This window comes from Polaromonas sp. P3_B4 (genome assembly GCF_056402835.1).
The window spans coordinates 1921183-1977933 of the sequence record NZ_JBFUGQ010000001.1 but is presented as its reverse complement, the minus strand read 5'-3'; the positions used below and the strand labels follow the sequence as shown (position 1 = coordinate 1977933).

The 56751-nt window shown below is 61.2% G+C and carries 52 protein-coding genes and 1 tRNA gene (1 of these 53 only partly in view); 37 read left to right on the top strand and 16 right to left on the bottom strand.

What is annotated here, in order from left to right; translation table 11 throughout:
• Positions 1 to 351: 351 nt before the first annotated feature.
• From AC1DVV_RS09415 to AC1DVV_RS09405, 3 genes are all read left to right on the top strand, one after another.
• Positions 352 to 2274, top strand: a complete 1923-nt coding sequence (locus tag AC1DVV_RS09415; RefSeq protein WP_457280398.1) for a PrkA family serine protein kinase — start codon at positions 352 to 354, stop codon at positions 2272 to 2274.
• Positions 2275 to 2337: 63 nt separating this feature from the next.
• Positions 2338 to 3612: a YeaH/YhbH family protein gene (locus AC1DVV_RS09410; protein WP_457280971.1), complete on the top strand. Its 1275-nt coding sequence runs from the start codon at positions 2338 to 2340 to the stop codon at positions 3610 to 3612.
• Positions 3609 to 5168 carry a SpoVR family protein gene (locus AC1DVV_RS09405; protein WP_457280399.1) on the top strand — a complete coding sequence of 520 codons (1560 nt, stop codon included), beginning with the start codon at positions 3609 to 3611 and terminating at the stop codon, positions 5166 to 5168. Before AC1DVV_RS09410 ends, AC1DVV_RS09405 begins: the two co-directional genes overlap by 4 nt.
• Positions 5169 to 5205: 37 nt before the next feature.
• On the opposite strand, the gene AC1DVV_RS09400 is transcribed toward AC1DVV_RS09405, so the two are convergent.
• Complete coding sequence (locus tag AC1DVV_RS09400) at positions 5206 to 5841, bottom strand: GntR family transcriptional regulator (RefSeq protein ID WP_477702564.1); 636 nt, start codon at positions 5839 to 5841, stop codon at positions 5206 to 5208.
• Positions 5842 to 6061: 220 nt separating this feature from the next.
• Between AC1DVV_RS09400 and scpA the strand changes: the two genes are divergently transcribed.
• From scpA to AC1DVV_RS09355, 9 genes are all read left to right on the top strand, one after another.
• The gene (scpA, locus tag AC1DVV_RS09395) at positions 6062 to 8224 is read left to right on the top strand and encodes a methylmalonyl-CoA mutase (protein ID WP_477707185.1); all 2163 of its coding nucleotides are present in this window, start codon (positions 6062 to 6064) and stop codon (positions 8222 to 8224) included.
• 32 nt (positions 8225 to 8256) lie between these two features.
• Complete coding sequence (locus AC1DVV_RS09390; RefSeq protein ID WP_457280402.1) at positions 8257 to 8745, top strand: hypothetical protein; 489 nt, start codon at positions 8257 to 8259, stop codon at positions 8743 to 8745.
• 162 nt (positions 8746 to 8907) lie between these two features.
• Positions 8908 to 9375, top strand: coding sequence for a GNAT family N-acetyltransferase (locus tag AC1DVV_RS09385; protein ID WP_457280404.1), 468 nt, complete (start codon positions 8908 to 8910; stop codon positions 9373 to 9375).
• Positions 9375 to 10403, top strand: a complete 1029-nt coding sequence (gene meaB, locus AC1DVV_RS09380; protein WP_457280972.1) for a methylmalonyl Co-A mutase-associated GTPase MeaB — start codon at positions 9375 to 9377, stop codon at positions 10401 to 10403. Before AC1DVV_RS09385 ends, meaB begins: the two co-directional genes overlap by 1 nt.
• Complete coding sequence (locus AC1DVV_RS09375; RefSeq protein WP_457280405.1) at positions 10400 to 11272, top strand: alpha/beta hydrolase family protein; 873 nt, start codon at positions 10400 to 10402, stop codon at positions 11270 to 11272. Before meaB ends, AC1DVV_RS09375 begins: the two co-directional genes overlap by 4 nt.
• Positions 11273 to 11303: 31 nt before the next feature.
• Positions 11304 to 12836, top strand: coding sequence for an acyl-CoA carboxylase subunit beta (locus AC1DVV_RS09370; RefSeq protein ID WP_457280406.1), 1533 nt, complete (start codon positions 11304 to 11306; stop codon positions 12834 to 12836).
• Positions 12837 to 12966: 130 nt separating this feature from the next.
• The gene (locus AC1DVV_RS09365; RefSeq protein WP_457306605.1) at positions 12967 to 13530 is read left to right on the top strand and encodes a hypothetical protein; all 564 of its coding nucleotides are present in this window, start codon (positions 12967 to 12969) and stop codon (positions 13528 to 13530) included.
• A gap of 26 nt (positions 13531 to 13556) precedes the next feature.
• On the top strand, positions 13557 to 15608 hold the full coding sequence (locus AC1DVV_RS09360) for an acetyl-CoA carboxylase biotin carboxylase subunit (RefSeq protein ID WP_477702571.1): 2052 nt from the start codon (positions 13557 to 13559) through the stop codon (positions 15606 to 15608).
• Positions 15605 to 16081, top strand: coding sequence for a VOC family protein (locus AC1DVV_RS09355; protein ID WP_477707184.1), 477 nt, complete (start codon positions 15605 to 15607; stop codon positions 16079 to 16081). The genes AC1DVV_RS09360 and AC1DVV_RS09355 overlap by 4 nt, the downstream gene beginning before the upstream one ends.
• A gap of 8 nt (positions 16082 to 16089) precedes the next feature.
• Here AC1DVV_RS09355 and rsxB read toward each other — a convergent pair whose 3' ends face one another.
• A complete protein-coding gene (rsxB, locus tag AC1DVV_RS09350; RefSeq protein ID WP_477702566.1) occupies positions 16090 to 16779 on the bottom strand; it encodes an electron transport complex subunit RsxB in 690 nt (229 codons plus the stop codon).
• Between the two features lie 74 nt (positions 16780 to 16853).
• Entirely contained in the window at positions 16854 to 18266 is a 1413-nt protein-coding gene (locus tag AC1DVV_RS09345) for a polyhydroxyalkanoate depolymerase (protein WP_477702567.1), read from the bottom strand.
• Between the two features lie 268 nt (positions 18267 to 18534).
• On the opposite strand from AC1DVV_RS09345, the gene ygiD reads away from it, so the two are divergent.
• Positions 18535 to 19389: a 4,5-DOPA-extradiol-dioxygenase gene (gene ygiD / locus AC1DVV_RS09340; RefSeq protein ID WP_477702568.1), complete on the top strand. Its 855-nt coding sequence runs from the start codon at positions 18535 to 18537 to the stop codon at positions 19387 to 19389.
• A gap of 130 nt (positions 19390 to 19519) precedes the next feature.
• On the opposite strand, the gene AC1DVV_RS09335 is transcribed toward ygiD, so the two are convergent.
• Both AC1DVV_RS09335 and AC1DVV_RS09330 read right to left on the bottom strand, forming a co-directional pair.
• A complete protein-coding gene (locus tag AC1DVV_RS09335) occupies positions 19520 to 20122 on the bottom strand; it encodes a nucleotidyltransferase family protein (RefSeq protein WP_477665771.1) in 603 nt (200 codons plus the stop codon).
• Positions 20106 to 21302 (bottom strand): amino acid aminotransferase, encoded by a 1197-nt coding sequence (locus tag AC1DVV_RS09330; protein WP_477665772.1) that lies wholly within the window; start codon positions 21300 to 21302, stop codon positions 20106 to 20108. The genes AC1DVV_RS09335 and AC1DVV_RS09330 overlap by 17 nt, the downstream gene beginning before the upstream one ends.
• Before the next feature lie 219 nt (positions 21303 to 21521).
• Here AC1DVV_RS09330 and uvrB point away from each other — a divergent pair, with 219 nt between their 5' ends.
• The 10 genes from uvrB (at position 21522) to AC1DVV_RS09280 (ending at position 30618) form a co-directional block, all read left to right on the top strand.
• Complete coding sequence (gene uvrB, locus AC1DVV_RS09325) at positions 21522 to 23645, top strand: excinuclease ABC subunit UvrB (RefSeq protein ID WP_457280415.1); 2124 nt, start codon at positions 21522 to 21524, stop codon at positions 23643 to 23645.
• A 267-nt stretch (positions 23646 to 23912) separates the two neighbouring features.
• On the top strand, positions 23913 to 24449 hold the full coding sequence (gene iscR, locus AC1DVV_RS09320) for a Fe-S cluster assembly transcriptional regulator IscR (protein WP_457280416.1): 537 nt from the start codon (positions 23913 to 23915) through the stop codon (positions 24447 to 24449).
• Positions 24450 to 24555: 106 nt separating this feature from the next.
• The gene (locus AC1DVV_RS09315; protein WP_457280417.1) at positions 24556 to 25773 is read left to right on the top strand and encodes an IscS subfamily cysteine desulfurase; all 1218 of its coding nucleotides are present in this window, start codon (positions 24556 to 24558) and stop codon (positions 25771 to 25773) included.
• A 41-nt stretch (positions 25774 to 25814) separates the two neighbouring features.
• The gene (gene iscU, locus AC1DVV_RS09310; protein WP_092128183.1) at positions 25815 to 26201 is read left to right on the top strand and encodes a Fe-S cluster assembly scaffold IscU; all 387 of its coding nucleotides are present in this window, start codon (positions 25815 to 25817) and stop codon (positions 26199 to 26201) included.
• A 42-nt stretch (positions 26202 to 26243) separates the two neighbouring features.
• Positions 26244 to 26567 carry an iron-sulfur cluster assembly protein IscA gene (gene iscA / locus AC1DVV_RS09305; RefSeq protein ID WP_074575253.1) on the top strand — a complete coding sequence of 108 codons (324 nt, stop codon included), beginning with the start codon at positions 26244 to 26246 and terminating at the stop codon, positions 26565 to 26567.
• Positions 26568 to 26643: 76 nt separating this feature from the next.
• Positions 26644 to 27162, top strand: a complete 519-nt coding sequence (gene hscB, locus AC1DVV_RS09300; protein ID WP_477689383.1) for a Fe-S protein assembly co-chaperone HscB — start codon at positions 26644 to 26646, stop codon at positions 27160 to 27162.
• Positions 27163 to 27463: 301 nt separating this feature from the next.
• Positions 27464 to 29326 (top strand): Fe-S protein assembly chaperone HscA, encoded by a 1863-nt coding sequence (gene hscA, locus AC1DVV_RS09295; protein WP_457280419.1) that lies wholly within the window; start codon positions 27464 to 27466, stop codon positions 29324 to 29326.
• A 14-nt stretch (positions 29327 to 29340) separates the two neighbouring features.
• Positions 29341 to 29679 carry an ISC system 2Fe-2S type ferredoxin gene (gene fdx, locus AC1DVV_RS09290; protein WP_436154118.1) on the top strand — a complete coding sequence of 113 codons (339 nt, stop codon included), beginning with the start codon at positions 29341 to 29343 and terminating at the stop codon, positions 29677 to 29679.
• Between the two features lie 111 nt (positions 29680 to 29790).
• Complete coding sequence (gene dnaQ / locus AC1DVV_RS09285) at positions 29791 to 30498, top strand: DNA polymerase III subunit epsilon (protein WP_457280421.1); 708 nt, start codon at positions 29791 to 29793, stop codon at positions 30496 to 30498.
• A 45-nt stretch (positions 30499 to 30543) separates the two neighbouring features.
• A tRNA-Val gene (locus AC1DVV_RS09280) sits at positions 30544 to 30618 on the top strand.
• Between the two features lie 105 nt (positions 30619 to 30723).
• On the opposite strand, the gene AC1DVV_RS09275 is transcribed toward AC1DVV_RS09280, so the two are convergent.
• The 3 genes from AC1DVV_RS09275 to AC1DVV_RS09265 all read right to left on the bottom strand — a co-directional run bounded on the left by AC1DVV_RS09275 (position 30724) and on the right by AC1DVV_RS09265 (position 33583).
• Positions 30724 to 32406 (bottom strand): PhoH family protein, encoded by a 1683-nt coding sequence (locus tag AC1DVV_RS09275; protein WP_457280422.1) that lies wholly within the window; start codon positions 32404 to 32406, stop codon positions 30724 to 30726.
• A gap of 178 nt (positions 32407 to 32584) precedes the next feature.
• Positions 32585 to 33061 (bottom strand): peroxiredoxin, encoded by a 477-nt coding sequence (locus AC1DVV_RS09270; protein WP_457280423.1) that lies wholly within the window; start codon positions 33059 to 33061, stop codon positions 32585 to 32587.
• Between the two features lie 123 nt (positions 33062 to 33184).
• On the bottom strand, positions 33185 to 33583 hold the full coding sequence (locus tag AC1DVV_RS09265) for an Mth938-like domain-containing protein (protein WP_477665775.1): 399 nt from the start codon (positions 33581 to 33583) through the stop codon (positions 33185 to 33187).
• A 197-nt stretch (positions 33584 to 33780) separates the two neighbouring features.
• Here AC1DVV_RS09265 and AC1DVV_RS09260 point away from each other — a divergent pair, with 197 nt between their 5' ends.
• The 6 genes from AC1DVV_RS09260 (at position 33781) to moaD (ending at position 40100) form a co-directional block, all read left to right on the top strand.
• Positions 33781 to 35004: a pyridoxal phosphate-dependent aminotransferase gene (locus AC1DVV_RS09260; RefSeq protein WP_477665776.1), complete on the top strand. Its 1224-nt coding sequence runs from the start codon at positions 33781 to 33783 to the stop codon at positions 35002 to 35004.
• A gap of 96 nt (positions 35005 to 35100) precedes the next feature.
• Positions 35101 to 36423, top strand: a complete 1323-nt coding sequence (locus AC1DVV_RS09255; protein WP_457280973.1) for a homoserine dehydrogenase — start codon at positions 35101 to 35103, stop codon at positions 36421 to 36423.
• Positions 36423 to 37838, top strand: a complete 1416-nt coding sequence (gene thrC, locus AC1DVV_RS09250; protein ID WP_477665777.1) for a threonine synthase — start codon at positions 36423 to 36425, stop codon at positions 37836 to 37838. Before AC1DVV_RS09255 ends, thrC begins: the two co-directional genes overlap by 1 nt.
• A 95-nt stretch (positions 37839 to 37933) precedes the next feature.
• Positions 37934 to 38482, top strand: coding sequence for a molybdopterin-guanine dinucleotide biosynthesis protein B (mobB, locus tag AC1DVV_RS09245; RefSeq protein WP_457280427.1), 549 nt, complete (start codon positions 37934 to 37936; stop codon positions 38480 to 38482).
• 60 nt (positions 38483 to 38542) lie between these two features.
• Entirely contained in the window at positions 38543 to 39826 is a 1284-nt protein-coding gene (locus tag AC1DVV_RS09240) for a molybdopterin molybdotransferase MoeA (protein ID WP_477665778.1), read from the top strand.
• A 22-nt stretch (positions 39827 to 39848) separates the two neighbouring features.
• Positions 39849 to 40100, top strand: coding sequence for a molybdopterin converting factor subunit 1 (moaD, locus tag AC1DVV_RS09235; RefSeq protein WP_457280429.1), 252 nt, complete (start codon positions 39849 to 39851; stop codon positions 40098 to 40100).
• Between the two features lie 19 nt (positions 40101 to 40119).
• Here moaD and dapA read toward each other — a convergent pair whose 3' ends face one another.
• Positions 40120 to 41031, bottom strand: a complete 912-nt coding sequence (gene dapA / locus AC1DVV_RS09230) for a 4-hydroxy-tetrahydrodipicolinate synthase (RefSeq protein WP_477665779.1) — start codon at positions 41029 to 41031, stop codon at positions 40120 to 40122.
• A gap of 318 nt (positions 41032 to 41349) precedes the next feature.
• On the opposite strand from dapA, the gene AC1DVV_RS09225 reads away from it, so the two are divergent.
• From AC1DVV_RS09225 to AC1DVV_RS09210, 4 genes are all read left to right on the top strand, one after another.
• Positions 41350 to 41922, top strand: a complete 573-nt coding sequence (locus tag AC1DVV_RS09225; protein WP_477665780.1) for a molybdenum cofactor biosynthesis protein MoaE — start codon at positions 41350 to 41352, stop codon at positions 41920 to 41922.
• 184 nt (positions 41923 to 42106) lie between these two features.
• Entirely contained in the window at positions 42107 to 42508 is a 402-nt protein-coding gene (locus AC1DVV_RS09220; protein ID WP_457280432.1) for a hypothetical protein, read from the top strand.
• Positions 42509 to 42813: 305 nt separating this feature from the next.
• The gene (gene clpB / locus AC1DVV_RS09215; protein ID WP_477665781.1) at positions 42814 to 45414 is read left to right on the top strand and encodes an ATP-dependent chaperone ClpB; all 2601 of its coding nucleotides are present in this window, start codon (positions 42814 to 42816) and stop codon (positions 45412 to 45414) included.
• A 275-nt stretch (positions 45415 to 45689) separates the two neighbouring features.
• A complete protein-coding gene (locus AC1DVV_RS09210) occupies positions 45690 to 46622 on the top strand; it encodes a histone deacetylase family protein (RefSeq protein ID WP_457280434.1) in 933 nt (310 codons plus the stop codon).
• A gap of 36 nt (positions 46623 to 46658) precedes the next feature.
• On the opposite strand, the gene AC1DVV_RS09205 is transcribed toward AC1DVV_RS09210, so the two are convergent.
• From AC1DVV_RS09205 to AC1DVV_RS09175, 7 genes are all read right to left on the bottom strand, one after another.
• Entirely contained in the window at positions 46659 to 47372 is a 714-nt protein-coding gene (locus AC1DVV_RS09205; protein WP_457280435.1) for a YebC/PmpR family DNA-binding transcriptional regulator, read from the bottom strand.
• Between the two features lie 288 nt (positions 47373 to 47660).
• Positions 47661 to 49553, bottom strand: coding sequence for a PAS domain-containing hybrid sensor histidine kinase/response regulator (locus AC1DVV_RS09200; protein WP_477702106.1), 1893 nt, complete (start codon positions 49551 to 49553; stop codon positions 47661 to 47663).
• Between the two features lie 59 nt (positions 49554 to 49612).
• Complete coding sequence (locus AC1DVV_RS09195) at positions 49613 to 50332, bottom strand: glutathione S-transferase N-terminal domain-containing protein (protein WP_477702087.1); 720 nt, start codon at positions 50330 to 50332, stop codon at positions 49613 to 49615.
• A gap of 110 nt (positions 50333 to 50442) precedes the next feature.
• On the bottom strand, positions 50443 to 50949 hold the full coding sequence (locus tag AC1DVV_RS09190; RefSeq protein WP_457280437.1) for a CreA family protein: 507 nt from the start codon (positions 50947 to 50949) through the stop codon (positions 50443 to 50445).
• 178 nt (positions 50950 to 51127) lie between these two features.
• The gene (locus tag AC1DVV_RS09185; RefSeq protein WP_477702088.1) at positions 51128 to 52228 is read right to left on the bottom strand and encodes a DNA alkylation repair protein; all 1101 of its coding nucleotides are present in this window, start codon (positions 52226 to 52228) and stop codon (positions 51128 to 51130) included.
• Between the two features lie 77 nt (positions 52229 to 52305).
• Positions 52306 to 52620 carry a chaperone modulator CbpM gene (locus AC1DVV_RS09180; RefSeq protein ID WP_477702089.1) on the bottom strand — a complete coding sequence of 105 codons (315 nt, stop codon included), beginning with the start codon at positions 52618 to 52620 and terminating at the stop codon, positions 52306 to 52308.
• Positions 52617 to 53612: a DnaJ C-terminal domain-containing protein gene (locus AC1DVV_RS09175; protein WP_477702090.1), complete on the bottom strand. Its 996-nt coding sequence runs from the start codon at positions 53610 to 53612 to the stop codon at positions 52617 to 52619. Before AC1DVV_RS09175 ends, AC1DVV_RS09180 begins: the two co-directional genes overlap by 4 nt.
• Positions 53613 to 53823: 211 nt before the next feature.
• Here AC1DVV_RS09175 and AC1DVV_RS09170 point away from each other — a divergent pair, with 211 nt between their 5' ends.
• The 4 genes from AC1DVV_RS09170 to AC1DVV_RS09155 form a co-directional block, all read left to right on the top strand.
• The gene (locus AC1DVV_RS09170; RefSeq protein ID WP_477702091.1) at positions 53824 to 55248 is read left to right on the top strand and encodes a coniferyl aldehyde dehydrogenase; all 1425 of its coding nucleotides are present in this window, start codon (positions 53824 to 53826) and stop codon (positions 55246 to 55248) included.
• A 201-nt stretch (positions 55249 to 55449) separates the two neighbouring features.
• Complete coding sequence (locus AC1DVV_RS09165; protein ID WP_477702092.1) at positions 55450 to 55674, top strand: hypothetical protein; 225 nt, start codon at positions 55450 to 55452, stop codon at positions 55672 to 55674.
• Positions 55671 to 56033, top strand: coding sequence for a carboxymuconolactone decarboxylase family protein (locus tag AC1DVV_RS09160; RefSeq protein WP_457280443.1), 363 nt, complete (start codon positions 55671 to 55673; stop codon positions 56031 to 56033). The genes AC1DVV_RS09165 and AC1DVV_RS09160 overlap by 4 nt, the downstream gene beginning before the upstream one ends.
• Positions 56034 to 56095: 62 nt before the next feature.
• Positions 56096 to 56751, top strand: partial view of a hypothetical protein gene (locus AC1DVV_RS09155; protein ID WP_457280444.1) — the 5' portion only. The gene runs 91 nt beyond the window's last position; 656 of the gene's 747 nt are visible here — the first part of the coding sequence; the start codon lies at positions 56096 to 56098; its stop codon lies off the right edge, out of view.

Sequence of the window (56751 nt, the reverse complement as noted above, 5' to 3'; positions counted from 1 at the left end):
GAATCGCGGCCAGCGATTTTGCATTCTTCAACAAAACATTCAAAGCTGCCTGATTGCCTGCGCACTGAGCTATTAAAAAAATAGCAAACTCAACGACCATGAAGACAGACGTGCGATGGTGCCGACATAGTGCACACACGCATACATATCGTCCGCATTCGTTAAAAAATACGCTGTACCTATTCGCGCATTTGGAAAATAATGGAGACGATTGTTCCTTGGAACTTTCCGTTGACGCTGCGATCTATCAATCGCATGGTGTGAGATAACAGTCGATGCATTGCGCGGAATCTGAAGCAGATTTCCATCACGAGTCGGGGTGCTTCGGTTCCCGCGCGCAAAGGAGGCTTTATGGATGTCGTCCGTAATTTTCTGACGCGTTATGAACAGACGCGAGAAGAGGAGCTGTCCATTGAGGACTACCTCGACGCCTGCAAGCGCAGTCCTCTCGTCTACGCCACTGCGGCTGAGCGGATGCTCGCCGCCATTGGCGAGCCTGAACTGCTGGACACCCGGCATGACCAGCGCCTGTCGCGCCTGTTCGGCAACAAGGTCATCAAGATCTACCCGGCGTTCCGCGACTTCTACGGCCTGGAGGATCCCATCGAGCAGGTGGTCTCTTACTTCCGCCATGCCGCGCAGGGCCTGGAAGAGAAAAAGCAAATTCTGTACTTGCTCGGCCCGGTGGGCGGCGGCAAGTCGTCCATCGCCGAGCGGCTCAAACAGCTGATGGAGCAGGTACCTTTTTACGCCTTGAAGGGCTCGCCTGTTAATGAGTCTCCGCTGAGCCTGTTCAATAATGCAGAGGACCTTCCGCTGCTCGAATCCCAGTACGGCATTGCACCGCGTTACCTGCAGCGGGTCATGTCGCCGTGGGCGGTCAAGCGCCTCGAGGAGTACGGTGGCGACATTCGCCGGTTCCGCGTGGTCAAGCGCTTTCCTTCCATCCTGAAGCAGTGCGCCATTTCCAAAACAGAGCCCGGCGACGAGAACAACCAGGACATCTCTTCGCTGGTCGGCAAGATCGACATCCGCAAGCTGGAGACTTACGCCCAGGACGATCCCGACGCATACAGCTATTCCGGCGGCCTGTGCCTGTCCAACCAGGGCCTGCTTGAATTTGTCGAGATGTTCAAGGCGCCCATCAAGGTGCTGCATCCCTTGCTGACCGCCACCCAGGAGGGCAACTTCAAGGGCACGGAGGGCTTTGGCGCCATTCCCTTCGACGGCATTGTGATGGCGCACTCCAACGAAAGCGAGTGGAAGGCTTTCAAGAACAACAGGAACAACGAGGCTTTCCTGGACCGGATCTACATCGTCAAGATTCCGTATTGTCTGCGCGTGTCGGAGGAGGTGAAGATTTATGAAAAGCTGATTCACAACTCCTCGCTGCGCAACGCCATCTGCGCCCCCGGCACCTTGAAGATGATGGCGCAGTTTGCTGTGCTGACGCGCCTGAAGGAGCCCGAGAGCTCCAGCATTTTCAGCAAGCTGCAGGTGTATGACGGTGAAAACCTCAAGGACACCGATCCGAAAGCCAAGAGCTACCAGGAATACCGCGACTATGCGGGCGTCGATGAGGGAATGAATGGGATCTCGACGCGCTTTGCCTTCAAGATTTTGTCCAAGGTGTTCAACTTCGACTCCACCGAAATCGCGGCCAACCCGGTGCATTTGATGTATGTACTGGAGCAGCAGATCGAGCGCGAGCAGTTCCCGCCTGAGACCGAGCAGAAGTACCTGGCCTACATCAAGGAAATCCTGGCCATGCGTTATGCCGAGTTCATCGGCAAGGAAATCCAGACGGCCTACCTGGAGTCCTATTCGGAATATGGGCAGAACATTTTCGACCGTTATGTGACCTACGCCGATTTCTGGATCCAGGACCAGGAATACCGCGATACCGATACCGGTGAAATCTTCGACCGCTCGGCGCTCAATGCCGAGCTCGAGAAAATCGAGAAGCCCGCCGGCATCAGCAACCCGAAAGATTTCCGTAACGAGATTGTCAATTTCGTGTTGCGCGCACGCGCCAACAACGCGGGCAAGAACCCGGTCTGGACCAGCTACGAAAAACTCCGCACCGTGATCGAGAAAAAAATGTTCTCGAACACCGAAGACCTGTTGCCGGTGATTTCGTTCAACGCCAAGGCCAGCGCGGACGAGCAGCAAAAACACGAAGACTTCGTCAACCGCATGGTCGCCAAGGGGTATACCACGCGGCAGGTCCGGTTGCTGTGCGACTGGTACCTGCGGGTACGCAAGAGTTCCTGAGGCCCACGGCGCGCCGTGGCGGCGCGTCCTGTGTCAGGTGTAGTCATGTGTATGTGACCGGAGATCACTGTGCTCCAGCAAGTCATTGACAGGCGGTTGGCGGGAAAGAACAAGTCCATCGGCAACCGCGAGCGCTTCCTGCGCCGATTCCGCGGGCAGATACGTGACGCCGTGCGCCGTGCTGTCGCGGGCCGCAGCATCCATGACATCGAACAGGGCGAAGACGTCACATTGCCGCGGCGCGATGTTTACCAGCCGGTGTTTGGGCACACCGGCGGCACGCGCGAGACCGTGCACCCCGGCAACCGTGAATACGTGCGCGGCGATCACATCGCGCGGCCGCAGGGTGGCAGCGGCGGCGGGTCGGGCGGTGAGGCCAGTCCCGACGGCGCGGGGGAAGACGACTTTGTCTTTCGCATCACACGCGAAGAGTTCATGCAGTACTTCTTTGACGACCTTGCGCTGCCCGATCTCATACGTACCCAGCTTTTGCCCGATGCGCCGGAATGGAAATCCCGCCGTGCCGGCTTCATCTCGGATGGAACGCCAACCAACCTGCACGTGGTGCGTTCGCTGCGGGTCGCGCTCAGCCGGCGCATCGCCATAGGCGGGGAGACGCGGCGGCAGGTGCATGAACTGGAGGCGCAGCTGGCGCTGGCCCTGCGCGACGCGCCGGATTTGCCTGACGAGATTCTTTCCTTGAGGACACAAGTCGACGCGCTTCGCCGGCGCCTCAAGACCATCCCGTTTTTTGATCCCTTCGACCTGCGTTACCGCAACCGGGTCAGGGTGCCGCAGCCCAGTGCCAAGGCGGTCATGTTTTGCCTGATGGATGTATCGGGCTCCATGGACGAAACGCGCAAGGACATCGCCAAACGGTTTTTTATCCTGCTGTACCTGTTCCTCAGGAAGCATTACGAGAAAACCGACGTCATCTTCATTCGCCACCACACCCAGGCCGCCGAGGTGTCCGAAGAGGAGTTCTTCCAGTCCACCGAAACCGGCGGCACCGTGGTGTCCAGCGCACTGGCCTTGATGCACCAGATCATCCAGGAGCGCTACCCTCCCGGCGACTGGAACATCTACGGTGCCCAGGCTTCGGACGGCGATAACTGGCACCAGGACTCGGCCCGCTGCCGCGAGTTGCTGGTCGGCAAGCTGCTGCCGGTGTCGCGGTATTTCGCCTATGTCCAGGTCGGTGAAGAGGACCAGAACCTCTGGGAGGAGTACACCCAGGTGCAAGAGGACAACCGGAATTTCGCGATGCGCAAGGTCGCAGCCGCGGACGAAATTTTCCCGGTGTTCAGGGAGTTGTTCAAAAAAGGCGCCAAGCCATGACAAAGACCGCAAAAAAGCCTGCCGAAGTGGCGGCGCCTGGCTTGTCCGGCACCGGGCGCCGGCATGCCTGCCTGCCCAGCCCATCCGACTGGTCCTTCGAGTTGATCGAGCTCTACCACGGCGAGATTGCGCGAAAGGCAAAGTCCTTCGGCCTGGACACCTACCCGGTTCAACTCGAGGTCATCACGGCCGAGCAGATGATTGATGCCTATGCCTCGGTAGGCATGCCGGTGAACTATCGGCACTGGTCCTTCGGCAAAGAGTTCATCTCGACGGAAAAAAATTACCGACGCGGCCAGATGGGGCTGGCTTACGAAGTCGTGATCAATTCCAACCCCTGCATCGCCTACCTGATGGAAGAAAACACCATGCCCATGCAGGCGCTGGTGATGGCGCATGCCTGCTACGGCCACAACTCCTTCTTCAAGGGCAACTACCTGTTCCAGATGTGGACCGACGCCGGCGCCATCGTCGATTACCTGGTGTACGCACGGGCCTACATTGCCGAGTGCGAAGAGCGCCACGGCTGGGAGGCGGTCGAGCAACTGCTGGATTCCTGCCACGCCCTGATGAGCCACGGCGTGGACCGTTACCAGCGCTCGCAGAAGCTGTCGCTGGCGGAGGAAGAAGCCCGCCGCAAGGACCGCGAGGCTTATCTGCAGCAGCAGCTCAATGACCTGTGGCGCACAGTCCCCAGGTCTGCCGACAAGCCGGCCGAAAAAACCCATCGCCGTTTTCCGCCGGAGCCGCAGGAAAACATCCTGTATTTCATCGAGAAGAACGCGCCCCTGCTGGAGCCATGGCAGCGCGAGGTGATCCGCATCGTGCGCAAGATCGGCCAGTATTTTTACCCACAGCGCCAGACGCAGATCATGAATGAAGGCTGGGCCACCTTCTGGCATTACACGCTGCTCAATTCCCTGTACGACGAGGGCTTGCTGACCGACGGCTTCATGATCGAATGCCTGCGGTCCCACACCAATGTCATTTACCAGCCGCCGGTGACACATCCGGGCTACAACGGCGTCAACCCCTACGCGCTGGGGTTTGCCATGTTCAGCGACCTCAAACGCATTTGCGAGTCTCCCACGGAAGAAGACCGGCAGTGGTTGCCGGACGTTGCCGGCTCCAACTGGCTGGAGACGCTGGACTACGCGATGCGGCATTTCCGCGACGAGAGTTTCATCGGGCAATACCTTTCGCCGCGTCTGATACGCGAATTCCGCCTCTTCTCAGTGGTGGATGACGCGAGCAGGTCCGAGCTTGAAGTGGCGGCCATTCATGACGACGCGGGTTATCGGCATGTACGCGAGGCGCTGTCGCGCCAGCATGACCTGAATTACCGCGAGCCCAACATACAGGTCTGGGACGTTGACGTACGCGGGACCCGCTCCCTGACCTTGCGCCACAGCCGCCACAACGACCGAACGCTCACCGACGATGTCCAGGAGGTGATCAAGCATGTTGCGCGCCTTTGGGGTTTTCCCGTCCTGCTTGAAAGTGTGGACAAACATGGCAAGGTGGTGCAGCACTGGGAGGCGGTGCCGCAGGCCTGATTCCATTCCATTCAGGGGTCGGCCGAAGGCCAGGTTGTCAGGCCGCCGCTTCCAGTCCGTTCCTGAAGTGCTCCCGCATGCGCTGCGCGGTGGCATTCGCGTCGCCTGACGACAGCGCCTGCATGATGGCGCGATGCTCGGCAAGCGACTCTTCAATGCGGCCACTTTTGAGCAGCGAGTTGTGCCGGTTCAGCTTCATCACCTTGCGCAAATCGGCCACCATCTGGTCGCGCCAGCGGTTGTTGGCGATTTCCAGCAGGCGCATGTGAAAGGCTTCGTTGATCTCGAAGAACCGTTCGCGATTGGCAACGGCTTTTTCCAGTTCGTTGTGCAGGCCTTGCAGTTCTTTTAACTGGGCAGGCGTGGCCTGGGTTGCCACAACGCTGGCCGCATCGCTTTCCAGCAGCGCGAGCAAGTGGTACACGTCGGCCAGGTCGCGTTCAGATACTTCGGTCACATAGGCGCCGCGGCGCACTTTCATCGTGACCAGGCCTTCGGTGGCCAGCACTTTCAGGGCTTCGCGCAGCGGCGTTCGGCTGATGCCGTATTCCTCGGCCAGCTTGAGCTCGTCAATCCAGCTGCCCGGCGTCAGCTCGCGGTTGAAGATGCGCTGGCGCAAAAGCTCCGCCACTTCTTCGTAAAGCGCTCGAGGGGTCAGGGACACTGCGGCCATGGGCATAAAGGTGTGTTTTGAATGTGCGAAAGCTTCGAGTGGGCGTTGCTTTCGATCAGCGCTGCACGCGAGTTAGTGGGAATTTTACTTCAAACTGAATTTTGCATCAATAATTATAAATGATGTAAACTTGACCGGATTCATGACTTCCTCTCATGCTGAGCCTATGCTGTTCCCATCGCGACGCCCGGCGTGAAGACCCGTTACGGTAACCCATCCCATGTCCAAGCCCAGCAAAGAACCTGAATTTCCCGCAGCCAGCCTCGAGGTGTGGGCCAGAGCCGCTGCCAAATCAGCGCCCGGCGGCGATGTGGGCGGGTTGAACTGGCAGACGCCTGACGGCATCAGCGTCAAGCCGCTCTACACCGCTGAGGACACCAAAGACCTTCCCCATACCAATACGTTGCCGGGTTTTGAGCCTTTCATTCGGGGGCCGCAGGCCACCATGTATGCGGTGCGTCCCTGGACGATTCGCCAGTACGCCGGCTTTTCCACGGCTGAGGAGTCGAATGCTTTCTATCGCAAGGCGTTGGCCGCGGGAGGGCAGGGCGTGTCGGTGGCGTTCGACCTGGCCACGCACCGCGGTTACGACAGCGACCATCCGCGTGTGACCGGCGACGTGGGCAAGGCCGGTGTGGCGATTGATTCGGTCGAGGACATGAAAATCCTGTTCGACCAGATCCCGCTGGACAAGGTCAGCGTCTCCATGACCATGAACGGTGCGGTGCTGCCGGTTTTAGCCGGCTATGTGGTCGCGGCCGAAGAGCAGGGCGTGAGCCAGGACAAATTGAGCGGAACCATCCAGAACGACATCCTCAAGGAGTTCATGGTCCGCAACACCTACATCTTTCCGCCGCAGCCCAGCATCCGCATCATTGGCGACATCATTGAATACACGGCGCAGAACATGCCGAAGTTCAATTCGATCTCGATCTCGGGTTACCACATGCAGGAAGCCGGTGCCAACCAGGCGCTAGAGCTGGCCTTCACCTTGGCCGATGGAAAAGAGTATGTAAAAACCGCGCTGGGCAAGGGCCTGGACGTGGATGAATTCGCCGGGCGCCTGAGTTTCTTCTGGGCCATCGGCATGAACTTCTACCTTGAAGTCGCCAAGATGCGCGCCGCGCGCCTGCTGTGGTGCCGCATCATGAAAGGCTTCAACGCCAAGAGCCCCAAGAGCCTGATGCTGCGCACGCACTGCCAGACCTCCGGCTGGAGCCTGACCGAGCAGGACCCCTACAACAACGTGGTGCGCACCACCATCGAAGCCATGGCGGCCGTGTTTGGCGGAACGCAAAGCCTGCACACCAATTCGTTTGACGAGGCGATTGCACTGCCCACCGAGTTCAGCGCCCGCATCGCCCGCAACACCCAACTCATCATCCAGGAAGAAACCCATATCCCCCACGTGATCGACCCCTGGGCCGGCAGCTACATGATGGAAAAGCTCACGCAGGACATGGCTGACGCTGCCTGGGCCATCATTGAAGAAGTCGAGGCCATGGGCGGCATGACCAAGGCCGTCGACAGCGGTTGGGCCAAGCTCAAGATCGAAGCGGCTGCCGCTGAAAAGCAGGCGCGCATCGACAGCGGCAAGGACGTCATCGTCGGCGTCAACAAATACAAGCTCAAAACCGAAGACGCCATCGAGTCGCGCGACATCGACAACGTGGCGGTGCGCGACGGGCAGATCACAAGGCTCAAGGCCATCAAGGCCAAGCGGGACAACGCCGCAGTACAGGTTGCGCTGGACGCGCTGACGGCCGCCGCCGAAAATAGCAACGGCAATTTGCTGGACCTCAGCATCAAGGCCGTGCGCCTGCGTGCCACGGTGGGTGAGGTCAGCGATGCCCTCGAGAAAGTCTACGGGCGCCACCGCGCCGATACACAAAAGGTGACCGGTGTGTACGCTGCTGCTTATGACTCCGCCGAAGGCTGGGAAACGCTCAAGACCGAAATCAACGCCTTCGCTGAAGAGCAGGGCCGCCGCCCACGCGTGATGATTTCCAAACTCGGCCAGGACGGCCATGACCGCGGCGCCAAGGTGGTGGCCACGGCGTTTGCCGACCTGGGCTTTGACGTCGATATGGGCCCGCTGTTCCAGACGCCCGAAGAGTGCGCGCGCCAGGCGATTGAGAACGACGTGCATGCGGTGGGCGTCTCCACGCTGGCGGCCGGCCACAAGACACTGGTGCCGGCCATCATCGCCGAGCTCAAGAAGCAGGGCGCCGATGACATCATCGTGTTTGTCGGCGGCGTGATTCCGCGACAGGATTACGAGATGCTGTACGAGGCCGGCGTGAAAGGCATCTACGGCCCGGGTACGCCGATTCCGGCGAGTGCCAAGGACGTGCTGGAACAGATTCGGGCTGCGTTGAAGTGATTTTCAGGGTGTTTTTGAGGCTCAGTCCCATCATGCTGCTTGCCGGTGCGCTCAATGCGTATGCAAACCCGCCGCAAGAGTGGATCAGGACAAGCAAAGCCGATCCAGCGTTGATTTGTAGCGAATTGCAGTCCTCATTCCCTAAAAAGCTAAGCGAGGCTGTGGCTTTGGGTAAGGTGAAAAGCCAGACGGTCGAGTCTGCTGGGGAGTATTGCGAGCCAGAAAATTCCTGCGAGATAAGGACGCTCGATTTTGTGGGCTTGAACGCCAGGTTGCTGGTAACGAAGAAGTCGCAGGACATCAGCGTTTTGACCTTCAAGGTCAATGAACCCCATTGGCATTTTCTCAGGCAAGTTCAAATTGGCGAGACGCTTTCATCTGTGAGCCAGAAATTCGGGGTGCCGATCAGCGCCACGATGCCCTCCCCGATAAAGCTACTGGGGGAATGTGCCGGTCTGCTGCTGGAGCACAGGAGTGGACGGGTCATGAGTATTGATGTTGACTGCCAAGCCTGCTGGTAAAGCAATGAATACCCTGACCGCCCTGCTAGACGGCGATGCGATGGCCCAGCGCCGCGCCATCGCCAAAGTCGTCATGCTGATGGAGTCCATCCGCGTTGATCCTGGCCGGCACCGCGGATGTGCGGGACCAGATTCAAGCCGTTGTTGCGAAAGGAGTGTGCGGTGACAGACATCAGTTCCCGCTTGTCCTTGCAGCCGGTGCTTGCCGGCGACTTCGAGGACATGCTGGCCTTGCGCGTCGACGCCATGCGCCCCAGCCTGGAGCGTGTCGGGCGCTTTGACCTTGCGCGCTCGCGCGAGCGCCTGTTAGCGGGATTCATTCCGCAGCACATGCAACACATCCTGCTCGATGGCGAGCGTGTGGGTTTTTTCACGCTCAAGCCTGAAGGCGAAGCGGCCCTGCGGCTTGATCACCTGTATTTGCGCAGCAGTGCCAGCGGCCAGGGCATAGGCGCATGGGTACTGCGGCTGGTGCTGGCCCAGGCGCGCGAGGGCGGTCTGGTTGTCAGGCTCACCGCGCTGAAAGAAAGTGATGCCAACCGTTTCTATCTGCGCCACGGTTTTGTGCTGCAAGGCGAAGAGGGCGTGGATCTGCACTATGTATGGTCAGTGACGGAGTTGGCGACGTGATGGCCGCGCCCGATTTCCTCCAGGCCATCATGGGCCCGGACCCAATGGTGCAGCGCCGCGCCATCGCCAAGGCCATCACGCTGCTGGAGTCCACCCGCGCCGACCACCGGGCACAAGGCGACGAGTTGCTGACTGCTTTGCTGCCCAATACCGGCAAAGCCATGCGCCTGGGCATCAGCGGCGTGCCCGGCGTGGGCAAGTCCACCTTCATCGAAGTGCTGGGCCTCTACCTGATCGCGCAGGGCCACCGTGTCGCTGTGCTTACCGTCGATCCTTCCTCTTCAGTCTCGGGTGGCTCCATCCTGGGTGACAAGACCCGCATGGAAAAGCTCTCGGTGCATGAGCGTGCCTACATCCGTCCCAGCCCTTCCGGCGGCAACCTGGGCGGTGTGGCCGAGAAGACGCGAGAGGCCATGTTGGTGTGCGAGGCCGCCGGGTACGACGTGGTGATCGTAGAAACTGTCGGTGTGGGGCAGAGCGAAACCGCCGTCGCCAGTATGACCGACATGTTTGTGCTGATGCAACTACCCAATGCCGGCGACGACCTGCAAGCCATCAAAAAAGGCGTGATGGAGCTGGCCGACCTGGTCATCATCAACAAGGCCGACATCGATGCCGACGCGGCGATGCGGGCCGAGGCGCAGATTACTTCCGCCATGCGCCTGTTCGGCCTGGTCAATAACGCGATGAATAGCACGCAGGCCGCCAGCTTCGACAAGAACTGGCACCCGCAAGTCATCCAGCTCAGCGCCCTTCACAACAAGGGCGTGGACGTGTTCTGGAAAGCCGTGACGCAGTTCAAGGCCCTACAGACCGCCAACGGCCAGCTGGCAGCACGCCGCAAGCAGCAGTCGCTGGCCTGGATGTGGGAACGCATAGACGCCGGCCTCAAGCAGGCTTTCCGCCAGGATCCGCAAGTGCGCGAGCGCCTGCCCGGCCTGCTCGCTGAGGTGGCGCGTGGCGAAGTGGCGGCATCGACAGCTGCGAGGAGCTTGTTGGCCCTGGCATCCAAAGAGGGGAACTCATGAAGAAAATCGCCATTCTTTGCGTACTGCTTCTGCAGGCCTGCCTCGCCTGGGCCGGCGGCATGGTCGCCGGCGAGCCGCAGAGTTTTGTCTTCACCGACAAAGGCTATTTCGCGGACAAGCCCGTCACGGTGCATTACTACAAGGCGCACAGCGCTGGTCCGGATGCGCGGGTGATGATGGTGATCCACGGCGCGGAGCGGCAGGGCTCGCGCATGCGCGACAACTGGATGCCCTTTGCGGAGAAAAATAAACTCATCGTGCTGGCCCCGGAGTTTGACGAGGCGCGGTTTTCTTCCAGGTTGTTCAACATGGGCGGCATTGAAAGCCGTGATCGTGCCCAGTGGTCTTTCCAGATCGTCGAGCATCTTTTTGATTTTGTCCGTGCTGGTGAGGGCCTCGCGGCGAGCGACTACCTGCTGTTCGGCCACTCGGCAGGTGGGCAGTTTGTGCACCGCTTCATGCTGCTGACCGAGGCACCCCGCGTTTCAGTCGCCGTGGCGGCCAATGCCGGCAGTTACACCATGCCCCGCTATCCAGGTCTGATGGAAGACAAATTCCCTTACGCGCTTAACGAAAGCATTGTCAGCCCCGACAAACTCAGGCAGGTTTTTGCCCGCAAGCTGATCGTGCTGCTCGGTGAAACTGACATAAAAACCGATGAGGCCAACCTTCCCAAGGCCAGGCAAGCCACCGCCCAGGGCGTGAACCGCTTTGAGCGCGGCACCCACTTCTTCGAGCAGGCCCAGACGCAGGCGCAGAAGCTGGGCACCCCCCTGGCCTGGGAGCGTGTCACCGTGCCGGGCGTGGGGCATGACTCACGCCGTATGAGCCAGGCCGCCGCGCGCCTTTTGTTTGAACCCGTTAAATAAATTTCACCGTCCCACCATTGCGGAATACACCATGCAAGAAATCCTTGAACAACTCGAAAAGAAACGCGCTGCGGCGCGCCTGGGCGGCGGGCAAAAGCGCATCGATGCGCAACACGGCAAAGGCAAGCTGACGGCGCGCGAGCGGCTGGAACTGCTGCTCGACGAAGGCACGTTTGAAGAATGGGACATGTTTGTCGAGCACCGCTGCATCGACTTCGGCATGGAAAACAACAAGGTTCCCGGCGACGGTGTGGTCACTGGCTACGGCATGATCAACGGCCGTTTGGTGTTTGTCTTCAGCCAGGATTTCACCGTGTTCGGCGGTGCCCTGAGCGAAGCCCATGCCGAGAAAATCTGCAAGGTGATGGACCAGGCCATGAAGGTGGGCGCACCTGTTATTGGCCTCAACGACTCGGGCGGCGCCCGCATCCAGGAGGGCGTGGCTTCGCTGGGCGGTTATGCCGATGTGTTTCAGCGCAACGTGATGGCCAGCGGCGTGATTCCGCAGATCAGCATGATCATGGGGCCGAGCGCCGGCGGCGCCGTGTATTCCCCCGCCATGACCGACTTCATCTTCATGGTCAAGGACAGCTCCTACATGTTTGTCACGGGTCCTGAGGTCGTCAAGACCGTGACCCACGAGGAAGTCACGGCCGAGGAGCTGGGCGGCGCCACCACCCACACCACGCGCAGCGGCGTGGCCGACCTGGCATTCGAGAACGACGTCGAGGCGCTTCTGATGCTGCGTCGCCTGTACAACTACCTGCCGCTGAACAACCGCGAAAAGGCTCCGGTGCGCCCCAGCGCCGACCCGGCTGGCCGCATGGACCTCAGCCTGGACACGCTGGTGCCTGAGAACCCGAACAAGCCGTACGACATGAAGGAACTCATCGTCAAGACGGTGGACGACGGCGATTTCTTCGAGATTCAGCCCGAGTACGCGAAGAACATCATCATTGGTTTTGCTCGCATGGAGGGGCAGACGGTGGGCATCGTCGCCAACCAGCCTTTGGTGCTCGCTGGTTGTCTGGACATCAAGAGCTCCATCAAGGCAGCGCGCTTTGTACGCTTTTGCGATGCCTTCAACATCCCGGTCATTACTTTTGTCGACGTGCCCGGCTTCATGCCCGGCACGTCACAGGAATACGGCGGCATCATCAAGCACGGCGCCAAGCTGCTGTATGCCTATGCCGAATGCACGGTACCGAAGATCACTGTCATCACGCGCAAGGCCTATGGCGGCGCTTATGACGTGATGAGCTCCAAACATCTGCGCGGCGACGTCAACTTCGCCTGGCCTAACGCCGAGATTGCCGTGATGGGCGCCAAGGGCGCGGTGGAAATCATCTTTCGTGAAGACAAGGGCGACCCGGCCAAGCTGGCTGCCAAAGAGGCCGAATACAAGGCTCGCTTTGCCAACCCATTCGTCGCGGGCGCGCGTGGGTTTATCGACGACGTGATCTTGCCGCATGAGACGCGCAAGCGCATCTGCCGTTCGTTGGTGATGTTGCGGGACAAGAAGATTGAGAACCCGTGGCGCAAGCACGGCAACATCCCGCTGTGAACGTAGCATGATCAGCCACTATCCCCGATTCCGCGAAGGCGCGGCACCCGGCCTTGTGCCCAAGCTGGGCGGCTTGCCCTGGGGGCTGCCCGCGCATCTTTGGCCCGTTTGCAAGGAGTGCGGGCGGGCCATGAGCCATCTTGCGCAACTGCCGGCCGCTGTTCCTGAACTTCCGCTCGCGGATGGCGAAGTGCTGTTCCTTTTCAAGTGCGAGTGGGACAGTATCTGCAGCTTCTGGGAGTCTGATGCCGGCGCAAACGCCGCCTTCACGGTGCCGCAAAGCCAACTGGGCACGCTTGCAACCGACCCGCCCGCCGCTGCCAGTGACGGGCTGCCGGCTGTGCTGTCCGAGTTGGGCGTCGTGAGCTGGCGCACTGACGACGATGGCGCGCCGCCCGAGCTCGAAGAGGCCTTTTACGATTACACACGCCACTTTGAGCTGCCGCCGGAGCTTGGACACCCCCACGACTGGGAGAGCCCCTGGTGCACCAAAAGTGGAGGCGTTCCCTATTGGACCGCCAACGGTGCGCAGCGGATGCCGCCCGGCCGGCTGTTTCTGCAGATTGACAACTGGGTAGAACTGGAGAGTGGCAGTGCGGCCGAGGTCGCCAACTTCTGCTCGGACGGCATCGCTTACGTGTTTGTCGATCGCTCACAAAATCCACCGATTTACACGATGTTTATCAACCGCTGAGGCGGTTAACGAAGACAGGCTCAATGATGTTTAAAAAAATACTGATCGCAAATCGAGGTGAGATCGCCTGCCGGGTCATCAAGACAGCCCGCAAGATGGGTATCCAGACCGTTGCCGTCTATTCTGACGCCGACAAGGACGCGCGCCATGTCGAACTGGCGGACGAAGCCGTCAACATCGGCCCCGCGCCCAGCCGTGACAGTTATCTGCAGGCCGACAAGATCATCGCGGCCTGTAAGCAGACCGGCGCGCAGGCGGTGCACCCCGGCTACGGCTTCCTGAGCGAGAACGCGGGCTTTGCCAAGCGGGTCGAGGAAGAGGGCATCATCTTTATCGGTCCCAAGCACTATTCGATTGCCGCCATGGGCGACAAGATCGAATCGAAAAAGCTGGCCGGTGCGGCGGGTGTGAATTGCATTCCCGGCGTGAACGATGCGATTGAAACGGCCGAGAAGGCGGTGGAGATTGCCAAGGGCATCGGTTACCCGGTGATGATCAAGGCCTCGGCCGGCGGCGGGGGCAAGGGCTTGCGGGTGGCCTTTAACGACAAGGAAGCATTCGAAGGTTTCACGAGCTGCCGCAATGAAGCGAGGAACAGCTTTGGCGACGACCGCGTCTTTATCGAGAAATTTGTCGAGGAACCTCGCCATATCGAGATTCAGCTGCTGGGTGACAGCCACGGCAATGTGATTTACCTGAACGAACGCGAGTGCTCCATCCAGCGGCGCCACCAAAAGGTGATTGAAGAGGCGCCGTCGCCTTTCATCAGCGACGCGACGCGCAAGGCCATGGGCGAACAGGCGGTGGCCTTGGCCAAGGCCGTGAAGTACCAGAGCGCTGGCACGGTGGAGTTTGTGGTCGGCAAGGACCAGAGCTTTTACTTCCTCGAAATGAACACCCGCCTGCAGGTGGAGCACCCGGTGACGGAATGCATCACGGGGCTGGACCTGGTGGAGCTGATGATTCGCGTGGCGGCTGGCGAGAAACTACCGATTGCGCAGAAGGATGTGCAGCGTAGCGGCTGGGCGATTGAGTGCCGTATCAACGCCGAAGACCCGTTCCGCAGCTTTTTGCCTTCCACCGGACGGCTGGTGCGCTTTCAGCCGCCCAAGGAGACCATGTTTGCGGCCGACATCTCGCAGCTGTACGGTGTGCGTGTTGACACCGGCGTGCAGGATGGCGGCGAGATCCCGATGTTTTATGACTCGATGATTGCCAAGCTCATCGTGCACGGCAAGGATCGCAAGGAGGCGATTGCCAAGATGCGTGAGGCGCTTAATGGTTTTGTGATCCGCGGCATCTCCAGCAACATTCCTTTCCAGGCGGCCTTGCTGGCGCATCCGAAATTTGTGGCGGGTGACTTCAACACGGGCTTTATTGCCGAGAACTACAGCAAAGGCTTTCATGCCGAAGACGTGCCGCATGACGATCCTTCGTTCCTGCTGGCGTTGGCTGCTTACGTCAATCGCCGCATGCTGGGCCGTGCCGCCGGCATCAGCGGACAGCTGCCGGGCCATGGCGTGACGGTGGGGGAAGAGTTCGTTGTGGTGAGCCTGGGCTCTGCGGGGCAGAACACGCAGCACCCTGTAACGGTGCGAAATTATCAAGCCCAATCGGGCTCCGGCACAGTAGATACGGGCGCTGGTAGCTATGAAATTTGTAGCAACTGGCATCTGGGCGGCGCGCGCATACGCGGCACGGTGAATGGGCAGCCTTTCGCCGCGCAGGTGGAGCGCGGTGTGGGCCGCAACCCGCTGGCCATCCGCATTGCGCACAACGGCACACGGCTGGATGCGCTGGTGCTGTCGCCGCGCGCGGCGCAACTGCATGCGCTCATGCCCTACAAGGCGCCGCCGGACATGAGCCGCTATGTGCTCTCGCCCATGCCGGGCTTGCTGGTGGATGTGGCCGTGCAGGTGGGTCAGAAAGTGCAGGCCGGTGAGCGCGTGGCCGTGATTGAGGCGATGAAGATGGAGAACGTGCTGTTTGCCGTAGCCGACGGCGTGGTCGGCAAGGTGCTGGCGGCCAAGGGCGAATCGCTCAGCGTGGACCAGCCGATTGTGGAGTTCCAGGCATGAGTGCCACTCGACCCTTCAAAGTGCTGGGCATCCAGCAGATCGCCATCGGTGCCAGCAGCAAAGACCGGCTGCGCACGCTGTGGGTCGACATGCTGGGCCTGGAAGTCACCGGCAACTTTGTCAGCGAACGTGAAAACGTCGATGAAGACATCTGCGCGATCGGCAGCGGCCCGTTCAAGGTCGAAGTTGACCTGATGCAGCCACTGGATGTGGACAAGAAACCCGCGGTGCACACCACGCCGCTCAACCACGTGGGCCTGTGGATAGACGACCTGCCCAAAGCCGTTGAGTGGCTGACGGCCAAGGGGGTGCGCTTTGCACCCGGCGGCATTCGCAAGGGCGCAGCGGGTTTTGACATCTGTTTCCTGCACCCCAAGGCTAACGATGAGTTTCCTGTTTCGGGTGAAGGTGTACTGATTGAATTGGTGCAGGCACCGCCCGAGGTGATCAAGGCTTTCTCTGCCCTGGGCTGAGGGGCTGCTCAGTCTTTTTTGCCGCGTTTTTCGCGCTGCACACGGGCCCGGGCCAGGGCGGCCTCAATCACCATGCGCTTGCGGTCCGCCACGGCGGGGTCGCCCTCGGGGCGTGCAGCTGAAGCTGGTAGCGGGGCCTGTGGCGGGTTTTTCGCTTTCCCTGCGCCTTTGTCCTCCGGGCTTGTGCTGTTCCTGTACCGGTTCTGATGGAATTCATAACGGGCTCTGGCGGTGTCAGCCTCTTGCGGAGACCATGCCGTCCAGCCCGTGCGCTCGCCGGTGACGTTTTCCAGGCTGATGCAGTCGACAGGGCAGACCGGTATGCACAGCTCACAGCCTGTGCACCAGGGCTCGATGACGGTGTGCATCATCTTGTTGCTGCCCATGATGGCGTCGGTCGGACAGGCCTTGATGCACAAGGTGCAGCCTATGCACCAGTCTTCATCGATGAAGGCGACAGCACGTGGGCCTTCGGTACCGTTGGCGGGATTGAGCGGCTGAACGGGCTGACCGGTGATGGCCGACAGCCGCTGCACGCCTTCGGCGCCGCCTGGCGGGCATTGGTTGATGGGGGCCTGACCTGTTGCAATGGCCGTGGCATACGCCGCGCAGTCAGGATAGCCGCAGCGGGTGCACTGGGTTTGGGGCAGTGCGGCGTTGATGCGCTCGAAAAGGCTGGAGTCGGGGGGGGAGGTCACCCGCCTATTGTCCTACCAGTCATGGCCCGCTCTGCCTGCGCTCTACCTTCGCGACCCCGGCCTTGCCGCCGCCCTCAAGCCTTCTTGCTGCGTGCTGCTTTTTTTGCCGCCGGCTTTGCTGCGGCCTTCGGGGCGGCTTTGGCGGCAGGCTTTGCTGCTGCGGTGCGCACCGGTTTTGCTATCGTTTTGGTAGCTGCTGGCGCACGCTTGGATTGGGTTGGAGCCCGATTGTTCTCAAGAATGAAGGCCTTGACCTGCGGGTAGACAATCTCGCGCCAGCGGCGGCCGCTGAAAATCCCGTAGTGGCCCGCGCCCTTGACTTCCAGGTGCTTTTGCAGTGCCTTGGGGATGTTGTGGCAAAGACCGTGTGCTGCCTCGGTCTGGCCGGAGCCCGAGATATCGTCCAGCTCGCCTTCGACCGTGAAGTGGGCTGTGGTCTTGATGTCTTCGGGCCGCACACGCTCAATTTGGCCATCCACGCCCTTGACGTCCCAGGTGCCGTTGACCAGCTTGAATTCCTGGAACACCGTCTTGATGGTGTCAAGGTAGTAGTCGGCGTCCATGTCGAGCACGGCGTTGTACTCGTCGTAGAACTTGCGGTGCGCCTCGGCACTGGCGTCATCACCTTTGAGCAGGTCCTTGAAGTAGTCGTAGTGGCTGCTGGCGTGGCGGTCGGGGTTCATCGCGACGAAGCCGGTGTGCTGCAAAAAGCCGGGGTAGACGCGGCGGCCTGCGCCCGGAAAGTTGCTCGGCACGCGGTAAATCACATTGTTTTCAAACCACTCGTAGCTCTTGTTCATGGCCAGGTTGTTCACGGCCGTAGGCGATTTTCGGGCATCGATCGGGCCGCCCATCATGGTCATGCTCAAGGGCGTCGCTTCGCCGCGTGAGGCCATCAGCGACACGGCAGCGAGCACCGGCACAGTGGGCTGGCAAACGCTGATGACGTGGCAATTGCCGTAAATACCCTGGAGGTGGCGAACGAACTCCTGGACGTAGTTGACGTAGTCGTCCAGGTTGAATGAACCTTCAGAAAGCGGCACGGTGCGCGCATTTTTCCAGTCGGTGATGTAGACCTTGTGGTCTTTGAGCATGGTCTTGACCGTGTCCCGGAGCAAGGTTGCATAGTGGCCCGACAGCGGCGCCACGATCAGCACGGCGGGCTCGCCCTTCAGGCCTGTCAGCGTGGCGGGATCGTCGGTGAAGCGCTTGAAGCGGCGCAGCTCGCAAAAGGGCTTGTCGATTTCCACGCGTTCGTGGATGCTGACCTCGGTGCCGTTGACATCCACCGTCCGGATGTCGAAAGCCGGTTTTTCGTAGTCTTTGCCCAATCGGTAAATCAGGCTGTAGCCGGCGGCTACGCGTTGTGCAAACGGGTTTTGGCCCATGGGCGACAGGGGATTGCCGTAGAGCTTTGCAGCGGCTTGCGCAAAGTCGACAAAGGGCTCCATCAAGGTGCGTTGGGCTTCATAGACTTGGTACAGCATCGGGGTCGACCTTGGGGTTAGGGTTACTTCGGTAAATCGTAATATGTTGCAGTGCAATATAACAGGGGGTTGCCGCACTGATTTGAGGATAACCACCAATACCGGGCGGTTTTCACACTGTTGACGCCAAAAGCACCACGATGGTGCCAGCCTGGCTTGCGAACCGAGAAACCGCCACCACCTGCGGGATTGAAAGAACACTTACCATTCTGCCTGCAGCCGGTGGTCTTTGCCCATCCTGAGCTGCAGCCCTGAACAGGAAAACGACATGCCTCCCCTGATTGACGCCTCCTCGCTGGATCAACTGGCTTCTTTGAAGAAATCAGACCGGATGCCGGTGCTTTTTGTGGGCCACGGCAGCCCGATGAATGCCATCGGCGACAACGAGTACCGGCGCAGCTGGCAGGCGCTGGGCGCCGAGTTTGGGTCGAAATTCCCCAGGCCGCAGCTGATTCTGTGCGTTTCCGCCCATTGGCTGACCGAAGGCTGGTGGCTGACGGCCATGGACAAGCCCAAAACCATCCACGACTTTGGCGGCTTTCCGCAGGAGCTCTTCGACCAGCAATACCCCGCGCCCGGCGACACCGCGGCGGCGCAGGTGATCAGCCAGTTGGTCAGGCAGCGCGCATCGGCGCCGCTCGGCCTCGACGAAGGCGAGTGGGGACTGGACCACGGTGCCTGGTCGGTGCTCAAGCCCATGTTTCCGGATGCGGACATCCCGGTCATCCAGCTCAGCATGGATTACAGCCGGGCTCCCGACGAGCACTATGCGCTGGCAAAGCAGCTGAAGGCGTTGCGGGACCGCGGCGTGCTGATCGTGGCCAGCGGCAATATCGTGCACAACCTGCGCCAGATGCAGCGCGGGGCCGCGGGTAACCAGGCCTACGACTGGGCGCTGGAGTTTGACCAGACTATCGGTGGTTATCTGCAGCAGGGCAATCTGGATGCGCTGCAGAATTTCCAGAAGCTGGGCCAGGTGGCGAAGATGGCGCACCCCACCCACGAGCACTACCTTCCGCTGCTGTATACGGCGGGCGCGGTTGACGCGAAGGAGCCAATACGGTTTTTCAACACCAGCTTCCAGGCTGGCTCCATTTCCATGCGGTCAGTAATTTGGGGATGAATCCGTTGGAGCGGAGTGTCAGATAGCTTTTTGTGCTATTAAATTGATAGCTGCTTGCGCTTGTCAGTCATGGTCTGCAGCCGTTTTTTTTGAAGAGCCTGGCTTTTGCCACTGCCGTGCTGGGGGCCGGTCAGGCCACTTGCGGATGGATAACCTGCAGCCAGCTCCAGCGATCCTGATAAGCCTTCGCCTTTTTCTCGAACAGCGGCAGGTGGTTGCACAGCAGGTTGGGGCTGAGCTTGCCCTGGTACAACTGCGCCAGGCCGTTGGGCGCATAAAGCTCTACATCCGTCCGCTCCGCAGTATTTGCCCTTAAGCCGACACACGTACAGCTCACCAGAAACCGGTCGATGCCATCGCGGGAGCTTTGCAGGGCGGGGTAGGGGAAGCCGAAATACTCCTGATACCAGGTATGGACCCTGGCCTGGTTTTTGGCTTCCACCACAATGCCCCGGCCCGCAAAGCAGGCGCTGACACGTTCATTGACGGCTGCTTCGCCTGCGCCTGAAAGGTCGGCAGGGTCAAAGTAAAACAGGTCGTAGTCTTTGATGTGGGCTTCGGGTGGCTGGCCCGCGTGCAGGTTCCAGATTGTCTGGAAGAGGCATCCCGCCACCAGCCATGCGTCGGGCAGTCCCAGCGCAGGCAGGTGTTCCAGAATGAACCGGTTGTGGCGGTTTTTCAGCGCGTCCCGGATGAATTCATCCGGGAGTACGGCCTCAGACGACCTTGGCAATCGACGCGCAGACGTAGTCGATGTTCTTGCTGTTCAGGGCGGCCACGCACATGCGGCCGGTGTCGGTGCCGTAAACGCCGAATTCATTGCGCAGGCGCACCATCTGGTCCTTGCTGAGGCCCGAGTAGCTGAACATGCCGATCTGGGCGGTGATGAAGCTCATGTCCTGCTTGACGCCGGCGGCCTTCAGGCCGTCCACGAGCTTTTGGCGCATGGCCTTGATGCGCACACGCATTTCGCTCAGCTCTTGCTCCCATTGGGTGCGCAGCGCGGGGGTATTGAGCACCGTGGCCACCACCATGCCGCCATGGATCTGCGGGTTGCTGTAGTTGGTGCGAATGACCAGCTTGAGCTGCGACAGCACGCGGTCGGCTTCGTCCTTGGATTCGCACAGCACCGACAGGGCACCCACGCGTTCGCCGTAGAGGCTGAAGCTCTTGGAAAAGGACGTCGACACGAAAAAGCTCAGGCCGGCAGCCACAAATTTACCGATGACGGCGCCGTCTTCCGCAATGCCGTGGCCAAAGCCCTGGTAGGCCATGTCGAGGAAAGGCGTGAGCTTTCGCGCCTTGACGGCGGCGATCACCTGGTCCCACTGGGCTGCGGTGATGTCGTAGCCGGTCGGGTTGTGGCAGCAGGCGTGCAGCACGACGATGGTGCCTTCGGCGGCTGCATTGAGGGCGGCGAGCATGCCGTCGAAGTTGACGCCGCGCTTGGCTGCATCGTAGTAAGGATAGCTTTCAACCACGAAACCGGCCTGGCTGAAAAGCGCGCGGTGGTTTTCCCAGCTCGGGTCCGAAATCAGGACTTTGGCATTGGGGCTGAGCTTTTTCAGGAAGTCGGCGCCGATCTTCAGGCCGCCTGTGCCGCCAATGCCCTGCGCGGTGGCCACGCGGCCGCTTTTGACAGGTTCGCTGTCGACGCCGAAAACCAGGCCCTTGACGGCCGCATCGTAGGCGGCGATACCGTCAATTGGCAGGTAGCCGCGCGCCTTGGGAGATTCCATCATGAGTTTTTCTGCCGCCTGTACGCATTGCAGCAGGGGGAGCTTGCCGTTGTCGTCGTAGTACACGCCCACGCCCAGGTTGACCTTTGCAGGATTGGTATCGGCATTGAACTGCTCGTTCAGGCCCAGGATGGGGTCACGCGGGGCCATTTCGACAGCGGTAAACAAAGACATGAAATATCCTCAGAGAAGTGAAAAGAAGGCGAAAGCGACGATAGGGGGTTCAGGTCACGGATTTAGGTCACAAGCTGACCGGAAAAAAGGCTACAAGAGGTGTCAAAAGCGATAGCGGGGGCAACTACAAGGCGAATGGGGATTGCAATTTCCATTTTCGGCCGAATGTCGTATTCTGTTTGGTTGCCCTGAATTTTAACGGGGCCTGATCGAGGTTTTATGCCAGAAGCTATGGAAGTCATAACTGATTCAGTCAACACCGACCCCGCTGTGGGCGAGTTCGTGCGTTTCCCGGATTCGCCGTTCGAGCTGTTCCAGCCCTATCCGCCTGCGGGCGACCAGCCCACCGCAATTGACCAGCTGGTCGAGGGCATCAACGACGGCGAGGTGTTCCAGACCCTGCTGGGCGTGACCGGCTCCGGCAAGACTTTTACCATGGCCAATGTGATTGCCCGCCTGGGCCGGCCGGCCATCGTGTTTGCGCCCAACAAGACGCTGGCCGCGCAGCTTTACAGTGAGTTCCGCGAGTTCTTCCCGAAAAACGCGGTCGAGTATTTCGTCAGTTACTACGACTACTACCAGCCTGAAGCCTATGTGCCGCAGCGCGATCTTTTCATCGAGAAAGACTCGGCCATCAACGAGCACATCGAGCAGATGCGCCTGTCGGCCACCAAGAGCGTGCTGGAGCGGCGCGACACCATCATCGTCGGTACGGTCAGCGCTATTTACGGCATAGGTGCGCCTGAGGATTACACACAGATGCGGTTCATTGCGCGCATCGGCGACAAGATGGGCCAGCGCGACGTGATCGCCAGGCTGATCCGCATGCAGTACACGCGCAACGAGCAGGACTTCGCGCGCGGCACGTTCCGGGTGCGCGGGGACGTGATCGACATTTTCCCGGCCGAGCATTCCGAGCTGGCCATACGCATCGAGCTGTTCGACGACGAGATCGAGTCGCTGCAGTTGTTTGACCCACTGACAGGCCGCATACGCCAGAAAATCCCGCGCTTTGTGGTCTACCCCAAGAGCCACTACGTCACGCCGCGCGACAAGGTCATGACGGCGGTGGAGACCATCAAGCTGGAGCTGTCCGAGCGGGTGGCCCAGTTCGTCGCCGACGGCAAACTGGTGGAAGCCCAGCGCATCGAGCAGCGCACCCGGTTCGACCTGGAGATGCTCAGTGAAATCGGCCACTGCAAGGGCATTGAGAACTACACCCGCCACCTGAGCGGTTCGCCGGCGGGATCGCCCCCTTCGACGCTGTGCGATTACCTGCCCAAGGATGCCGTGATGTTTCTCGACGAGAGCCACGTCATGATCGGTCAGCTCAACGCCATGTACAACGGCGACCGCGCACGCAAGACCACGCTGGTGGAATACGGTTTTCGCCTGCCGAGCGCGCTGGACAACCGGCCGCTCAAGTTCGAGGAGTTTGAAGCCAAGATGCGGCAGGCCGTTTTTGTCTCGGCCACGCCGGCGAATTATGAGAAAGAGCACGCAGGCAAGGTGGTGGAGCAGGTGGTCAGGCCCACCGGGCTGGTGGATCCGCAGGTGGAAGTGAGGCCGGCTACCCATCAGGTCGACGACGTGCTGCAGGAAATCCGCATCCGGGTCGAGAAGAATGAACGGGTGCTGATCACCACGCTGACCAAACGCATGGCCGAACAGCTGACGGATTATCTGAGCGACAACGGTGTGAAGGTGCGCTACCTGCACAGCGATGTGGACACGGTCGAGCGGGTAGAAATCCTGCGTGACCTGCGGCTGGGCGCGTTTGACGTGTTGGTGGGTATCAACCTGCTGCGTGAGGGGCTCGATATCCCGGAGGTGTCGCTGGTGGCCATTCTGGACGCCGACAAGGAAGGCTTTTTGCGCGCCGAGCGCAGCCTGATCCAGACGATTGGCCGCGCGGCCCGAAACCTGAACGGCCGTGCGATTTTGTATGCAGACCGCATCACCGACTCCATGAAAAAAGCCATGGATGAAACCGAACGCCGGCGTAACAAGCAGATTGCCTTCAACCTGGAGCACGGCATCACGCCGCGCAGCGTGGTCAAACGCATCAGGGACCTGATCGATGGTGTCTACAGCGAGAAATCCGGCAAGGAAGCCGAAAAGATCGAGATGCAGAAGGCATTGGTGGAAGACATGAGCGAGAAGGACATCGCCCGCGAGATCAAGCGGCTGGAAAAGCAGATGATCGAACACGCCAAGAATCTCGAGTTCGAAAAAGCCGCGCGGGTACGGGACCAGTTGCACATCCTCAAGGAGCAGGCTTTTGGCGCGCCTGGCACCGATAATGTCGTACCGCTAAGCGCCGCAGGCCAAACCCGCGCCTAGGCCGATCGACCCGACCACTCACTTTGTGCACGGATATGGTGCATAAAGTGAGTCGAGCTACGGGTTAGCCCTCATGTTTTGAGCACCCTCAGCGGGAAAAACCCTGCTCGTGTTATACTTGACGAAAACAGTCAAGAACAATATCAGAACAACAAAAAAGCCCCCGCGATACCGGTTGACTGACCTGGGCGGCTGGAGGAAGAGTTCCCTGTAAGTCACAAGCTTTCAGGGTGAAAACGACAGTCAAGCCATTTAAAGGAGCTTGTTATGCGCCTCACGACCAAAGGCCGCTTTGCGGTCACCGCGATGATTGATTTGGGATTGCGTCAGAACAACGGCCCGGTCACGTTGGCCGCCATCAGCCAGCGCCAGCAGATTTCCCTGTCCTACCTCGAACAGCTGTTCGGCAAACTGCGCCGTCACGAACTGGTGGAATCCACCCGTGGTCCCGGCGGCGGTTATACGCTGGGCCGCAAGGCTTCCGAGATCACCGTGGCTGACATCATCGTGTCGGTGGACGAGCCGATCGACGCCACCCAGTGTGGCGGTAAGGAAAACTGCCTGGGCGAAGGCGGCCGCTGCATGACGCACGAGCTGTGGGCTTCACTGAACAGCCGCATGGTGGAGTTCCTGGACTCCGTGACCCTGCAAAAACTGGTGGAAGACCAGCTCGCCAAGGGCGTGGTGATCGAGAATACCCCGCAGGTGAAAAAAGCCATTTTCACAGCGCCGGTTGTCAAGCCGATCCGCGTGAATGCACCGAACTCGGTCTTCGCACTGGGCAATGCATTTTCCAAATCCTGATGGAGCGATGCCGGGCGTCTGCCCGGCACCATCCTTTTGTGAACCGACTGCATTGACTTCATTGATCGCGCTGCCAGCCAGCCTGTGAATTTAAAGAGCTAGCCACATGGACACCCCACACTTTCCCATCTACATGGACTACAGTGCCACGAACCCCTGCGATCCGCGGGTGGTGGACGCCATGATTCCCTGGTTGCGCGAGCACTTCGGCAACCCCGCGTCCCGCAGCCACGCCTGGGGCTGGGAAGCGGAAGCCGCTGTCGAGAAGGCACGCGAACAAATTGCCGACCTGATTGGCGCCGATCCGCGCGAGATCGTCTGGACCAGCGGCGCGACCGAGTCCAACAATTTGGCCCTGAAGGGTGCGGCTCATTTCTACAAGACCAAGGGCAAGCACATCATCACGGTCAAGACCGAGCACAAGGCTGTGCTGGACACCTGCCGCGAACTGGAACGCCAGGGTTTTGAAGTGACCTACATGGACGTGCAAGCCGACGGCCTGCTCGACCTGGAGGCGCTCAAGGCCGCTATCCGCCCCGACACGATTCTGGTCAGCGTCATGTTCGTCAACAACGAAATCGGCGTGATCCAGGACATCCCGGCCATTGGCGCCCTGTGCCGTGAAAAAGGCATCATCTTCCACGTGGATGCCGCGCAGGCAACCGGCCGTGTTGACATCGATCTTGCCACCTTGCCGGTCGACCTGATGAGCCTGACCTCGCACAAGACCTATGGCCCCAAGGGCATTGGTGCCCTGTACGTGCGCCGCAAACCGCGTGTACGCCTGGAAGCGCAAATGCACGGCGGTGGCCATGAGCGCGGCATGCGTTCGGGTACTTTGCCCACGCACCAGTGCGTCGGCATGGGCGAGGCCTACCGCATTGCCAAGGCCGAGATGCACGAAGAGAACAAGCGCATCCTTGCCTTGCATGAGCGCATGCTCAACGGGCTCAAGGACGTGGAAGAAGTGTTCCTCAATGGCCACGCCGACAAGCGCGTGCCGCACAACCTGAACATGAGCTTCAACTTCGTCGAAGGCGAATCGCTGATCATGGGCATCAAGGGTCTGGCCGTGTCCAGCGGCTCGGCTTGCACATCGGCCAGCCTGGAGCCCAGCTATGTGCTGCGCGCCCTGGGCCGCAGCGACGAACTGGCGCACAGCAGCCTTCGCATGACGATTGGCCGCTGGAGCACCGAGGAAGAAATCGACTACGCGGTCGCCACCATCAAGGAAAACGTGGCCAAACTGCGCGAACTCTCCCCCCTGTGGGAGATGTTCAAGGATGGTGTTGATTTATCCACCATCCAGTGGGCCGCCCATTAAGGCGAGCCCGCAATTCAAGACAGCTTAAAGAGGTAAACAAAATGGCATACAGCGAAAAAGTGGTAGACCACTATGAAAACCCCCGCAACGTCGGCTCCTTTGAAAAGGGCGACGAAACGGTAGGCACCGGCATGGTCGGCGCGCCTGCTTGCGGCGACGTGATGAAGCTGCAGATCAAGGTCAACCCGGTGACGGGCGTGATTGAAGATGCACGTTTCAAGACCTACGGCTGCGGCTCCGCGATTGCGTCAAGCTCGCTGGTGACCGAGTGGGTCAAGGGCAAGACGCTGGACGAAGCGGCAAGCATCAAGAACAGCGCGATTGCTGAAGAGCTGGCCCTGCCGCCTGTGAAGATTCACTGCTCCATCCTGGCGGAAGACGCCATCAAGGCCGCCGTGAACGATTACAAGCAAAAGCACACGCACTGATCAATCGCATTGCCCGTCACCTGTTTCCTTCGAGTGATTTAAATGTCCGTTACCCTGACTGATGCCGCCGCCCGCCACGTGACCCGCTACATGACCAAACGCGGCAAGGGTGTGGGCGTTCGCCTTGGCGTGAAGACCACCGGCTGCTCCGGCCTGGCTTACAAGCTGGAGTACGCCGACGAGATCGCACCGGAAGATGTCGTGTTTGAAGACAACGGCGTCAAGGTGCTGGTCGACCCTAAAAGCATGGCTTACATCGATGGCACCAAGCTCGACTTTGTGCGCGAAGGCCTGAACGAAGGCTTCAAGTTCATCAACCCCAACGAACGTGACCGTTGCGGCTGTGGCGAAAGCTTCCGGGTTTGACGGGCGAGCGGTCGAACGCGTGCTGCACCCTTATCAAAGCCGCCTCCACTGATTGTGCTGGCGGCTTTTTCTCGGCATGAATCTCCAATCCAACGACTTCGAGCTTTTCGGTGTTCCCCAGCGCTTCGCGCAGGATCGCGCGGCGCTTGACGCGCGCTGGAAGGATTTGCAGCGCGAAGCGCATCCTGACAAATTCGCGGCTAAGGGTACGGCCGCCCAGCGTGTGGCCATGCAGTGGTCGGTGCGCATCAACGAGGCCTACCAGCGGCTGAAAGACCCGCTCAAGCGGGCGAGCTATTTGTGTGAGCTGAACGGTGCGCCCATTAACGCCGAAAACAATACCACGATGCCGCACGACTTCCTGATGCAGCAGATGCAGTGGCGCGAAGCGCTCGACGATGCCGAAACAACTGAAGATTTTGAAGAAATAGCCTCCCAAGCCACAGTTGACGCGCGCAAGCAGCTATCAAAGATAGAGCAACTGCTGGACGTGGACAAGGACTTTCCTGCCGCAGCCCAGCAGGTCAGAAGCCTTATGTTTATTGAGCGCTTTGCCAGTGAGGTTGATGCACGCATCGACCAGCTGGGACAATAGGAACCTGTTCAATGTCTTTTTGGAGTCGCACAAGTACCTTTTCGGGATGGGATGCAAGGCGCGGTGCACCGCCAATAGCTGGGCTATTGGCAAGCGCCGCAACGCCGCAGACCGCCCGACAAGGCACTTGCCCGAAGGGTTGGAGTGAAATCGGGCGATTGGACACCCCGGCCGCTTGCATGGGCATCAGCCCATGCGGCGCATCCGAGGTATCCACTCATCCCGATTGCACTCCAATGCGATCTCCAAAATGACATTGAACAGGTTCCAAGGCATTACAGAAAAAGTACGACAACCGCGCATGGCACTCCTGCAAATTTCCGAACCCGGCCAGACGCCCGACCCGCACCAGCGACGCATCGCGGTGGGGATTGACCTGGGGACCACACATTCGCTGGTCGCCAGCGTGCGCAGTGGCGTATCCGAATGCCTGCCCGACGAGCAGGGGCGGGTGCTGCTGCCCAGCGTGGTGCGCTACCTTGAGGACGACAAGCGCCAGATCGGCTATGAAGCCCTGGCCGCGCAGGTGGAAGATCCGCGCAACACCATTTCTTCTGTCAAGCGTCTGATGGGCCGCGGCATTGACGACATCGGCAGCCGCGCTCAGTTGCCATACGAGTTGAACGACAAGCCGGGCATGGTCACGCTGCAGACTGTCGCCGGCGAGAAAAGCCCGGTCGAGATCAGCGCGGAGATTCTGGCCACGTTGCGTTACCGCGCCGAAGACACTTTTAATGACGATATTTATGGCGCCGTAATCACGGTGCCGGCCTACTTTGACGACGCCCAGCGCCAAGCAACCAAAGATGCGGCGCAACTGGCCGGCTTGAACGTGTTGCGCCTCCTCAATGAGCCCACGGCCGCCGCGATTGCGTATGGATTGGACAACGGCAGCGAAGGCGTCTACGCCGTCTATGACCTGGGTGGCGGCACCTTTGACATTTCCATCCTGCGCCTCACGCAAGGTGTCTTCGAAGTCGTGGCGACCGGTGGCGATTCCGCATTGGGCGGTGATGACTACGACCGTGCGCTTGTCGACTGGGTGCTGGCCAAGGCCGGGCTTGCGGCGGACACGCTCACGCCGTCCGATAAGGCGGCCTTGCAGCGTACCGCCCGGAACTGCAAGGAGGCGTTGTCGTCTGCGGACCCCGTGCCTTTTTCGGTGCAACTGGCTAAAGCCCTCGTCAATTTCGAAATGAAAGCGGAAGATTTTGAAACTGCTACCGCCCACCTGACACAGCGCACGCTGGCGGCCGTCCGCAAGGCGTTGCGCGATGCCAAACTGGCCAAAGAAGACATCCAGGGCGCGGTGCTGGTTGGGGGTTCCACCCGCATGCCGCAGGTGCGCAAGGCGGTTGCCAGCTTCTTCGGGCGCGAGCCGCTGGTCAACCTCAACCCCGATGAAGTGGTGGCGCTGGGCGCGGCCATTTCAGCCAACCAACTGGCCGGTAACAACATGGGCGCAGACCTGTTGCTGCTCGACGTGATCCCGCTGTCGCTGGGCATCGAGACCATGGGCGGGCTGGTCGAGCGCATCGTGCCGCGCAACCAGACCATCCCCACGGCCATGGCACAGGACTTCACCACCTACCAGGACGGCCAGACCGCCCTGGCGCTGCATGTGGTGCAGGGCGAACGCGACCTGGTGGCCGACTGCCGCAGCCTGGCCCGCTTCGAGCTGCGCGGCATTCCGCCCATGGTGGCGGGCGCTGCCCGCATCCGCGTGACGTTTACCGTCGATGCCGACGGGCTGCTCAGTGTGAATGCGAAAGAACAGGTCAGCGGCGTTGAGGCACGCATCGACGTGAAGCCTTCCTACGGCCTGTCGGACGACGATATTGCGCGCATGCTGCAAGACAGCTTTTCAACCGCGCAACAAGACATGCAGGCCCGTGCCCTGGCCGAAGCCCAGGTCGATGCCGACCGCATGATTCTGGCCACACAAAGCGCCCTGGCAGCGGATGCCGACCTGCTGAGCCCCAATGAACGGGCGCAGATCGACAGCCTGATCGTCGGCCTCGCCGACACGCGTGCCCACGGTGATGCGGCCGCAATCGAAGCGGCCACCCAGGCGCTGGCCAAAGGCACCGAAGGCTTTGCCGCCCAGCGCATGAACCGGGGCATCAAGCAAGCCCTCGCCGGTAAAAACATCGAGGCGGTCTGAACCGACTGACAACCATGCCCATCATCAAAATACTGCCTCATCCCGAATACTGCCCACAGGGCGCTGAAATCAGTGCGCCGGCCGGCACCTCGATTTGCGAAGCCCTGCTCGACAACAAGATCAACATCGAGCACGCCTGCGACCTCAGCTGCGCCTGCACAACCTGCCACGTCGTTGTGCGCGAAGGTTTCAATTCGCTGAATGAGCTCGACGAGAGCGAAGAAGACCTGCTGGACCGCGCCTGGGGCCTGGAACCCAATTCACGGCTGAGTTGCCAGGCCTTCCTGGCCCAGTCGGATGTGACGGTGGAGATACCCAAATACTCCATCAATCACGCAAAGGAAAATCATTAGCCCCCACGCTTGCCACTGCGTGTGCTGCGCTGCCCCCCGAGGGGGCGCATTTTTTCTAGGGGCGGCCCGGCGGAAAAACATCCACTGACCCAGCACAGCGATAATCCAGCCATGCGCCAAATCGTTCTTGACACCGAAACCACCGGTCTTTCCGCTGAAAACGGCGACCGCATCATCGAAATCGGTTGCGTCGAACTGGTAGCCCGCAAGCTCACCGGCAACAACCGCCACTTCTACCTGAACCCCGAACGCGACAGCCACGAGGACGCGCTCAAGGTTCACGGCATCAGCAACGAGTTCCTGAAAGACAAACCCAAGTTCTCGGCCGTGGCCAATGAACTGCTGGAGTACCTGCAGGACGCCGAGATCATCATCCACAACGCGCCTTTTGACGTGAGCTTCCTCAACAAGGAACTCGAACTCATCGGCAAGCCGCCCATCAAGCATTGCGTGGCCAAGGTCACCGACAGCCTGATGATGGCCAAGGAGCTGTTCCCGGGCAAACGCAACTCGCTGGACGCCTTGTGCGACCGGCTGGAAGTCGACAATTCGGGCCGGACCTTGCACGGCGCCTTGCTGGACGCTGAACTGCTGGCCGATGTCTACATCAATCTGACCCGTGGCCAGAATGCGCTGGTGATGGATGTTGGGGACAGCGCCCGGGAAGGCGATAGTGACGTGCCCCAGATGGATCTCAGCGCCTTTGACCTGCCGCTGCTCGCAGCCAACGACCAGGAGATCGCCGACCATGAAAAGCTGCTGGTGGATATTGACAAGGCCAGCAAGGGTAAAACGGTTTGGCGTGTTTTGGCGGCGTAAACAATAAAGCCATCGAAACAGCATATAATCTTAGGCTGACCAATAGGGCGGTTAGCTCAGGGGTAGAGCACTGCATTCACACTGCAGGGGTCGCAAGTTCGAAACTTGCACCGCCCACCAGAATTTGAAGAACAAAAAAGGCCAAGTCTTGCGACTTGGCCTTTTTTCATTTCGGCGCCGTAAACACCGATAGGCGCCAATAAGCGCCGTTTTTTGCCGTCGTGCTTAGAGCACTTCGCTGGCGAAATCAGCCAGCCGCGAACGTTCGCCGCGCGCCAGCGTGATGTGTCCGCCGTGGGGCCAGCCCTTGAAGCGGTCGACGGCAAAAGTCATGCCCGATGAGCCTTCAGTCAGGTACGGTGTGTCAATCTGCGCCAGGTTGCCCATGCAGATGATCTTGGTTCCGGGACCGGCCCGCGTGATCAGCGTTTTCATCTGTTTGGGCGTCAGGTTTTGTGCTTCGTCGATGATGACGTACTTGTTCAGGAAGGTGCGGCCGCGCATGAAATTCATGCTTTTCACCTTAATGCGCGAGCGGATCAGCTCGTTGGTGGCAGCGCGGCCCCATTCGCCCGAACCGCTGTCGGTCTTGCCCAACACTTCCAGGTTGTCGTCCAGTGCGCCCATCCAGGGGCCCATTTTTTCCTCTTCGGTACCCGGCAGGAAACCGATGTCTTCGCCAACGCTCACGGTGGCGCGCGTCATGATGATCTCGGTGTAGCGACGGTCATCCAGCACCTGCGTGAGGCCGCTGGCCAGTGCCATCAGCGTCTTGCCAGTGCCTGCCGTGCCGGCTAGCGTGACGAAGTCCACTTCGGGGTCCATCAGCAGGTTCATCGCGAAGTTTTGCTCGCGGTTGCGCGTGGTGACGCCCCAGACGGCGTTTTTGAGGTGGTTGTAGTCCTTCAGGGTCTTCAGAACGGCGGTTTTGGCCCGAATTTCCGTCACGCGGGCATACAGCGGGGGTTCGCCGGGGGCTTCAAAAAAAACAAACTGATTGATCAGCAGGCTACCCACGATGGGGCCCGTGATGCGGTAGAAGGTGTGGCTGCCTTGCTGCCAGCTTTCGACGGTTTTGCTCTGGCGCGTCCAGAAGTCAGCCGGCAGGGCCAGCGAGCCCGAATACAGCAGGTCGCCATCTTCCAGGGTTTTGTCGTTCTGGTAGTCGTCTGTGGCCAGGCCCAGGGCGCGGGCCTTGACGCGCATGTTGATGTCCTTGGACACCAGAACCACCTCGCGCGGCGCGTATTCCTTGCGCAAGGCCTCGACCACGCCCAGGATCTGGTTGTCGGCCTTGCCCTGCGGCAGGCTCATGGGCAGGGTGTAATCCAGCGGTTTGGTCTGGAAAAACAGGCAGCCACCAGCTTCAGGGTGGCCGGTGGTGTCCAGTTTCAGGCCTTTGGCAATGTCAGCGCCCTGGGTGCCTGCCAGCGCGTCCAGCGTCCGGCTGGTCTGGCGGGCGTTGCGCGCCACCTCGGTCATGCCCTTTTTGTGGCCGTCGAGCTCTTCAAGCACGATCATGGGCAGGAAGATGTCGTGCTCCTCAAACCGGAACAGGCACATTGGGTCGTGCATCAACACATTGGTGTCGAGCACGAACAATTTGGTGGGGCCGGTGCGCTTGGCCTTTTTGGGCTTGGCAGCCGGCTGCGGCAGTGGAATGCTCTCTTTTTTATAGCTGCTTGCGCTCGTCCTTGAAGGGTTGGCAGGCTCTTTTCCTTGAAACGCTGACGGATGCTGGCTGCCATCCCCTGCTGCGCGGCTGTCAAACAGGTCCATCACCGGGGGTTTCTGGGCGGATTCGGCACTTTCCGTCTTGCGTGCTTTGGAGGGCGAGCGGGCGGGCGCGTCAAGCGCGTCGGGGGAGAGCAGGGCGGCACGTTTGGTCGGGGCGGGGGGCAGGGGCATAGTGCTTAAAACTCTCTAAAAAAGAAGGGTTCCAGAAGCGAAAAAGCCGCCTTGAAACCAGGGCGGCTTGTTCTTTTGGCGCAGTTGCGAAGGTCAACAGCATGAGTTCATTATGCACAACTCGCGTGACAGGGCAATCCTTTGCAATTCTTTGTTGCTAACTGGCGTCAGGGCTGTTTCAGGCAGCCTTTTTGAGCGCCTTGACGGCCTTGAGCACGTCGTCCACGTGGCCGGGCACCTTCAGGCCGCGCCACTCTTCTTTCAGCTGACCGTCGGCGCCCACCAGGAAGGTGCTGCGCTCGATGCCCTTGACCTTCTTGCCGTACATGATCTTGTTTTTGACCACACCGAACATGTGGCACATTTTTTCTTCGGTGTCCGCAATCAGTTCGAACGGGAGTTCAAGCTTGGACTTGAACTCGTCGTGGGACTTCATATTGTCGCGGGACACGCCGAACACGGTTGCGCCGGCCTTGACGAAGTCCTTGTAGCGATCACGGAACTGCATGGCTTCCGTGGTGCAACCCGGTGTGTTGTCCTTGGGATAGAAGTACAGCACAACGACTTTGCCGAGGTGGGATGTGTTGGAAACCTTGATGCCGCTTGTGGCGATCGCTTCAAATTCGGGGAGTGGTTTATTGACGACGACTGCCATACTGAGTAGACCCTGACGAAAGTAGTTGTAATTAGCCGCGCCTTTTGGCAACCGGCCCGGGACGTGAGTCCTGGATGTGGTGCCAAGTGCAACCCTAGATTTTACCCTGAAAGAGAGGGCATTTCAGCCTTCTGTTCCTTCTGTTTCAATCAGCAGGGCAGCAATTACCTGCCGGCCTTCTCCCGCGAGGATGTTGTAGGTGCGGCATGCCGCCAATGTGTCCATGGTCTCAATGCCGATGCGGCGCTCCATCAGCGTGCGCAGGAAGGCCGGAGGCGGAAAGCGCAACCGGGAGCCGCTGCCAAAAATCACGAGTTCAGGCTGCGTCGCGGCCAGCAGGGCGAAATGCTCTGCCGTGAGTTGCTCAAAACGCGTGCAGTTCCAGTCAAACTTCTCGCCCCTTGAGCCAATCACGATGCTGTGTTCGATTTTCTCCGCGACACCATTGCTTCCCAGGCCGACCCAGCCTGGACCGTAGCCAAGGATGGACTGAACATCGAGACGGTCTGGCTGAAGTTTCATACGGGATTATTTGGGCGTTTCGATGGTGCGGAGGGCGCCGATGCACGGGGCGGTTTGACGGGTTTTAGAGGCGAAAACCCTCTTTTATGTGGTCAAATTATAGATTCCGCCCGAATTTCCCGCCGCAGTGCTGACGCTTCTTCCCCGTTGCCAGCATGGTGGGCCCCGAGGCCTTGCCCACATACCGATAAAACCGCATGAAACCGATCACCAAATCTGCCAAGCTGGCCAATGTCCTTTATGACATCCGCGGTCCGATCATGGATGCCGCCAAGCAGATGGAAGAAGAAGGCCAAAAGCTCATCAAGCTCAATATTGGCAATCTGGCGGTGTTTGGTTTTGATGCGCCCGAAGAAGTCCAGCAGGACATGATCCGCAACCTGCCTGCCTCGGCCGGTTATTCGGACAGCAAGGGCATTTTCGCGGCGCGCAAGGCCGTGATGCACGAAACCCAGAAGCAGGGCATCAAGGGCGTGACGCTGGACGACATTTACCTCGGTAACGGCGCGAGCGAACTGATCTCGATGGCCACCAACGCATTGCTCGACGACGGCGACGAGCTGCTGCTGCCGGCGCCAGACTACCCGCTGTGGACGGCTTCCACCAGCCTCTCGGGCGGCACGCCGGTGCATTACCGGTGTGATGAAAGCAATGGCTGGATGCCCAATCTGGACGATATCCGCGCCAGGATCACGCCAAAGACCAAGGCCATTGCGGTCATCAACCCCAACAACCCGACGGGCGCGCTGTACTCCGACGAACTGCTCAAAGGCATCATCGACATCGCACGCGAGCACGGTCTGGTCATTCTCGCGGACGAGGTTTATGACAAGGTGCTGTACGACGGTGTGAAGCACACGGCCATCGCCAGCCTGTCGACTGACGTGCTCACGGTGACCTTCAATTCGCTTTCCAAGAGCTACCGCTCATGTGGCTACCGCGCCGGCTGGATGGTGGTGTCCGGCCCCAAGAAGCAGGCGCAGGACTACATCGAAGGCCTGAACATGCTGGCCAACATGAAGCTGTGCTCCAACGTGCCCGGCCAGTGGGCCATCCAGACGGCGTTGGGCGGCTACCAAAGCATCAACGACCTGACTTGCGAAGGCGGGCGCTTGCGCCGCCAGCGCGACCTGGCCTATGAGCTGATCACCGCCATTCCGGGCGTGAGCTGCGTCAAGCCCAGCGCTGCGCTCTACATGTTTCCCCGTCTCGATCCCAAGGTCTACCCAATCAAGGACGATCGCCAGTTTTTCCTGGAGCTCCTCAAGGAGACCAAGGTCATGCTGGTACAGGGCACGGGATTTAACTGGCCCGAGCCGGACCACTTTCGCATCGTCTTCCTGCCGCATGAGGAAGACCTGCGCGAAGCCATTGGCCGCATTGCGAAGTTCCTCGAGAACTACCGCAACAACCGAACTTGACCCTGCATTCGGCCCCATTCCTCTTCCTCGCTCTTTTGAGGGCAGGACTCCAAATCAACGTAAAGCAAGACCTCAGCGACTATGAAACCGACGAATTTGAGCCCGATCCGGGTAGGCCTTCTGGGCATTGGCACCGTGGGTAGCGGCACCTACAACGTACTACAGCGCAACCAGGAAGAAATCCGCCGCCGCGCCGGCCGCGGCATTGAGATCACCATGGTGGCCGACCTCGACGTGGCGCGCGCGAAGGCCGCAGTCGGCCCCGGTGTGCAGGTCGTGGACGACGCCCGCAAGGTCGTGGCCAGCCCTGACGTCGACATCGTGATCGAACTGATAGGCGGCTATGGCATCGCCAAACAACTGGTGCTTGAAGCCATCGAAGCCGGCAAGCACGTGGTCACCGCCAACAAGGCGCTGCTGGCTGTGCACGGCACCGAGATTTTTGCAGCGGCTCACCGCAAGGGCGTGATGGTCGCGTTTGAAGCGGCCGTGGCCGGCGGCATCCCCATCATCAAGGCCTTACGCGAAGGCCTCACCGCCAACAGCATCCAGTGGATCGCCGGCATCATCAACGGCACCACCAACTTCATCCTGTCCGAGATGCGCGACAAGGGCCTGGACTTCGACGTCGTGCTGAAAGAAGCACAGCGCCTGGGTTACGCCGAAGCCGACCCCACCTTCGACATCGAAGGCGTGGACGCCGGCCACAAGGTCACGCTGATGTCGGCGATCGCCTTCGGCATCCCGGTGCAGTTCGACAAGGCTTACGTCGAAGGCATCACTGGCCTGGCCGCACAAGACATTCGCTATGCCGAACAACTCGGTTACCGCATCAAGCTGCTGGGCATCACCAAGCGCGCCGCCAATGGCATCGAGCTGCGTGTGCACCCGAGCCTGGTGCCGGCCAAGCGCCTGATCGCCAATGTTGAAGGCGCGATGAACGCCGTGGTGGTGCAGGGCGACGCCGTCGGCACCACGTTGTACTACGGCAAGGGCGCGGGCAGCGAGCCCACCGCCAGCGCCGTGATCGCCGACCTTGTGGACATCGCCCGTCTGCACACCGCAGATCCCGAGCACCGCGTGCCGCACCTGGCCTTCCAGCCCGATGCGATGAGCGACCTGCCTGTGGTGCTCATGTCCGAAGTCGTCACCAGCTACTACCTGCGCCTCAAAGTCGCAGACCAGGCCGGTGTACTGGCCAAGGTCACCGGCATCCTGGCCGGCACGGGCATCAGCATTGACGCCGTGCTGCAGCGCGAAGCCGATGAAGTGGGCGGCGTGGGTTCCACGCACACCGACCTCATCATCCTCACGCATGAGTGCGTGGAAGCGAAGATGAACGAAGCCCTGGCGCAAATGCAGGCGCTGCCTACGGTGCTGGCGCCCATCACGCGCATCCGCAAGGAGGAGCTGGCCTGATGCTGTACATCTCCACCCGCGGCCACGCCGAACGCAAGCGTTTTTGTGAAATCCTGCTCGAAGGCCTGGCGCCCGACGGTGGCCTCTACTTGCCCGAGCAATATCCGCAGGTGGATGCCGCCACGCTGCAGAAGTGGCGTGGCCTGCCTTACGCTGAACTGGCGTTCGAGGTTCTTTCGCTCTACGTCGACGACATTCCCGCCGTCGACCTCGAGGCTATCTGCAACAAGACCTACACCGAAGAGGTGTTCGGCACAAAAGCCATCGTCCCGCTGAAAAAGCTTGAAGACGGCCTCTACCTCGAAGCCCTCTCCAACGGCCCCACGTTGGCCTTCAAGGACATGGCCATGCAGCTGCTGGGCAACCTGTTCGAATACGAACTGGCCCGCCGAGGCGAAGAACTCAACATCCTGGGCGCCACCAGCGGCGACACTGGCAGCGCAGCCGAATACGCCATGCGCGGCAAAAAGGGCGTGCGCGTCTTCATGACCTCGCCGAACGGCCGCATGAGCCCCTTCCAGCAGGCGCAGATGTTCAGCTTGCAGGACGAGAACATCCACAACATCGCGATCGACGGTGTGTTTGACGACTGCCAGGACATCGTCAAGGCCGTCTCCAACGACCTGACCTTCAAGCGCCAGTACAAGATCGGTACCGTCAACTCAATCAACTGGGCGCGCCTGATGGCGCAGGTGGTGTATTACTTCGCGGGGTATTTTCAAGCGACCCAATCGAATGCCGAGAAGGTCAACTTCACCGTTCCTTCCGGCAATTTCGGCAACGTCTGCGCCGGCCATGTCGCCCGCATGATGGGCCTGCCTATAGCCAAGCTGGTAGTGGCCACCAACGAAAACGACGTGCTCTACGAGTTCTTCCGCACCGGTGTCTACCGCGTGCGCAGCAGCGCCGACACACACGAAACCTCCAGCCCGTCCATGGACATTTCCAAGGCTTCGAACTTCGAGCGCTTTGTGTTTGACCTGCTGGGCCGTGACGGCGCCAAGACCAAAGCCTTGTTCCATGACCAGCTCGGCAGCCAGGGCTACTTTGACCTGAGCGCGGAGGCAGCCTTCAAGTCGACCGCGCAGCGCTACGGTTTTGTGAGCGGCAAGAGCACCCATGCCGACCGGCTGGCCACCATCCGCGACACCTACAAACGCTTCGGCACCATGATCGACACCCACACCGCCGACGGCGTGAAGGTGGCGCGCGAGCAGTTGCAACCCGGTGTGCCCATGATCGTGCTGGAGACTGCGCTTCCCATCAAGTTCGCGGCGACCATTGAAGAAGCCCTGGGCCGGTTGCCCACGCGGCCGGCGAAGTTCGAAGGCATTGAGGCCTTGCCGAAACGCGTCAAGGTGCTGCCGGCCGATGCAGCCGTGATCAAACGCTACATTGCCGACAATGTGCATTAAATCGGGCTGTAGCCCATATCTGACTTGCGCAAGCAGCTATATTTTTAATAGCGGCCTGGGCGTCTTCCGGCCTTTCTTTCTGTGAGAGCGACATCATGAACGTGGTCGGATTTGCCGGGTATTCCGGTTCGGGCAAGACGACACTGGTCGAAAAGCTGATCCCGGCACTGAAGGCCAGAGGCCTGCGCGTGTCGGTGGTCAAGCATGCGCACCACAAGTTCGACATTGACCATCCCGGCAAAGACACTTTCCGGCATCGCCAGGCCGGTGCCTTTGAAGTGGTCGTGGCCTCGCCAAACCGGCTTGCGCTGATGCGTGAATTTGAAAAGCCGTCCGAGCTCACCGTTCACCAGCTGATCGCCGAGCTGTATGGCGGCGTGGACTGGGTGCTGGTAGAGGGCTTCAAGAGCAGCGACCTGCTCAAGATCGAAGTCTGGCGTGCGCCTTCGGCCGACTATGCCGGCAAGCCCCCGCTCTACCCGGACGACGATTTCATCGTCGCCGTTGCCACGGATGCACCCGGCAAGCTGCCCCAAGCAACCTTGCGCCCGGTGCTGGATTTGGACGACGCCGACGCCGTGGCGGAGTACCTGGTCAACAATCAGGAACGCTTCGCCTATTCGTTTGAAGACCGTTTCGGTTAAACGTTCGCCAAAGCAGGCTTTTTTCGTTCCGTTCATGTTTTTGTTCCGGACACCCCGACCATGAGTTCTGTTTCCTCCGCGCCCGCCGGCCCGGCGCTTGCGCCGCAGCCCGGCCGGGCCCCCTTGAAGCCGCTGGACCAGGCGCTGGCCGAATTGCTGGGCCGCGCGGCATTGCTGCCCGGTGCCGAGACGGTTTCCACCTTCGATGCCGACGGCCGGGTGCTGGCCCAGGACCTGGTGTCCAGCCTCGATGTGCCGGCACACGACAACAGTTCCATGGACGGCTATGCGGTGCGTGTTGCCGACTGGTCGGCCGATGCGGTGCTGCAGGTCAACCAGCGCATTCCGGCCGGCAGCAGCGGCCACATGCTCGCGCCAGCCTCTGCGGCGCGCATTTTCACCGGCGCCCCCATTCCGCCGGGCGCCGACGCGGTGGTCATGCAGGAAGACTGCGAGACGGTCAACGCCGGCAGCGAAAGCCAGGCCGGCGTGCGCATTCAGACAGCGCCCAGAGCGGGCCAGTGGATTCGCCGTCGGGGCGAAGACGTCGCTGCCGGCGCCGTGGTGCTGCACCGTGGCGAGCGCCTGACGCCGGCCTCGCTTGGTCTTGCCGCCAGCATCGGCTTCGACAGATTGCAGGTGGCGCCCCGGGTGCGCGTCGCCCTGTTTTCCACGGGCGACGAACTTGTCATGCCTGGCGAGGTTGCACCCGCCGACATGAAGCCCGGCGCCATCTACAACTCCAACCGCTTCTTTTTGCGTGCGCTGCTGCTGCGCCTGGGCTGTACGGTCACTGACCTGGGCATCGTGCCCGACCGCCTGGACGCCACCATCGCCGCGCTCAAGGGCGCCAGCGAGCAGCACGACCTGATCCTCACCAGCGGTGGCGTGTCGGTGGGCGAAGAAGACCATATCAAGCCCGCCGTGCAGGCGCTGGGCGAACTGGCGCTCTGGCAGATCGCCATGAAGCCGGGCAAGCCCTTCGCCTACGGCAAGATTGCAGGCTCCCACTTCATCGGCCTGCCTGGCAACCCGGTGTCCAGTTTTGTGACCTTCCTGGTCCTGGTGCGGCCCTTCCTGCTCAAGTTGCAAGGGGCTGTGCAAACCGCCGTCAGCCCGATTGCGGCGCCGGCCCATTTCAATTGGCCCAAAGCCGACAAGCGCCGCGAATTCCTGCGCGTCAGGCGCAACGCGTCCGGCGGGCTGGAACTGTTCACCAACCAGAGTTCCGGCGTGCTGACCTCGGTGGTCTGGGGCGACGGCGTGATCGACAACCCGGCAGGCCAGACCATCGCGCACGGGGACGTGGTGCAGTTCCTTCCGTTTTCAGCCTTGATGTCGTGAGGGCATTCCCGGTAAGACCTTTATGAAAATCACCGTCAAATACTTTGCCTCGATCCGCGAAGCCATAGGGCAGGGCAGCGAGTTGCGCGACACTTCTGCCGCTACGCTGGCCGCGCTGCGCGATGAGTTGCTGGCGGCCACGCCCGCGCACGCTGCAGCGCTTGCGCGCGGCAAGTCGGTGCGCATGGCGCTCAACCAGGTCATGAGCGATGAGTCGGCTGTACTCAGCGAAGGCTGCGAAGTCGCCTTCTTTCCCCCCGTCACCGGCGGTTGATTCACTCACTCTCGGCGGCTCAAACCACCAGCGCATCCAGCTTCACAAGCCGCTCCACCAGCGCCGCAGACGCGCGCGTCATCGGGCTGCGCAACTCGTCACTCAGCAAACTCTGTCGCGCCAGCAATGCCTTGAGCGGGCCTGGATTGGGTTCTGCAAACAGGGCTTCAATCAGCGGCGGCAGCGGTCTCCACAAAGCCTCGGCCCCAGCTACGTCACCCGCTCGAAGGCGCTGAACAATTTCCGCAAATCGCGACGTATGCAAATGCGCCGCTGCCGCGATAGCGCCCCGGCCGCCTGCTGCCACAGTCGCGAAGATGTTTGCATCCTCACCGGCCAGCACCTGCAATAGCCCATCGGCGATCAGTGCCCGCGTTTTTGCCGTGTCACCCCCGCAATCCTTGACGGCTTGTATGCGCGGGTGGGCCGCCAGCGCCCGGATGGTTTCGAGTGCCATCTGGCTCCCCGTGCGGTAGGGGATGTCGTAAAGCACCACCGACACCGCGCTGGCATCGGCCAGGGTGGTAAACCATTCGATCAGTCCCTCTTGTGAGGGCCGGATATAGCTGGGCGCCGGCAGCAAGATGCCCGCGAGGTTCAGTGGGCTCAAAGCACGAACGCGCGCCACTGTTTTGCCCAGGTGATAGCCCGACAAGCCCATGATCACCGGCAGGTCGGGGGCTTCTGCCATCACGGTTTGCAGCACCTCTAGTTGCTCTTCATCGCTGAGCGCGGCAGCTTCACCCGTAGAGCCGCATACCACCAGCCCCGCGATGCCGCAGGCCTGGTAGTGCGCTACCAGGCGCTTCAAGGCCCCGTAGTCGACCTTGTCCTGGTCAAACGGGGTAACGAGCGGGATCCAGAGTCCCGAGAAATCGTGAGTTGCCTGAGTGGCTTGATTCGCCTGCTCGGCATTGAGCGCTGTTTGCATGAATACACATCCCAAAAAACTGACCGGCTAAAAAGGCCGTCATCAGAACAAGAGAAGGTGTCCGCAAAAGACTCTGGAAAAGTAACCGGCGGTTCCATCGCTCATTCGACGACGGAACCGCAGCCCCGGTCAAATGAGCAACGGTTTTTTCGATTTGCTGGCGCACGCCTCAAAGCCACGGGCGCTGTCGGGCGTCCGGGTGGCAAGGAGGTGAATGTGGCCAGTCATGCCGCCATATTACTTGAGGGGCCGGGCTGTGGCACTGTTTCGGCGTCGAATAAGCACCGGCCTGGTTGGCCCAGTGGCAAAATTGCCACTATGGCCCAGTCTTCCCCCCGCGTCCTCATCACCACCGACGACTTCAACCTCGCCGATGAAGTTGCCGCGCTGCGCGCAAACGACAAGCGCGTCGGCGCCGTCTGCACCTTCACCGGCACGGTTCGGGACCGCAATATGGCCCCCACGCCCGGCACTGGCGTGTCCTCGCTGCCCCCCGAGGGGGCTGAACTTGCTCGGGGCGGCCCTTCGCTGCGTTCGTCGGCCGGCGCGGGAGAAGTACTTTCCATGGAGCTCGAACACTACCCCGGCATGACCGAAAAAGCCATCGAAGCCATGATCGATGAGGCGATGTCGCGTTTTGATATTTTTGGCGCCCGCGTCATCCACCGCGTCGGCCTGCTGCAGCCGCTGGACCAGGTGGTGATGGTGGCCGTAGTGTCAGCCCATCGCGGCGAAAGCTTCAAGGCCTGCGAATTCCTGATGGACTACCTGAAAACCCAGGCGCCGTTCTGGAAGAAGGAAGAAACGCCGGAAGGCGCCCGCTGGGTGGATGCCCGCGTCACCGACGATGCGGCGCTGGCCAAATGGGGAATTTCGGCCCGAAACGCTTAGCCCCGCAATTTTCTGATTTCTCTGGAAGGTATTTATGTTTCGTTGTTACAGAGTTCTATCGCTGTTTATCTGCTTCATAGGCTTGGCTGGTTGTGCAAGCAATATCACGCGACAAACACCCGATGTGCAGACCAGGCGGGTAAGCAGCGCCGAAGTTGTGTGGGTCAATCCTGGCGCCATACCCATGGCCGTCACCGTTTCCACTTACGGCTATTCCCCTCCGCCTGTCAGCGGCGCATATGTCGTATCTGCCAGGAAAGAGGTCGAAGAGCTGCTGACTGAAATCCGGGGGCAAATGACTGCCCAGATTGAAACAGCGCTAAAAGACGGCGGTGCAACGCGCGGCGATGATGCGCAGATTCGTATCCGGGTCACTGGGACTCACCACACCATAACGGGTCCAGGGGCTGTTCTGGTTGTTTCCGTTCACTTCAAGGAATCACCGCCAGGCACAAAGCCTTGGTCCGTTGAAATCAAGGGAGGTACGCCCATCGGCAGTGACAGCAAAAGCGTGGCGGGCAAATTTGCAAGAACGGCTGTTGCGGAGCTGGCTGCGGCAGGAATTATCAAGGTCAGGGCGCAGTAGTTTGGCGGTTTTCAAGTTCAGGTAGCAGGCCGTTGCGCTTCACGCAAGCAAAAACACCTTGATCTCTGTGACCGGCAGTGGCTCTTTTCCCAAGGGCAGCGAGGCGTCTTTGGCTGGTGGATCCCGAAGCCGCTGGACAAGGTGGTCCGGCAACGCCTGAACCGGGCGGGCTTGACGCACATCAAACGCGGCCCAATGGCTTGCCTTGCTTGCTGCTAGATGACTTGAAAAGGGGCGTAAAAGCCCCAAACTCGGCAATAACCGCTCCTTCGTGAGCCCGGAGCCCCTTTGCGGAGTCAAATTCAATGCGACAAGACAAACTAACCACCAAATTCCAGGAAGCCCTGAGCGATGCGCAGTCCCTCGCGCTGGGCAACGACAACGGCTATATCGAGCCGGTTCACCTGTTGGCAGCCATGCTGCGCCAGGAAGACGGCCCGCGTGCCCTCCTTGAAAAAGCCGGCGTCAACGTGGGCGGCCTCACGCAGGCAGCTGATGCGGCCGTTAAAAAACTGCCGCAGGTGCAGGGCCAGGACCAGATCCAGGTCAGCCCCGACCTCGCCAGGCTGCTGCAGGCCACTGAAAAAGAAGCCATCAAGCGCAACGACCAGTTCATTGCAGGTGAACTCTTTTTGCTGGCTGTGGCCGACAGCAAGAGCGACGTGGGCCGGCTGGCCAAAGAAAACGGCCTGACCCGCAAGGCGCTGGAAGCGGCGATCGACGCCGTGCGCGGCGGGCAGGGCGTGAACAGCGCCGACGCCGAAGGCCAGCGCGAAGCCCTCAAGAAATACTGCATGGACCTGACCGAGCGCGCCCGCCTGGGCAAGCTCGACCCGGTGATCGGCCGCGACGATGAAATCCGCCGCGCGATCCAGGTGCTGCAGCGCCGAACCAAAAACAACCCGGTGCTGATCGGCGAGCCCGGCGTCGGCAAGACCGCCATCGTAGAAGGCCTGGCCCAGCGCATCGTGGCCGGTGAGGTGCCGGATTCGCTCAAGGGCAAGCGTGTGCTGAGCCTGGACATGGCCGCACTGCTGGCCGGCGCCAAGTTCCGCGGTGAGTTTGAAGAGCGCCTGAAAACCGTGCTCAACGAACTCGCCAAGGACGAAGGCCAGACCATCGTCTTCATTGACGAGTTGCACACCATGGTGGGCGCCGGCAAGGCAGAAGGCGCCATGGACGCGGGCAATATGCTCAAACCTGCGCTGGCACGCGGCGAGTTACATTGCGTCGGCGCCACTACGCTCGACGAATACCGCAAGTACATCGAAAAAGACGCCGCACTGGAGCGCCGCTTCCAGAAGATTCTGGTGGGCGAGCCGAGCGTGGAGGCGACGATTGCCATCCTGCGTGGCCTGCAAGAGAAATACGAAGAGCACCACGGCGTGCAGATCACCGACCCGGCCATCGTGGCCGCGGCCGAGCTGAGCCATCGCTACATCACCGACCGGTTCCTGCCCGACAAGGCCATCGACCTGATCGATGAAGCCGCGGCCAAGATCAAGATAGAGATGGACTCCAAGCCCGAGGTCATGGACAAGCTCGACCGCCGCCTGATCCAGCTACAGATCGAGCGCGAAGCCGTGCGCCGCGAAAAAGACGAGTCTTCGAAAAAGCGCTTCGACCTGATTGAAGAGGAGATCGCCAAGCTGCAAAAGGAGATATCCGACCTCGATGAAATCTGGCAGGCCGAAAAAGCCCAGGCGCTCGGCTCCAAGGACGTGATGGAAGAAGTCGGCCGCATTCGCTTCCAGATCGAGGAATTCACCCGCAAGGGCGACTTCAACAAAGTCGCCGAGCTGCAATACGGCAAGCTGCCCGAGCTGGAAAAGCGCCTCAAAGAAGCGCAGGCTAGCGAAGCCAGCAAGGGAAAGTCCAGTGCGCCCACCTTGCTGCGCACCCAGGTCGGCGCTGAAGAGATCGCCGAGGTCGTGGCGCGCGCCACCGGCATCCCCGTCAGCAAGCTGATGCAGGGCGAGCGCGACAAGTTGCTGCTCATGGAAGGCAAGCTGCACGAGCGTGTGGTCGGCCAGGACGAAGCCATCGGCGCCGTGGCCAATGCCATCCGCCGCTCGCGTTCGGGTCTTTCCGACCCGAACCGGCCTACGGGATCTTTCCTGTTCCTGGGCCCCACCGGCGTCGGCAAGACCGAGCTGTGCAAGGCGCTGGCGGGTTTCCTGTTCGACAGCGAAGACCACCTGATCCGCATCGACATGAGCGAGTTCATGGAAAAGCATTCCGTGGCCCGCCTGATCGGCGCGCCTCCCGGCTACGTGGGCTACGAGGAGGGCGGCTACCTGACCGAAGCCGTGCGCCGCAAGCCCTACAGCGTGCTGCTGCTCGATGAGGTGGAAAAAGCCCACCCCGATGTCTTCAATGTGCTGCTGCAGGTGCTGGACGATGGCCGCCTGACCGACGGCCAGGGCCGCACCGTGGACTTCAAGAATACCGTGATCGTCATGACCAGCAATATCGGCTCGCCCATCATCCAGTCCATGGTGGGGCAGCCCTATGAGGATGTGAAGGAAGCGGTGGAGGGCGAGCTGAAGAACTACTTCCGGCCCGAGTTCCTGAACCGTATCGACGAGACCGTGGTGTTCCATTCGCTCGACGCGAAAAACATCGAGTCCATCGCCCGCATCCAGCTGCGTACGCTGATAGCGCGTCTGCAGAAGATGGACCTCAACATGGAGGTGTCGGAAGCGGCGATTGCCGAGCTCGCCAAGGTCGGGTTCGACCCGGTGTTTGGCGCGCGCCCGCTCAAGCGTGCGATTCAGCAGCGCATTGAAAACCCGCTGTCGAAGTTATTGCTTGAGGGCAAGTTCCCGCCCAAGAGCACCATCCCGGTGGATGTGGACCCGATCCAGAATCCGGGGGTGTTCAGCTTCGAAGCGGCGGCCGGGTGAGGCCGGGCTGAGCGGCGCCTGCAGCTTGCTATCGGATTGATAGCTGCTCGCGCTTACCAGCGGGGGCTGGTGGCCATTATTGATGTGAAAAAGACAAAAACCCGTTCCTGCGCACGCAGGCAACGGGTTTTTTCTTGCTCGCCGTCTGAGGCGGCTGGCAGAGCGGCTTGCGGACAGGATCCGTTAAAGTCATTCACGAGACCGTACAAAAACCCGCAGCCATGAAAGCCATCGACTGCATGGCGGCGCCGGCGCTGCAAAGGAGACAAACGCCCATGAGCACCCTGATCTACACCCACGAAGCCTGTTTCGACCATCGTCCCGGCCCGCACCACCCGGAGTCGCCCGAGCGTCTCGAAGCCGTGCTGCGGGCACTGAAGACACCGGAGTTTGCGAAGGCGCTCTGGCGCGATGCGCCGCTGGGCTCCTTCGATCAGGTGCTCCACGTGCACACACCCGGCTATGTGGAGCAAGTGCAGGCTGTGTCGCCGGCCGAGGGTTACCGCGCGCTCGATGCCGGTGACACCATCCTGTCGCCGGGCTCGCTGGAGGCGGTGATGCGTTGCGTGGGTGCGGCCTGTGCCGGCGTGGACGATGTGGTGACAAGGGAGGCGAGCAACGTTTTTTGCGCTACCCGCCCCTGCGGCCACCATGCCGAGGCCGACCAGGCCATGGGTTTTTGCGTGTTCAACCAGGCGGCCATTGCAGCGCTGCATGCCCGCGAGCGGCACGGCATCCAGCGTGTTGCGGTGGTGGACTTCGACGTGCACCACGGCAACGGCACGCAGAACTCGTTCTACGACGACCCGGACCTGTTCTACGGTTCCTGCCACCAGTCCCAGTTTTACCCCGGCACCGGCGCGCGCCATGAAACCGGCGTGGCTGGAAACATCGTGAATGTGCCGTTTCCGCGGGGCACCGGGTCTGCCGCCTTCCGCGCCGCGATGACCGACCAGTTGTTGCCGGCCCTGCGCAAGTTTGCGCCCGGGCTGCTGATCATCTCCGCGGGCTTCGATGCCCATCATCTGGATCCGCTGGGCGGCCTGAAGTTCACGGACGACGATTACCACTGGATCACCCGGGAGTTGATGAAGGTGGCCGATGAAACCGCCGAGGGCCGTGTGGTTTCCGTCCTCGAGGGAGGCTACAGCATGGAAGGCCTGGCCAGCGGCACGGCGGCGCATGTGCGCGCGCTGATGGGCAACTGACCCGGGAAACGCCCGGGGAACGCAAACAGACAGGCCCTAGCTGCCCAGGCCCGCATAAATGGTCTGCACATCGTCATTGGCATCGATGGCGGCCAGGAAGGCTTCGACTTCCTCGAGTTCGGCGGCGCTGAGGGTTGCCGGATCGACCGGGTTTTTCGGCTTGTAGCCCAGCTTGGCCGACAGCACGCTGAAACCCTGGGCCGGCAGTGCGCGGCTCACCAGGTCCAGGTCGACTGCGTCGGTCAGGAACAGGGTGGTGCCTTCTTCTTCGCCCGGCTCAAAGTCCTGGGCGCCCGCTTCAATGGCGGCCAGCTCGGGGTCGGCGCCTGCTGCGGCAGGTTCGGCTTCAATCATGCCCACGTGGTCAAAATCCCAGGACACCGAGCCGGAAGTGCCCAGCTGCCCCTTGCGAAACAGCACACGAACTTCGGATGCGGTGCGGTTCAGGTTGTCGGTCAGGCATTCGACCATGACCGGCACGCGGTGGGGGGCAAAACCTTCGTAGATCACGTGTTCAAAATGAACCGCATCGCCCGTGAGGCCGGCGCCTTTTTTGATGGCGCGCTCCAGCGTGTCTTTGGGCATGGAGACCTTGCGGGCCTGCTCCACCACCAGCCGCAGGCGGGCGTTCAATGACGGGTCGGCACCGCTGCGCGCGGCCACCATGATTTCCTTGGCCAGTTTTCCAAATACCTTGCCCTTGGCATTTGCGGCCAGTTCCTTGCCTTTTGCTTTCCACTGCGCGCCCATGTTTGATCTTCCTTGGTGTGTCGTGGCGCCCGATGCGCCCGGCTTGATGCTTATTGATGTGAGGTGAGCGGCCACGCGCGGGATGAGGAAAAAGCGCGGGACCGGGGGCTCTGGTTATACACCCATGGCCGCGGCGGCCTGCCGGCGGGCCTTGCGGGCGAGCTACACACATTGGCATTCCTGAAATTGCTATCTATTTGATAGCTGCTGGCGCACGATGTTATTAGGCTGCAGACATTTTTGATGCCTGAAAAGGGGCAGAAACAGCCTTCCTGGCCGCCCAAACGCTCAAACCACCACGCCGGCGGTCTGTAGAAATGCCTGCAGGGCGGTAAAGTCCAGCGGCTTGGTGAGGTGCTCATCGAACCCGGCGGCCAGCGCGCGGCTTTTGTCTTCGTCCGTGCCGAAGCCGGTGAGGGCCGCGACCGTCACCTGCTCGCCGCCGTGCAGGGCGCGCAGGGCTGCCAGCACCTCGTAGCCGTTCATTCCCGGCATGCCGAGGTCCAGCAAAACGGCCTGGGGTGCCTGCTGGCGAAACATCTCCAGCGCAGCGGGGCCGTCATAGGCCACTTTCACCTGGCAGTCCATCAGCCTGAGAATCTCCGCCAGGCTATTGGCTGCGTCGCGGTTGTCGTCCACCACCAGGATGGCCGCGCCCGGACCGCTTGCGTCATCGGTGCCGTGCACGCCTGTCTGCGCATTGGGCAGGAAAAAAGTGAATGTGCTGCCGCGGCCTGGGCCCTCACTTTCAGCATGCAGTGCGCCGCCGTGCATTTCCACCAGGGAGCGTGCCAGCGTCAGGCCGATGCCCAGCCCGCTTTCCCGCGCGGCTGTCTGCGCGTCGCCCTGGGAGAACAGCTCGAAGATCTGGCTGAGCGCCTGGGACGACAGACCCAGCCCGTTGTCGCGGACCGAGGTGTAGAGCTGCGTGCCCTCTTGCCAGACTTTCAGCTCGATCAGGCCCGCCTCGGGGGTGTACTTTGCGGCATTGACCAGCAGGTTCTGCAGGACCTGGGCAAGCCGTGTGGCGTCTCCCTGCACCAGCGGCGACGCGGCCGGGATGTCTGCCTTCAGGCGGTGGCGCCGCGCATCAAACAAGGGGCGCACGGCCTCAATGGAGCGGGCCACCACCTGGTTGTAGGAAACCTGCTCCGCCTTGAACCGGATCTTGCCGGTGGTCAGCCGCCCGACATCGAGCAGGTCGTCGACCAGGCGTGTCATGTGCGTGAGCTGCCGGTCAATCATGTCGCGGCTGCTTCGAACCAGCGGGCTGGGGGAGGGTTCCAGTTGCAGGATGGTGATGGCGTTGCGGATGGGCGCCAGCGGGTTGCGCAGCTCGTGCGCCAGCATGGCCAGGAACTCGCTCATGCGCTTGCTGGATTTTTCCAGCTCGTGCAGGCGCCGCCTTTCGGTCATGTCGCGTGTGACTTTGACAAAGCCGCGCAGTTGCCGGCCCGTGTCATACACCGGGGCGATCACCACATTGGCCCAAAACACCGAGCCGTCCCGCCGAACGCGCCAGCCTTCTTCTTCAGCGCGGCCATGCTCCAGGGCCGCCTTCAGCTCGGCTTCGGGTTTGCCGGCCTCCAGGTCTTCAGGGCGGTAAAACAGGCTGAAATGTTTGCCGATGACTTCGCTCGGGCTGTAGCCCTTGATGAGCTGCGCGCCGCTGTTCCAGCTCTCGATCACGCCGTCGGGGCTGAGCATGAAGATCGCGTAGTCCCGCACCCCTTCGATCATGAACCTGAAGCGTTCCTCGCTCTCGCGCAGCGCTTCCTCGTGAGCCCGGCGTTCCGTGAGGTCGCGTGTGACCTTGCCGAAGCCGGCGAGTTTTCCGTTCTCGTCCCTGAGCGCGGTAATGACAACATTGGCCCAGAAACGGCTGCCGTCCTTGCGTATGCGCCAGCCTTCTTCCTCGAAGCGCCCGTCTCTTTCCGCGCGGCGCAGCTCCTCGGCGGGCCATCCGGCGGCGACGGCCTCAGGGGGATAAAAGGTGGAGAAATTCCGGCCGATGATCTCGTCGGCCCGGTACTGTTTGATGCGCTGGGCGCCGATATTCCAGGACATCACGTTGCCCGCGGTGTCGAGCATGAAGATGCCGTAGTCCTGCACCGCATCCACCAGCAGGCGAAAGCGATCCGTTGTAATCTGTTCCGGGCTAGGAGCTGGCTTGGCGGACATGCCCGCCATGATAGCCAACTTGACCATCCCGGCCTATCGGCCGTGTTCGCGTGGGGGCGTCAGCCGCGCGCGGGTATGCCCAACCCCGTGACGACGGCAGGGCGCGCCACAAACGCGTCGAGCACGCGCGTCACGTTGGGAAATTTCTGGATTTCCACCAGCTCACCGGCGCCATAAAACCCGATCAGGTTGCGCACCCAGCCGAAGGTGGCGATGTCGGCAATGGTGTAGTCGTCGCCCATGATCCAGCTGCGGCCTTCGAGCCGCTGGTTCAGCACGCCGAGCAGGCGGCTGGACTCGGCGACATAGCGGTCGCGCGGGCGCTTGTCCTCATAGTCCTTGCCGGCGAACTTGTGAAAAAAGCCGAGCTGGCCAAACATCGGGCCGATGCCGCCCATCTGGAACATCAGCCACTGGATGGTTTCGTAACGGGCAGCTGCGTCCGTTGGCAGGAATTTACCGGTCTTCTCGGCAAGGTAGATCAGGATCGCGCCGGACTCGAATAGGCCCAGCGGTTTACCGCCAGGACCGTTCGGATCGAGGATGGCCGGGATCTTGTTGTTCGGGTTGAGCGACAGAAATGCCGGCGACATCTGGTCGTTGCTGCCAAAGTCAACGAGGTGCGGCTCGTAGGGCAGGCCGCACTCTTCCAGCATGATCGATACCTTGACGCCATTGGGCGTGGGCAGCGAATACAGCTGGATGCGGTCAGGGTGCTGGGCGGGCCATTTCCGGGTGATGGGGAAATCCGCAAGGGAAGTGTTTGTGGGTTGGGTCATGGGTCGAAATTCTGTTGTCAAAAGCGAAAACGCCGACGGCGCAGCCCGCTAGTCCCGCCGGCCAGCGGGGGTATTCAGGCCCGCCAGCCGCGAAGACCGTGGCCGGCCCTTTACTTCACCGGAATCACCGTGCCCGCCGGCACCGGAACCGCTGTCACGCTGTTCTGCGGCGAACCTTCGATCACGCGGTCGGAATAGGTGAGGTAGACGAGGGTGTTGCGTTTGGTGTCCACCATGCGCACCACACGCAGCTTTTTGAAGACCAGCGAAATGCGTTCGCTGAACATTTCTTCCTGCTTCTCGATCGGTTTGCCTCCCGGGAAACTGATCACGCTGGTCTGCCGGCAGGCTATCGAGGCTTCGGCCTTGTCTTCGGCCACGCCGAATGCGCCCTTGATTCCACCCGTCTTGGCGCGCGAGACATAACAGGTGACGCCGCTCACTTTGGGGTCGTCATAGGCTTCCACCACGATCTTGTGGTCCGGCCCGATGAATTTGAAGACCGTGTCGACCGCGCCGATCTCTTCACCGCCGGCGCCTCCGCAGGCGGACAGAAGCAGCACCAGGCTGAGGGCGCAATAGGCGGGGCTGAATCGTTGCAGGGTGAGTTGGCGCATGAACATGTCCTTGGTGCTTGGTATGGGAATCGGAAGGGCGGCGGGAGGGCGTCAGGTAGCTACTGTACAAAGCCCGCCGCCAGGTGCCTGGGCTGCGCGGCCCTGCGACAAGGTAGTATATTGGATTGCTATATATTTGATAGCTGCTTGCGCTTGTCTTTATTGGGCTGTAGCCATTTCAGGTCTTCACCAGGTCAAAATGCCCGCTCGCAAGGCGTTCCCCATTGACCATGATGTCCACCGCGTGCCGCCCGGCATGGTGCACACGGGTGGTGAAGTCGCGCACGACCTGGCTGCGCGACAGCTGCACGCTTTCGCCGGCGGCCAGCGTTAACTCCTTGAGTTTGAATACCTTGGCCGAGCTGCTGCCCGATTTCTTGACGTAGTGCACCGCGTAGTCCACCACCAGCCGCTGGCTTTGGCGCGAGGTGGATTGCAGTGTGAACGACAGTGACATCCGCTCGCCCAGGGTGAGTTTCTTGGGGGTGATGGACAAACCGCTGATGCCGACGTCCGCCTTTTTACCGGCGCCGATCACACCCAGCGCCTGCCTGTCGCCCTGCTTGATCAGTGTGCGCAGCGCGTGCCGGGCAATCCACGCGGTGTGCGGGTTGTCCAGCGGCCAGCTCCTCAGGCGCTCCAGCACCCAGTCGGGGTGCAGCTTGGTGACGTCGTTGAGGTGGTTGGCCACCGACTTGCGTACGTAGAGGCTGCTGTCGGACTTCAGCGATTCCAGGATGGGCGCGGCAAGTTCGGGGTCGGCCATCAGCGCATCCAGCCTGAAAGACCAGGGCAGGCGAGGGCGGCTGCCTTCGCTGGCCAGGCGCCGCACATGCTCGCTCTTGTCTTTGGCCCAGGCCTTCATCACGGCCAGCGTGCGCGCAGGGTCCTGGCGGATGAATTCACGGATGGCGAACTCCGAGGTCCCGAAGGCGGTGAAAAACTTCAGCGCCTCCATGGAGGTGTCGAAATCATCGCGCCCATACAGGCCCACATAGTCCGGCAGTACCAGCGTGACGAAGCCGCTGTTGATGCGCGGGGCCAGCTTGCGCAGGATGGCGATGGCTTTTGGGAAGTCAGCCGGCAATGTGGCGTGCAGGCACTCGCTGGTGCGCCGCAGGCGCTGCATCAGCGAGAGCTCGTCCAGGCCAGGGAGCGCGAGTGCAAGAAATTTTTTACCGTCAAAACGCGGGTAGACCGCGGTGGTTTCTGCCGCGATGTGGCGATAGCGCACCTTGTCAAAGATGTTTTTCAGGGCGGGCGCTGCTTCGGTGGACATGGCGCGAATTCTCCCACGGTGCTTTGGCAGCGAGCGCCATGATCTGTCCTATATAAAAGATTGCCCGCGCCAGTGGGTCAGTTGTCCTGCAGACGGTGCAGCTGTCGGCGCAGGCTGTCCAGCTCGTCCATCAGTTCCAGTGCCAGCGCCGCACCGGCTGGGTTCACCCCCAGGTCGCGCTGCAGGCGCACGGCCACGGTGGCCCGGTGCAAGTGCACGCCGGTGAAGCGCCAAACCTCAGGAGCCTCTCCCATCGGCGCCAGCAGGCCTTCGTGTACCAGGTCCACGATGAGCTCCGACTGCGCGGCGCAGGCCCGGCAGAGATCGTCAAGGGTGAGTTCATCCTGGTCTTCCAGGATGAAGCCGGCGAGGTAGCGGGTGGGGGTGTTCATGCCTTGGCTCCCGAGGTTTGCAGGGCGACGCGCGGCCTGAAGGCCTTGAATGCCGCCGCCATGTCTTCGTACGCTTTCTTTGCCGCATCCGTGTCCGCGGCCGGCAGGACCACCTGCAGCACAAAATAAAAATCTCCCGGAGTCTTGCCCGGCAGCCCGCGCCCCTTGAGCCTGAGCTTGCGCCCGCCGGCAGAGCCCGCCGGGATTTTCAGCTCCACCTCGCCGGTGGGCGTGGGCACTTCCACCTCGGCGCCCAGCGCGGCTTCCCATGGCGCGACGGGCAGATTCATGTACACGTCATGGCCCTCGGCACGGTACAGGGCATGCGGCAGAAATTCAACATCCAGGTAAAGGTCGCCCGGGCTGCCTTGACCCATACCGGGAGAGCCCTGGCCCGCCAGGCGAATGTGCTGGCCTGCGCGTATGCCCTTGGGGATGACGAACTCGATGCTGCGGTCCTGCATCGTCACGCCGGCTTCACTCTCCATCGGCATGCGCAACTGCAGCTTGCGCGTGGCGCCGCTGTAGGAGTCGCCGATGTCGATCTGGATTTTGGCGTGCTGGTCCTGGCCATGCATGTCAAAGCTTCGGCTGCCGCGCATATCGTCAAAACCACCCCGGCCTTGCGGCCCTCCGCCCATGCCGCGGAAGATCGCGTCGAAAAAGTCGCTGTGGTCAAAACCTTCGGCTCCGCCAAAATGGGGAGCGCCGGTGGCACCCCTGGAGGCCTGCCCCGGGTTCCAGCCCGGTGGCGGGCGGAAGTCCTGCCCGGCCTGGTAGTTGGCGCCCAGTTGGTCGTAAGCGGTGCGCTTTTCAGGATCGCGCAACACCTCGTAGGCTTCGGCGATTTCCTTGAAGCGAGCCTCGGCGTTTTTTTCCTTGCTGACGTCGGGATGGTATTTGCGTGCCAGCTTGCGGTGTGCCTTTTTGATCTCGTCGGGCGTGGCGCTGCGCTCTACGCCCATGACCTTGTAGTAATCCTTGAATTCCATGAAACACTTTCATCAGGGATGGTTTACCTGCCAACCACCATAGCGGATAAGTGCCGGCGCGATTGTCAGCCAAATGCCTGAGAACCCGTTTAGACCGTCAACAGGTTCTGCATCAGGTCTGTAAATGGGGTCAAGTGCCTCAGGGTCAACCCGCAGTGCTGCTGGAGTTGCGTCCCTACTGCTCTGCCCCTGTGGCCCCTATCATGGCCGCATGAGTTCCAGCACACCTCCGTCCGTCCTTCGAACATTGTTTGAAGCCCAGCACCAGGCCAGCCGCGCGCAGGCCGAGGTGCCGCTGGCCCTGCGGCGGGAGCGCCTGCTGCGTATTCGCGCCTTGCTGGACGAGCACGGCAGCGCGCTGGCACAGGCCGTCAACGCAGACTTTGGCGTGCGGTCGCCCCAGCTCACCGAAATCGCCGACATCTTTGTGCTGCGCTCGCTGCTGTCCAGCACCCTGCGGCATTTGCCCAAATGGATGAAACCCGTGAAGGTGCGCACGCCGCTGTACCTGCAGCCCGCGCGGGCCTACCTGCAGCGCCAGCCCTTGGGCGTGGTGGGCGTGGTGTCGCCGTGGAACTACCCGGTGCAGCTGTCGCTCGGGCCGGTCATCACCGCGCTGGCGGCCGGCAACCGCGTCATGCTCAAGCCCAGTGAGCTGACGCCGAAAACTTCTGCCTTGCTGGCGGCCCTGATTGAACAATCCTTCGCACCTGATGAACTCTGCGTGGTGCAGGGCGACGGCGTCCTGGCCGCCGAATTTGCCGGGCTGCCGTTTGACCACCTGTTTTTCACCGGCTCCACCGCCGTGGGCCGCAAGGTCGCCGAAGCGGCCGCCGCCAACCTCACGCCCACCACGCTGGAACTGGGCGGCAAGTCACCCTGCATCATCGACGCGTCCTGCGACATCGACAAGGCCGCCATCAAGATCGCCCACGGCAAACTGCTGAACGCCGGCCAGACCTGCATCGCGCCCGACTACGTGCTGCTGCCCAAGGGCAGTGAAGCCGCGTTTGGCGAAGCCTTTGCGCGCGCCGTGGCCACGCTGTTTCCCACCATCGCCGGCAACCCCGATTACGCCGCCATCATCAGCCCGCGCCACCATGAACGCCTGCAGGCGCTGCTGGCCCAGGCCGAAGGTGAGGGCGCGCGCCTGCAAACCATCCAGGCCGGTGCGCCCGGCGTGGGCGCGGCGTCGCGCCAGATGGCGCCGGTGCTGGTGTTCGATGTGCCCGCCGGCTCGAAACTGCTCAGCGAGGAAATCTTCGGCCCCATCCTGCCGGTGATTCCCTATGCGTCGATCGATGACGCGATTGGCTATGTCAACGCCCGCCCCAGGCCGCTGGCGCTGTACTGGTTTGGCACCGACGCCGGTGCCCGCGACCACGTGCTGGCGCGCACCGTGAGCGGCGGCGTCACTGTCAACGACACGCTGATGCACATCGCGCACGAGAACCTGCCTTTCGGCGGTGTGGGCGAAAGCGGCTGGGGCAGCTACCACGGCGAAACCGGTTTCCTGCGGCTGACGCAGCAAAAGCCGGTGATGGTGCAGTCAAAGTGGGCGAGGGGCGACCTGTTTTATCCGCCTTATGGCAAACGCTTTGACCAGGTGATGGGCTTGCTCAAGCGCTTGATCTGAGGTTTGACCTGAAGGGCTGGCGTTCTGGTGATGGCGCCGTTCAAATTTCTTTGAGGAAACCCGAATCCTTTTGCTGAATGTGGGCCTCTTTGCCGGTATCAACCACCGACAAGGAGCTCCTGATGTTTTTTCCGCAACGAAATCTTCCTGACTGTGCGCCGGGCGGCACCATGGGTGGCACCGCATCCACCGGAGGTGCCCATGTTCTGTAGCACCTCGGTCACCCAACATCTGCTGCGCGGGATATGCGCGCTGGCCTTGCTCGTGTGCGCCGCTCTGGTTTTCCAGACGCATCCCCTGTGGGCGTTGCTTCCCCTGGCGGGCGCGCTGGTGTTGATGCGCGGCTGCCCGATGTGCTGGCTTGTGGGCCTGTTTGAAACCATCGCGCGGCGCCGCAGGTCAGCAGACAGCAAAGGCCAGCCATGAGCGCCGGTTACCAGTCACCCCAAGACCTGCAACTGGCGCCAGCCTTCGTGCGGCTGGCGCCTGTGGAGGCCCAGGCTTTCCTCGCGTTTGACCATGCGGCCAAGCGCGAAGGCGGCCGTCTTGAGCCCCGTGTGCGGGAGCTTGTTTGCCTGGCGGTGGCACTCACCACCCAGTGCGGCTATTGCCTGGACGTGCACACCCGTGCGGCCAGGCGGCTGGGCGTGACGCGCGAGGAGCTGGCGGAAGTGGTTCTGGTTGCGGCTGCCGTGCGCGCAGGCGCCAGTGTGGGGCACGGCTTGCTCGCCTTGCGCCTGTTTGACGAAAGTGGGAACGAAGAGGCGCTTCCCGCCGGCAATTGAAAGGTTGATGCGTCCTTCACCATCCCTTTAGAATCCCCCCAAAATAACTGGAGGGATGGGCCATGCCTTTTGTCGGATTGGGACTTCATTTCATTGTGGCGGTGTTCTTTGCCGTTCATGCCTTGCGTAGCGGCCAGCAGATGTACTGGCTGATCATCCTGTTTTCGTTTCCCATGCTGGGCAGCCTCGTCTACTTCCTGGCGGTCTACCTGCCGGATTCGCGGCTGGAGCGCGGCGCGCGCAAGGTCGTGGCCGCAGCCGCAAAAACACTGGACCCGACGCGCGAGCTGCGGGAAGCGCACGCCGCGTTTGACTACACGCCCACCGCGCAGAACCAGATGCGGCTGGCCTCCGCGCTGCTCGAAGCCGGCCAGGCGCTGGAGGCAGCGCAGAGTTACGACGCATGCCTCAAGGGCCCGTTCGCTTCCGACCTGGAGATCAGGCTGGGCGCCTCCCGGGCCTATTTCGCCTGCGAGCGTTATGCCGAGGCCATCACCCACCTTGAATTCATCCGCAAGACCGATCCCGCCTTTCGCGCGGAGCTGGTGTCGCTGCTGCTTGCCCAGGCGCTGGGCGGCGCCGGCAGGGGTGTGGACGCGAAAGCGGAGTTTGAATCCGCCGTGGAGCGTTTCGGCAGCTTTGAAAGCCGCGCTGAATACGCCATCTGGGCCGCGATGAACGGGGATACCGCCACCAGCGCGCGCCTGCAGATTGAGCT

Excerpts from the sequence above, each read along its gene's own strand:
- AC1DVV_RS09415 (WP_457280398.1), top strand. The coding sequence starts at position 352 with ATGGATGTCGTCCGTAATTTTCTGACGCGTTATGAACAGACGCGAGAA.
- AC1DVV_RS09405 (WP_457280399.1), top strand. The coding sequence starts at position 3,609 with ATGACAAAGACCGCAAAAAAGCCTGCCGAAGTGGCGGCGCCTGGCTTG.
- AC1DVV_RS09400 (WP_477702564.1), bottom strand. The coding sequence starts at position 5,841 with ATGGCCGCAGTGTCCCTGACCCCTCGAGCGCTTTACGAAGAAGTGGCG.
- scpA (WP_477707185.1), top strand. The coding sequence starts at position 6,062 with ATGTCCAAGCCCAGCAAAGAACCTGAATTTCCCGCAGCCAGCCTCGAG.
- AC1DVV_RS09390 (WP_457280402.1), top strand. The coding sequence starts at position 8,257 with ATGCTGCTTGCCGGTGCGCTCAATGCGTATGCAAACCCGCCGCAAGAG.
- meaB (WP_457280972.1), top strand. The coding sequence starts at position 9,375 with ATGGCCGCGCCCGATTTCCTCCAGGCCATCATGGGCCCGGACCCAATG.
- AC1DVV_RS09375 (WP_457280405.1), top strand. The coding sequence starts at position 10,400 with ATGAAGAAAATCGCCATTCTTTGCGTACTGCTTCTGCAGGCCTGCCTC.
- AC1DVV_RS09370 (WP_457280406.1), top strand. The coding sequence starts at position 11,304 with ATGCAAGAAATCCTTGAACAACTCGAAAAGAAACGCGCTGCGGCGCGC.
- AC1DVV_RS09365 (WP_457306605.1), top strand. The coding sequence starts at position 12,967 with ATGAGCCATCTTGCGCAACTGCCGGCCGCTGTTCCTGAACTTCCGCTC.
- AC1DVV_RS09360 (WP_477702571.1), top strand. The coding sequence starts at position 13,557 with ATGTTTAAAAAAATACTGATCGCAAATCGAGGTGAGATCGCCTGCCGG.
- AC1DVV_RS09355 (WP_477707184.1), top strand. The coding sequence starts at position 15,605 with ATGAGTGCCACTCGACCCTTCAAAGTGCTGGGCATCCAGCAGATCGCC.
- AC1DVV_RS09345 (WP_477702567.1), bottom strand. The coding sequence starts at position 18,266 with ATGCTGTACCAAGTCTATGAAGCCCAACGCACCTTGATGGAGCCCTTT.
- ygiD (WP_477702568.1), top strand. The coding sequence starts at position 18,535 with ATGCCTCCCCTGATTGACGCCTCCTCGCTGGATCAACTGGCTTCTTTG.
- AC1DVV_RS09330 (WP_477665772.1), bottom strand. The coding sequence starts at position 21,302 with ATGTCTTTGTTTACCGCTGTCGAAATGGCCCCGCGTGACCCCATCCTG.
- uvrB (WP_457280415.1), top strand. The coding sequence starts at position 21,522 with ATGCCAGAAGCTATGGAAGTCATAACTGATTCAGTCAACACCGACCCC.
- iscR (WP_457280416.1), top strand. The coding sequence starts at position 23,913 with ATGCGCCTCACGACCAAAGGCCGCTTTGCGGTCACCGCGATGATTGAT.
- AC1DVV_RS09315 (WP_457280417.1), top strand. The coding sequence starts at position 24,556 with ATGGACACCCCACACTTTCCCATCTACATGGACTACAGTGCCACGAAC.
- iscU (WP_092128183.1), top strand. The coding sequence starts at position 25,815 with ATGGCATACAGCGAAAAAGTGGTAGACCACTATGAAAACCCCCGCAAC.
- iscA (WP_074575253.1), top strand. The coding sequence starts at position 26,244 with ATGTCCGTTACCCTGACTGATGCCGCCGCCCGCCACGTGACCCGCTAC.
- hscB (WP_477689383.1), top strand. The coding sequence starts at position 26,644 with ATGAATCTCCAATCCAACGACTTCGAGCTTTTCGGTGTTCCCCAGCGC.
- hscA (WP_457280419.1), top strand. The coding sequence starts at position 27,464 with ATGGCACTCCTGCAAATTTCCGAACCCGGCCAGACGCCCGACCCGCAC.
- fdx (WP_436154118.1), top strand. The coding sequence starts at position 29,341 with ATGCCCATCATCAAAATACTGCCTCATCCCGAATACTGCCCACAGGGC.
- dnaQ (WP_457280421.1), top strand. The coding sequence starts at position 29,791 with ATGCGCCAAATCGTTCTTGACACCGAAACCACCGGTCTTTCCGCTGAA.
- AC1DVV_RS09275 (WP_457280422.1), bottom strand. The coding sequence starts at position 32,406 with ATGCCCCTGCCCCCCGCCCCGACCAAACGTGCCGCCCTGCTCTCCCCC.
- AC1DVV_RS09270 (WP_457280423.1), bottom strand. The coding sequence starts at position 33,061 with ATGGCAGTCGTCGTCAATAAACCACTCCCCGAATTTGAAGCGATCGCC.
- AC1DVV_RS09265 (WP_477665775.1), bottom strand. The coding sequence starts at position 33,583 with ATGAAACTTCAGCCAGACCGTCTCGATGTTCAGTCCATCCTTGGCTAC.
- AC1DVV_RS09260 (WP_477665776.1), top strand. The coding sequence starts at position 33,781 with ATGAAACCGATCACCAAATCTGCCAAGCTGGCCAATGTCCTTTATGAC.
- thrC (WP_477665777.1), top strand. The coding sequence starts at position 36,423 with ATGCTGTACATCTCCACCCGCGGCCACGCCGAACGCAAGCGTTTTTGT.
- mobB (WP_457280427.1), top strand. The coding sequence starts at position 37,934 with ATGAACGTGGTCGGATTTGCCGGGTATTCCGGTTCGGGCAAGACGACA.
- AC1DVV_RS09240 (WP_477665778.1), top strand. The coding sequence starts at position 38,543 with ATGAGTTCTGTTTCCTCCGCGCCCGCCGGCCCGGCGCTTGCGCCGCAG.
- moaD (WP_457280429.1), top strand. The coding sequence starts at position 39,849 with ATGAAAATCACCGTCAAATACTTTGCCTCGATCCGCGAAGCCATAGGG.
- dapA (WP_477665779.1), bottom strand. The coding sequence starts at position 41,031 with ATGCAAACAGCGCTCAATGCCGAGCAGGCGAATCAAGCCACTCAGGCA.
- AC1DVV_RS09225 (WP_477665780.1), top strand. The coding sequence starts at position 41,350 with ATGGCCCAGTCTTCCCCCCGCGTCCTCATCACCACCGACGACTTCAAC.
- AC1DVV_RS09220 (WP_457280432.1), top strand. The coding sequence starts at position 42,107 with ATGGCCGTCACCGTTTCCACTTACGGCTATTCCCCTCCGCCTGTCAGC.
- clpB (WP_477665781.1), top strand. The coding sequence starts at position 42,814 with ATGCGACAAGACAAACTAACCACCAAATTCCAGGAAGCCCTGAGCGAT.
- AC1DVV_RS09210 (WP_457280434.1), top strand. The coding sequence starts at position 45,690 with ATGAGCACCCTGATCTACACCCACGAAGCCTGTTTCGACCATCGTCCC.
- AC1DVV_RS09205 (WP_457280435.1), bottom strand. The coding sequence starts at position 47,372 with ATGGGCGCGCAGTGGAAAGCAAAAGGCAAGGAACTGGCCGCAAATGCC.
- AC1DVV_RS09200 (WP_477702106.1), bottom strand. The coding sequence starts at position 49,553 with ATGTCCGCCAAGCCAGCTCCTAGCCCGGAACAGATTACAACGGATCGC.
- AC1DVV_RS09195 (WP_477702087.1), bottom strand. The coding sequence starts at position 50,332 with ATGACCCAACCCACAAACACTTCCCTTGCGGATTTCCCCATCACCCGG.
- AC1DVV_RS09190 (WP_457280437.1), bottom strand. The coding sequence starts at position 50,949 with ATGCGCCAACTCACCCTGCAACGATTCAGCCCCGCCTATTGCGCCCTC.
- AC1DVV_RS09185 (WP_477702088.1), bottom strand. The coding sequence starts at position 52,228 with ATGTCCACCGAAGCAGCGCCCGCCCTGAAAAACATCTTTGACAAGGTG.
- AC1DVV_RS09180 (WP_477702089.1), bottom strand. The coding sequence starts at position 52,620 with ATGAACACCCCCACCCGCTACCTCGCCGGCTTCATCCTGGAAGACCAG.
- AC1DVV_RS09175 (WP_477702090.1), bottom strand. The coding sequence starts at position 53,612 with ATGGAATTCAAGGATTACTACAAGGTCATGGGCGTAGAGCGCAGCGCC.
- AC1DVV_RS09170 (WP_477702091.1), top strand. The coding sequence starts at position 53,824 with ATGAGTTCCAGCACACCTCCGTCCGTCCTTCGAACATTGTTTGAAGCC.
- AC1DVV_RS09165 (WP_477702092.1), top strand. The coding sequence starts at position 55,450 with ATGTTCTGTAGCACCTCGGTCACCCAACATCTGCTGCGCGGGATATGC.
- AC1DVV_RS09160 (WP_457280443.1), top strand. The coding sequence starts at position 55,671 with ATGAGCGCCGGTTACCAGTCACCCCAAGACCTGCAACTGGCGCCAGCC.